This window comes from Ignavibacteriota bacterium, assembly GCA_019637995.1.
Lineage (GTDB): Bacteria > Bacteroidota > Ignavibacteria > Kapaibacteriales > UBA2268 > JANJTB01.
In genome coordinates this window covers 749,730-805,951 of sequence record JAHBUQ010000002.1, presented here as the reverse complement: position 1 = coordinate 805,951, position 56,222 = coordinate 749,730, and the positions used below count along the sequence as shown (strand labels likewise).

General features: G+C 33.9%; 72 protein-coding genes and 2 pseudogenes (2 of these 74 cut by a window edge). 39 read left to right on the top strand and 35 right to left on the bottom strand.

Annotated elements, in window-relative coordinates; all coding sequences use genetic code 11:
* The 19 genes from KF896_09455 to KF896_09365 form a co-directional block, all read left to right on the top strand.
* A protein-coding gene (locus tag KF896_09455) for an Ig-like domain-containing protein (GenBank protein MBX3043931.1) crosses the window boundary here: on the top strand, positions 1-621 show its final stretch. Its footprint begins 1,101 nt before the window's first position; only the last 621 of its 1,722 coding nucleotides appear in the window; its start codon lies off the left edge, out of view; it ends in the stop codon at positions 619-621.
* A 64-nt stretch (positions 622-685) separates the two neighbouring features.
* Positions 686-2,524: a PD40 domain-containing protein gene (locus KF896_09450; GenBank protein MBX3043930.1), complete on the top strand. Its 1,839-nt coding sequence runs from the start codon at positions 686-688 to the stop codon at positions 2,522-2,524.
* Between the two features lie 159 nt (positions 2,525-2,683).
* A complete protein-coding gene (locus KF896_09445; protein ID MBX3043929.1) occupies positions 2,684-2,893 on the top strand; it encodes a hypothetical protein in 210 nt (69 codons plus the stop codon).
* Positions 2,877-3,299 carry a PIN domain-containing protein gene (locus tag KF896_09440; protein MBX3043928.1) on the top strand — a complete coding sequence of 141 codons (423 nt, stop codon included), beginning with the start codon at positions 2,877-2,879 and terminating at the stop codon, positions 3,297-3,299. Before KF896_09445 ends, KF896_09440 begins: the two co-directional genes overlap by 17 nt.
* A gap of 16 nt (positions 3,300-3,315) precedes the next feature.
* Positions 3,316-3,564 carry a hypothetical protein gene (locus KF896_09435; protein ID MBX3043927.1) on the top strand — a complete coding sequence of 83 codons (249 nt, stop codon included), beginning with the start codon at positions 3,316-3,318 and terminating at the stop codon, positions 3,562-3,564.
* Positions 3,565-3,763: 199 nt separating this feature from the next.
* Positions 3,764-4,048 carry a hypothetical protein gene (locus tag KF896_09430; GenBank protein ID MBX3043926.1) on the top strand — a complete coding sequence of 95 codons (285 nt, stop codon included), beginning with the start codon at positions 3,764-3,766 and terminating at the stop codon, positions 4,046-4,048.
* Position 4,049: 1 nt separating this feature from the next.
* On the top strand, positions 4,050-4,403 hold the full coding sequence (locus KF896_09425) for a type II toxin-antitoxin system PemK/MazF family toxin (protein ID MBX3043925.1): 354 nt from the start codon (positions 4,050-4,052) through the stop codon (positions 4,401-4,403).
* Positions 4,400-4,621, top strand: a complete 222-nt coding sequence (locus KF896_09420; GenBank protein ID MBX3043924.1) for a hypothetical protein — start codon at positions 4,400-4,402, stop codon at positions 4,619-4,621. The genes KF896_09425 and KF896_09420 overlap by 4 nt, the downstream gene beginning before the upstream one ends.
* A gap of 230 nt (positions 4,622-4,851) precedes the next feature.
* Positions 4,852-5,115: a hypothetical protein gene (locus tag KF896_09415; protein MBX3043923.1), complete on the top strand. Its 264-nt coding sequence runs from the start codon at positions 4,852-4,854 to the stop codon at positions 5,113-5,115.
* Positions 5,116-5,156: 41 nt separating this feature from the next.
* On the top strand, positions 5,157-5,312 hold the full coding sequence (locus KF896_09410; protein MBX3043922.1) for a hypothetical protein: 156 nt from the start codon (positions 5,157-5,159) through the stop codon (positions 5,310-5,312).
* A gap of 102 nt (positions 5,313-5,414) precedes the next feature.
* Positions 5,415-5,624 carry a hypothetical protein gene (locus KF896_09405; protein MBX3043921.1) on the top strand — a complete coding sequence of 70 codons (210 nt, stop codon included), beginning with the start codon at positions 5,415-5,417 and terminating at the stop codon, positions 5,622-5,624.
* Positions 5,608-5,988 carry a hypothetical protein gene (locus tag KF896_09400; GenBank protein MBX3043920.1) on the top strand — a complete coding sequence of 127 codons (381 nt, stop codon included), beginning with the start codon at positions 5,608-5,610 and terminating at the stop codon, positions 5,986-5,988. Before KF896_09405 ends, KF896_09400 begins: the two co-directional genes overlap by 17 nt.
* 33 nt (positions 5,989-6,021) lie before the next feature.
* Positions 6,022-6,570 carry a hypothetical protein gene (locus tag KF896_09395; GenBank protein ID MBX3043919.1) on the top strand — a complete coding sequence of 183 codons (549 nt, stop codon included), beginning with the start codon at positions 6,022-6,024 and terminating at the stop codon, positions 6,568-6,570.
* Between the two features lie 347 nt (positions 6,571-6,917).
* The gene (locus KF896_09390; protein MBX3043918.1) at positions 6,918-7,088 is read left to right on the top strand and encodes a type II toxin-antitoxin system VapB family antitoxin; all 171 of its coding nucleotides are present in this window, start codon (positions 6,918-6,920) and stop codon (positions 7,086-7,088) included.
* Entirely contained in the window at positions 7,075-7,470 is a 396-nt protein-coding gene (locus KF896_09385) for a PIN domain nuclease (GenBank protein MBX3043917.1), read from the top strand. The genes KF896_09390 and KF896_09385 overlap by 14 nt, the downstream gene beginning before the upstream one ends.
* Complete coding sequence (locus tag KF896_09380) at positions 7,470-7,718, top strand: hypothetical protein (GenBank protein ID MBX3043916.1); 249 nt, start codon at positions 7,470-7,472, stop codon at positions 7,716-7,718. The genes KF896_09385 and KF896_09380 overlap by 1 nt, the downstream gene beginning before the upstream one ends.
* Positions 7,719-7,762: 44 nt before the next feature.
* Entirely contained in the window at positions 7,763-7,990 is a 228-nt protein-coding gene (locus tag KF896_09375) for a type II toxin-antitoxin system HicB family antitoxin (protein MBX3043915.1), read from the top strand.
* Positions 7,983-8,225, top strand: coding sequence for a type II toxin-antitoxin system HicA family toxin (locus KF896_09370; GenBank protein MBX3043914.1), 243 nt, complete (start codon positions 7,983-7,985; stop codon positions 8,223-8,225). Before KF896_09375 ends, KF896_09370 begins: the two co-directional genes overlap by 8 nt.
* A 184-nt stretch (positions 8,226-8,409) precedes the next feature.
* Positions 8,410-9,606 carry a CoA transferase gene (locus tag KF896_09365; protein MBX3043913.1) on the top strand — a complete coding sequence of 399 codons (1,197 nt, stop codon included), beginning with the start codon at positions 8,410-8,412 and terminating at the stop codon, positions 9,604-9,606.
* 87 nt (positions 9,607-9,693) lie between these two features.
* Here the strand turns inward: KF896_09365 and KF896_09360 are convergent, their stop codons facing one another.
* The 4 genes and pseudogenes from KF896_09360 to KF896_09345 form a co-directional block, all read right to left on the bottom strand.
* On the bottom strand, positions 9,694-9,834 hold the full coding sequence (locus KF896_09360) for a hypothetical protein (protein ID MBX3043912.1): 141 nt from the start codon (positions 9,832-9,834) through the stop codon (positions 9,694-9,696).
* A gap of 65 nt (positions 9,835-9,899) precedes the next feature.
* Positions 9,900-11,621: a hypothetical protein gene (locus tag KF896_09355; GenBank protein MBX3043911.1), complete on the bottom strand. Its 1,722-nt coding sequence runs from the start codon at positions 11,619-11,621 to the stop codon at positions 9,900-9,902.
* 106 nt (positions 11,622-11,727) lie between these two features.
* Positions 11,728-12,110, bottom strand: a pseudogene (locus KF896_09350) (type II toxin-antitoxin system VapC family toxin).
* Positions 12,110-12,328, bottom strand: a complete 219-nt coding sequence (locus KF896_09345; GenBank protein ID MBX3043910.1) for a hypothetical protein — start codon at positions 12,326-12,328, stop codon at positions 12,110-12,112. The pseudogene KF896_09350 and the gene KF896_09345 overlap by 1 nt, the downstream one beginning before the upstream one ends.
* Before the next feature lie 268 nt (positions 12,329-12,596).
* On the opposite strand from KF896_09345, the gene KF896_09340 reads away from it, so the two are divergent.
* Complete coding sequence (locus tag KF896_09340; GenBank protein ID MBX3043909.1) at positions 12,597-12,830, top strand: DUF433 domain-containing protein; 234 nt, start codon at positions 12,597-12,599, stop codon at positions 12,828-12,830.
* A 194-nt stretch (positions 12,831-13,024) separates the two neighbouring features.
* On the opposite strand, the gene KF896_09335 is transcribed toward KF896_09340, so the two are convergent.
* The 15 genes from KF896_09335 to KF896_09265 form a co-directional block, all read right to left on the bottom strand.
* Positions 13,025-13,723 carry a prolipoprotein diacylglyceryl transferase gene (locus KF896_09335; protein ID MBX3043908.1) on the bottom strand — a complete coding sequence of 233 codons (699 nt, stop codon included), beginning with the start codon at positions 13,721-13,723 and terminating at the stop codon, positions 13,025-13,027.
* A 76-nt stretch (positions 13,724-13,799) separates the two neighbouring features.
* A complete protein-coding gene (locus tag KF896_09330; GenBank protein ID MBX3043907.1) occupies positions 13,800-14,570 on the bottom strand; it encodes a hypothetical protein in 771 nt (256 codons plus the stop codon).
* A 25-nt stretch (positions 14,571-14,595) separates the two neighbouring features.
* Positions 14,596-15,018, bottom strand: a complete 423-nt coding sequence (locus KF896_09325; GenBank protein MBX3043906.1) for a hypothetical protein — start codon at positions 15,016-15,018, stop codon at positions 14,596-14,598.
* Between the two features lie 48 nt (positions 15,019-15,066).
* Positions 15,067-15,687: a sigma-70 family RNA polymerase sigma factor gene (locus KF896_09320; GenBank protein ID MBX3043905.1), complete on the bottom strand. Its 621-nt coding sequence runs from the start codon at positions 15,685-15,687 to the stop codon at positions 15,067-15,069.
* 186 nt (positions 15,688-15,873) lie between these two features.
* Complete coding sequence (locus KF896_09315; GenBank protein ID MBX3043904.1) at positions 15,874-16,902, bottom strand: deoxyhypusine synthase; 1,029 nt, start codon at positions 16,900-16,902, stop codon at positions 15,874-15,876.
* Between the two features lie 236 nt (positions 16,903-17,138).
* On the bottom strand, positions 17,139-18,296 hold the full coding sequence (locus KF896_09310; GenBank protein MBX3043903.1) for a DUF935 family protein: 1,158 nt from the start codon (positions 18,294-18,296) through the stop codon (positions 17,139-17,141).
* Positions 18,297-18,314: 18 nt separating this feature from the next.
* The gene (locus tag KF896_09305) at positions 18,315-18,752 is read right to left on the bottom strand and encodes a hypothetical protein (protein MBX3043902.1); all 438 of its coding nucleotides are present in this window, start codon (positions 18,750-18,752) and stop codon (positions 18,315-18,317) included.
* 8 nt (positions 18,753-18,760) lie between these two features.
* A complete protein-coding gene (locus KF896_09300) occupies positions 18,761-19,930 on the bottom strand; it encodes a hypothetical protein (GenBank protein MBX3043901.1) in 1,170 nt (389 codons plus the stop codon).
* Positions 19,931-19,934: 4 nt separating this feature from the next.
* Positions 19,935-20,285: a hypothetical protein gene (locus KF896_09295; protein MBX3043900.1), complete on the bottom strand. Its 351-nt coding sequence runs from the start codon at positions 20,283-20,285 to the stop codon at positions 19,935-19,937.
* Positions 20,278-20,883, bottom strand: coding sequence for a hypothetical protein (locus tag KF896_09290; protein ID MBX3043899.1), 606 nt, complete (start codon positions 20,881-20,883; stop codon positions 20,278-20,280). The genes KF896_09295 and KF896_09290 overlap by 8 nt, the downstream gene beginning before the upstream one ends.
* Positions 20,832-21,128 carry a hypothetical protein gene (locus KF896_09285; protein ID MBX3043898.1) on the bottom strand — a complete coding sequence of 99 codons (297 nt, stop codon included), beginning with the start codon at positions 21,126-21,128 and terminating at the stop codon, positions 20,832-20,834. The genes KF896_09290 and KF896_09285 overlap by 52 nt, the downstream gene beginning before the upstream one ends.
* The gene (locus KF896_09280; protein MBX3043897.1) at positions 21,118-21,507 is read right to left on the bottom strand and encodes a DUF1320 domain-containing protein; all 390 of its coding nucleotides are present in this window, start codon (positions 21,505-21,507) and stop codon (positions 21,118-21,120) included. Before KF896_09280 ends, KF896_09285 begins: the two co-directional genes overlap by 11 nt.
* A 64-nt stretch (positions 21,508-21,571) precedes the next feature.
* Positions 21,572-21,919 carry a DUF2190 family protein gene (locus tag KF896_09275; protein ID MBX3043896.1) on the bottom strand — a complete coding sequence of 116 codons (348 nt, stop codon included), beginning with the start codon at positions 21,917-21,919 and terminating at the stop codon, positions 21,572-21,574.
* Positions 21,920-21,921: 2 nt separating this feature from the next.
* Positions 21,922-22,881: a hypothetical protein gene (locus KF896_09270; GenBank protein ID MBX3043895.1), complete on the bottom strand. Its 960-nt coding sequence runs from the start codon at positions 22,879-22,881 to the stop codon at positions 21,922-21,924.
* A 37-nt stretch (positions 22,882-22,918) separates the two neighbouring features.
* Positions 22,919-23,791 (bottom strand): hypothetical protein, encoded by an 873-nt coding sequence (locus KF896_09265; GenBank protein ID MBX3043894.1) that lies wholly within the window; start codon positions 23,789-23,791, stop codon positions 22,919-22,921.
* A 325-nt stretch (positions 23,792-24,116) separates the two neighbouring features.
* On the opposite strand from KF896_09265, the gene KF896_09260 reads away from it, so the two are divergent.
* The 6 genes from KF896_09260 to KF896_09235 all read left to right on the top strand — a co-directional run bounded on the left by KF896_09260 (position 24,117) and on the right by KF896_09235 (position 28,288).
* Positions 24,117-25,097 (top strand): virulence protein RhuM/Fic/DOC family protein, encoded by a 981-nt coding sequence (locus KF896_09260; protein MBX3043893.1) that lies wholly within the window; start codon positions 24,117-24,119, stop codon positions 25,095-25,097.
* A gap of 35 nt (positions 25,098-25,132) precedes the next feature.
* Positions 25,133-26,443, top strand: a complete 1,311-nt coding sequence (locus KF896_09255) for a T9SS type A sorting domain-containing protein (GenBank protein MBX3043892.1) — start codon at positions 25,133-25,135, stop codon at positions 26,441-26,443.
* An 88-nt stretch (positions 26,444-26,531) separates the two neighbouring features.
* Positions 26,532-26,759 (top strand): hypothetical protein, encoded by a 228-nt coding sequence (locus tag KF896_09250; protein MBX3043891.1) that lies wholly within the window; start codon positions 26,532-26,534, stop codon positions 26,757-26,759.
* A complete protein-coding gene (locus KF896_09245; GenBank protein ID MBX3043890.1) occupies positions 26,749-27,093 on the top strand; it encodes a type II toxin-antitoxin system PemK/MazF family toxin in 345 nt (114 codons plus the stop codon). Before KF896_09250 ends, KF896_09245 begins: the two co-directional genes overlap by 11 nt.
* Before the next feature lie 644 nt (positions 27,094-27,737).
* Complete coding sequence (locus tag KF896_09240) at positions 27,738-27,995, top strand: HEPN domain-containing protein (protein MBX3043889.1); 258 nt, start codon at positions 27,738-27,740, stop codon at positions 27,993-27,995.
* Complete coding sequence (locus KF896_09235; protein ID MBX3043888.1) at positions 27,971-28,288, top strand: nucleotidyltransferase domain-containing protein; 318 nt, start codon at positions 27,971-27,973, stop codon at positions 28,286-28,288. The genes KF896_09240 and KF896_09235 overlap by 25 nt, the downstream gene beginning before the upstream one ends.
* Positions 28,289-28,752: 464 nt before the next feature.
* Here KF896_09235 and KF896_09230 read toward each other — a convergent pair whose 3' ends face one another.
* The 4 genes and pseudogenes from KF896_09230 to KF896_09215 all read right to left on the bottom strand — a co-directional run bounded on the left by KF896_09230 (position 28,753) and on the right by KF896_09215 (position 30,538).
* Positions 28,753-29,160 carry a putative toxin-antitoxin system toxin component, PIN family gene (locus tag KF896_09230; GenBank protein ID MBX3043887.1) on the bottom strand — a complete coding sequence of 136 codons (408 nt, stop codon included), beginning with the start codon at positions 29,158-29,160 and terminating at the stop codon, positions 28,753-28,755.
* The gene (locus KF896_09225; GenBank protein ID MBX3043886.1) at positions 29,157-29,387 is read right to left on the bottom strand and encodes a hypothetical protein; all 231 of its coding nucleotides are present in this window, start codon (positions 29,385-29,387) and stop codon (positions 29,157-29,159) included. The genes KF896_09230 and KF896_09225 overlap by 4 nt, the downstream gene beginning before the upstream one ends.
* A 525-nt stretch (positions 29,388-29,912) precedes the next feature.
* Positions 29,913-30,221, bottom strand: a pseudogene (locus tag KF896_09220) (putative toxin-antitoxin system toxin component, PIN family).
* Positions 30,222-30,319: 98 nt separating this feature from the next.
* Positions 30,320-30,538, bottom strand: a complete 219-nt coding sequence (locus tag KF896_09215; GenBank protein ID MBX3043885.1) for a hypothetical protein — start codon at positions 30,536-30,538, stop codon at positions 30,320-30,322.
* 150 nt (positions 30,539-30,688) lie between these two features.
* Here KF896_09215 and KF896_09210 point away from each other — a divergent pair, with 150 nt between their 5' ends.
* Both KF896_09210 and KF896_09205 read left to right on the top strand, forming a co-directional pair.
* A complete protein-coding gene (locus KF896_09210) occupies positions 30,689-31,930 on the top strand; it encodes a T9SS type A sorting domain-containing protein (protein MBX3043884.1) in 1,242 nt (413 codons plus the stop codon).
* A 21-nt stretch (positions 31,931-31,951) separates the two neighbouring features.
* On the top strand, positions 31,952-32,935 hold the full coding sequence (locus KF896_09205) for a virulence RhuM family protein (GenBank protein MBX3043883.1): 984 nt from the start codon (positions 31,952-31,954) through the stop codon (positions 32,933-32,935).
* 608 nt (positions 32,936-33,543) lie between these two features.
* Here KF896_09205 and KF896_09200 read toward each other — a convergent pair.
* Entirely contained in the window at positions 33,544-34,767 is a 1,224-nt protein-coding gene (locus KF896_09200; GenBank protein ID MBX3043882.1) for a cell division protein FtsW, read from the bottom strand.
* Between the two features lie 6 nt (positions 34,768-34,773).
* On the bottom strand, positions 34,774-36,102 hold the full coding sequence (gene murD, locus KF896_09195) for a UDP-N-acetylmuramoyl-L-alanine--D-glutamate ligase (protein ID MBX3043881.1): 1,329 nt from the start codon (positions 36,100-36,102) through the stop codon (positions 34,774-34,776).
* A 147-nt stretch (positions 36,103-36,249) separates the two neighbouring features.
* Between murD and ispD the strand changes: the two genes are divergently transcribed.
* Positions 36,250-36,942 carry a 2-C-methyl-D-erythritol 4-phosphate cytidylyltransferase gene (gene ispD, locus KF896_09190; GenBank protein MBX3043880.1) on the top strand — a complete coding sequence of 231 codons (693 nt, stop codon included), beginning with the start codon at positions 36,250-36,252 and terminating at the stop codon, positions 36,940-36,942.
* Positions 36,943-37,116: 174 nt separating this feature from the next.
* On the opposite strand, the gene KF896_09185 is transcribed toward ispD, so the two are convergent.
* The 4 genes from KF896_09185 to umuD form a co-directional block, all read right to left on the bottom strand.
* Complete coding sequence (locus KF896_09185; protein ID MBX3043879.1) at positions 37,117-39,042, bottom strand: DUF2723 domain-containing protein; 1,926 nt, start codon at positions 39,040-39,042, stop codon at positions 37,117-37,119.
* Positions 39,039-39,785, bottom strand: coding sequence for a class I SAM-dependent methyltransferase (locus KF896_09180; protein MBX3043878.1), 747 nt, complete (start codon positions 39,783-39,785; stop codon positions 39,039-39,041). The genes KF896_09185 and KF896_09180 overlap by 4 nt, the downstream gene beginning before the upstream one ends.
* An 89-nt stretch (positions 39,786-39,874) precedes the next feature.
* On the bottom strand, positions 39,875-41,050 hold the full coding sequence (locus tag KF896_09175; protein ID MBX3043877.1) for an acetylornithine/succinylornithine family transaminase: 1,176 nt from the start codon (positions 41,048-41,050) through the stop codon (positions 39,875-39,877).
* A gap of 16 nt (positions 41,051-41,066) precedes the next feature.
* Positions 41,067-41,534: a translesion error-prone DNA polymerase V autoproteolytic subunit gene (umuD, locus tag KF896_09170; protein ID MBX3043876.1), complete on the bottom strand. Its 468-nt coding sequence runs from the start codon at positions 41,532-41,534 to the stop codon at positions 41,067-41,069.
* 70 nt (positions 41,535-41,604) lie between these two features.
* Here umuD and dtd point away from each other — a divergent pair, with 70 nt between their 5' ends.
* A complete protein-coding gene (dtd, locus tag KF896_09165) occupies positions 41,605-42,042 on the top strand; it encodes a D-tyrosyl-tRNA(Tyr) deacylase (protein MBX3043875.1) in 438 nt (145 codons plus the stop codon).
* Positions 42,043-42,383: 341 nt separating this feature from the next.
* Here the strand turns inward: dtd and KF896_09160 are convergent, their stop codons facing one another.
* A complete protein-coding gene (locus KF896_09160) occupies positions 42,384-42,860 on the bottom strand; it encodes a hypothetical protein (protein ID MBX3043874.1) in 477 nt (158 codons plus the stop codon).
* 419 nt (positions 42,861-43,279) lie between these two features.
* Here KF896_09160 and KF896_09155 point away from each other — a divergent pair, with 419 nt between their 5' ends.
* The 7 genes from KF896_09155 (at position 43,280) to KF896_09125 (ending at position 49,748) form a co-directional block, all read left to right on the top strand.
* The gene (locus tag KF896_09155; GenBank protein MBX3043873.1) at positions 43,280-43,561 is read left to right on the top strand and encodes a DUF3098 domain-containing protein; all 282 of its coding nucleotides are present in this window, start codon (positions 43,280-43,282) and stop codon (positions 43,559-43,561) included.
* A 7-nt stretch (positions 43,562-43,568) separates the two neighbouring features.
* Positions 43,569-44,456 (top strand): GTPase Era, encoded by an 888-nt coding sequence (gene era, locus KF896_09150; GenBank protein ID MBX3043872.1) that lies wholly within the window; start codon positions 43,569-43,571, stop codon positions 44,454-44,456.
* Positions 44,457-44,492: 36 nt separating this feature from the next.
* Positions 44,493-45,380 (top strand): NAD(+)/NADH kinase, encoded by an 888-nt coding sequence (locus KF896_09145; protein ID MBX3043871.1) that lies wholly within the window; start codon positions 44,493-44,495, stop codon positions 45,378-45,380.
* A complete protein-coding gene (lgt, locus tag KF896_09140; protein ID MBX3043870.1) occupies positions 45,380-46,174 on the top strand; it encodes a prolipoprotein diacylglyceryl transferase in 795 nt (264 codons plus the stop codon). The genes KF896_09145 and lgt overlap by 1 nt, the downstream gene beginning before the upstream one ends.
* A gap of 84 nt (positions 46,175-46,258) precedes the next feature.
* On the top strand, positions 46,259-46,585 hold the full coding sequence (locus KF896_09135) for a DUF3467 domain-containing protein (protein ID MBX3043869.1): 327 nt from the start codon (positions 46,259-46,261) through the stop codon (positions 46,583-46,585).
* A gap of 19 nt (positions 46,586-46,604) precedes the next feature.
* Positions 46,605-48,332: a DUF1957 domain-containing protein gene (locus tag KF896_09130; protein ID MBX3043868.1), complete on the top strand. Its 1,728-nt coding sequence runs from the start codon at positions 46,605-46,607 to the stop codon at positions 48,330-48,332.
* Entirely contained in the window at positions 48,333-49,748 is a 1,416-nt protein-coding gene (locus tag KF896_09125) for a flippase (protein ID MBX3043867.1), read from the top strand. It begins immediately after the preceding gene.
* A gap of 3 nt (positions 49,749-49,751) precedes the next feature.
* On the opposite strand, the gene KF896_09120 is transcribed toward KF896_09125, so the two are convergent.
* The 3 genes from KF896_09120 to KF896_09110 form a co-directional block, all read right to left on the bottom strand.
* The gene (locus KF896_09120; protein ID MBX3043866.1) at positions 49,752-50,366 is read right to left on the bottom strand and encodes a hypothetical protein; all 615 of its coding nucleotides are present in this window, start codon (positions 50,364-50,366) and stop codon (positions 49,752-49,754) included.
* A 63-nt stretch (positions 50,367-50,429) separates the two neighbouring features.
* Positions 50,430-50,777, bottom strand: a complete 348-nt coding sequence (locus tag KF896_09115) for a thioredoxin family protein (GenBank protein ID MBX3043865.1) — start codon at positions 50,775-50,777, stop codon at positions 50,430-50,432.
* 5 nt (positions 50,778-50,782) lie between these two features.
* Entirely contained in the window at positions 50,783-51,481 is a 699-nt protein-coding gene (locus KF896_09110) for a 16S rRNA (uracil(1498)-N(3))-methyltransferase (GenBank protein ID MBX3043864.1), read from the bottom strand.
* A gap of 103 nt (positions 51,482-51,584) precedes the next feature.
* Here KF896_09110 and KF896_09105 point away from each other — a divergent pair, with 103 nt between their 5' ends.
* Both KF896_09105 and xerD read left to right on the top strand, forming a co-directional pair.
* The gene (locus tag KF896_09105; protein ID MBX3043863.1) at positions 51,585-53,798 is read left to right on the top strand and encodes an HDIG domain-containing protein; all 2,214 of its coding nucleotides are present in this window, start codon (positions 51,585-51,587) and stop codon (positions 53,796-53,798) included.
* A 6-nt stretch (positions 53,799-53,804) separates the two neighbouring features.
* Entirely contained in the window at positions 53,805-54,734 is a 930-nt protein-coding gene (gene xerD / locus KF896_09100) for a site-specific tyrosine recombinase XerD (GenBank protein MBX3043862.1), read from the top strand.
* Positions 54,735-54,743: 9 nt separating this feature from the next.
* Here xerD and der read toward each other — a convergent pair whose 3' ends face one another.
* Both der and KF896_09090 read right to left on the bottom strand, forming a co-directional pair.
* Positions 54,744-56,069 carry a ribosome biogenesis GTPase Der gene (gene der / locus KF896_09095; protein ID MBX3043861.1) on the bottom strand — a complete coding sequence of 442 codons (1,326 nt, stop codon included), beginning with the start codon at positions 56,067-56,069 and terminating at the stop codon, positions 54,744-54,746.
* Between the two features lie 14 nt (positions 56,070-56,083).
* Positions 56,084-56,222, bottom strand: the end of a protein-coding gene (locus KF896_09090; GenBank protein MBX3043860.1) for a GWxTD domain-containing protein. The gene runs 1,163 nt beyond the window's last position; the window shows 139 of its 1,302 coding nt (coding positions 1,164-1,302); its start codon lies beyond the right edge, outside the window; it ends in the stop codon at positions 56,084-56,086.

The window sequence follows — 56,222 nt, the reverse complement described above, 5'->3', positions numbered from 1 at the left end:
GACAGCTCCGAATTTATTCAGATTTCTCCTGAAATTGAATTCATATTTGATAAAAGTATTAATATTAATGATGCTGTTATAAGTTTAAAATTACTTCAGGCAGATAACAATTCAGAAATAGATTGCAATATTATCCATACGGGAGGAATCATTAAGTTAATTCCTGCAAAACCTCTCGCTGACAGTAAGTGGTTTCGGGTTGAAGCTGAAATGAAACAGGTCGCTTCATATTCAAATAATTTGACTATTGATACAGCTTTTTCATTCCATTTCAAAACCCTGGATTTAAAAGTTAGAGGAAACGTAAGCGGAGTAGTAGAATTTGAAAAAGAAATTTGCGATTATACAAAATATATCATATTGAAACATATCAACGGCAAAGATATTTATTCTATGGCGCTTAATGACAATAACGAGTGGAGTTTTAAACATATTGAAACAGGTGATTATACAGCAGAAGTATTTTGCGATGTCAATGAAGACGGCAAATATTCTTATGGAAATTTATACCCTTTTCAATTTTCTGAACCATTTGTGATTTTTGAAAATGAAATAAAAGTAAAGCCAAGATGGACATTGGAAAATGTAATTTTAAAAGTGAAAGACACACATGAGCACTGAAAACTTTATTGTTAAAATTGTCAAAATATTTAGTTTGATTTCATATAAGAATATCTTTATGATAATGTTGCTTAATTTAATATTATTCAGTCAATCTCTTATTGCACAAAACGGCTCAGTTCGCTGGAGCGAGCCATCAAACCTTACTATATTAAATTCATCTTCAGATGATTTTGCCCCTCATTTTGATAAATTCAGGTATTTACTATATTTCAATTCCGACAGAGAGGGTAAGTCGTATTTTTATTCCGCAAGATTAAATGACGCAAGCGGTTTTGCTGATATGAGAATCATGAAAAGTGAAATAAATAAATCAGGCAAAAATCAATCTTATATCAGTGTTCCAAATTCAGGAGAGGCATATTACAGTTCTTACCGGCAGTCAGACAAGCAGTCATATCTGAATATTTACAAAACAGTTTACCAAAAGAACAGCTGGACAGGTGCATTTGTCGTGGATAGTCTCAAACATGACTCATTCTGCTCGCACGTAACTGTATCTCCTGATGGAAGTTTGATGGTATTTTCATCCACACGCTCAGGTAATATTGACGATATTGACCTCTGGATGTCTTTCAGGAATGAATCGGGATTTTGGAGTGCGCCCGTTGCTCTTGACGAACTTAACTCACCTGGTAATGAAATTACACCCTACCTGCACACAACCGATACATTGTATTTTTCCTCAGACGGATATGAAGGTCCGGGAGGCTTTGATATTTATTATACTACCAGAATTGGTGGCAGGTGGGAAAGACCCCGCCCTGTAACTGACTTGAATACTGAATTTAATGAATCTGATTTTACTTTGCTGCCGGACGAAAGGGCAATTTTTGCTTCGGACAGACCAGGTGGATTTGGAGGTTTAGACCTTTATATATCAAGTAAACTTGAAAGGCATGTAAAAAATATTACTAACCATATTTCGGATATTAGTATCAAGACTCAGGTTTCTAATATTATTGCTGAAAAACAAAGTAAAGTGAGGAAATTTCCGGCATTTCATTTCTTTGCAGCACAATCTTTTGAATTGGCTGTAAATACAAGTCAAAATGAAATTGACTCATTAATTTTTGCATATCCGGAAATTATTACAGGCTTTCTTAGAGATAATCCTGATGAAAAGATGATAATTGATTCATCTGAGTATAATAATGTCGTATCGTCATTCTTCGAATCAAGGGGTATTTCACAAGAAAGAATATTGTTCCAAAAGTCATTATCTGCCAAGGATTTAATTAAGATTAAGCTGCTTAGCGGGGAGCCTTTGCCAATACTCGAATTATCCCGGAATACATATTCTTACAAGCCTCCGGTTTTGGAAATTAGCATTGATTCAAGAAAGCAAATCAGTGAAGGACAGCATAGAATTAATTTTCGTACAGGGCAAAGTAAACATAATATTCCAATAGAATCAAATACGCTGCCACTCCGAGATATAATCAGTCTCGATGAATATGAAAACGAAGTATATAATTCGGATTCTGTGATAATAAATTATCAAATTACCAACAACAACGAAACTCTTGCCTATGCCGAGAGAGTGCTTTTTGTTAGCAGACAACAATTTAGAGAGCCTGAATTATCAAGTGACAAATCAGGAAATTTTGAAGAATTTATTTTTATTTTGCCAAACAATATTTTTTTTGAAAGTGATTATTTTTCTCCTAATTATCTGAATTTAATCCTTGAAAGTATGATTTTGAGTAATAAAGTCATAATCGAATATTTCAATCCTGCTATGAAATCACAGGCAGAAAAAGTAAAGGAACTTTTGATTTCTTCAGGGCAAATCAAAAAAAATATTATAACTGTACAGCAGATAGATTATTACGAAAATAAAGTATTTAGTCATAATATTGCACCAATGATTATTAGAGTAAAGGTTTATAAATTGTTATGATAAATGCTATACTATCATGTTTCAAGCAATATGCGGCTTTTGGTGAGACTACTCTTGATACTTTGGGAGTTAACCGGCAGGGCGGTTTAATTCGATTTATGTAGTTTTAAAATAAGAATTAATTTAAAATGTCATTCTTCTTTTTGATTGGAGGACATTATGCAGATAAAACTAACATTAAATGATGGACTTGCTAAACAGCTTTTAGACTTTTATAACACTGATGATTTGAATAGTGTAATTAATAATATTCTGGAAGAAAAAGTTGCTCAAAAAGATAATAAGATTGAGGATTTTTTCGGAAAAATTGAATATTTTGAGGATTACGATTATAAATCAATGAGGAATCGGAGTGCAAGTCTTAGTTGATACATCAGTTTGGTCAATTGTCTTCAGAAAAAAGAAACTTAGTGAAATTGAGCAAATTGTGTCAATGGAACTTCGACAGCTTATTGATACCGGTGCCGTTGAAATTATTGGTGCAATTCGGCAAGAAATTCTTTTAGGAATTACATCAAATGATATTTTTCTCTCGCTCAAAATAGCGATGCAAAAATTCAAGGATTTAGATTTGAATACTGAGATTTATGAAAAAGCTGCTGAAAATTATAATATTTGTCGCAAGAATGGAATACAAGGTTCTCATATAGATTTTTTAATTTGTGCAACCTCAACCTTTTATCAAATCCCAATATTTACTCTTGATAAAGATTTTGATTTGTACAAACGTTATTTACCAATTTCATTATATATAGTAAAATCTTCGCAAAATTAGGTAAATCAATATTACTATGAAAGCAGACGGAACACTCTTGAACTTCAAACAATATGCAGCATTTGGTGAGCAAACTCACGATACCTTGGGGGTGACCAGGCAGGGCATTTACAAATTGAGAATTGATAATGGAAAATTGACAATGAATAGGCAGGAAAATATAGCGAATTATACAATCGGTAATTGTCAATTAGCGTTCGATTCGCTGTGGGAAAAATATTTTGGGTGGACGCCGTATCAGTATTGTATGAATAAAATAAATTAGCATTAGATTTCAAGAATTTTAGTATTTTTTATCGGTGGATTTAAAGTAATTTATCCTGATAATTATGAAAAAATATAATTATGTTTAAATTTTTTGTAAAGATGTTGGGGTCTATTTCACCTATTAGTAAAATTTATTTGTTGAAAATTCGTAATACTGTATATCAGTATGTACGTATTTAAAATATCAAGTGATTAAAATGATAGCGAACCAAACATCAATGATTTCAATAAGAGTTACAAATCTTGAACGAGAAAAATTTAAACTGCTTTCCGGACTTGAGAATAAATCCGTTACTCAAGTAATAAAAGAATTAGTTGATAAAGCACTTGATTCAAAAAAGCTGACTGCAACCGATATACGAAAACTCTCTAAAGAGTCACGAGCTGCATTACTTAAGCAGATGTCGGAAGTCTCAATACCCATTTATAATAAGTACAAAAATGAACTTTTTGTAGAAGAAATTATGGATGGTATTGAATAAAATGCAATATAATGAATATAAACAAGGTGATATTTGTCTGATAGATTTTAATCCAACAATTGGTGATGAAATAAAAAAAATCCGTCCTGCTATTATTATTAATGGTGATTTTGCAGTTGGTTTAGAATTGAAAATTGTTGCACCAATAACAAGTTGGAAAAACGATTTTGAACAAATCTGGTGGTTAGTAAATTTAAAACCATCTAAAATCAATGGTCTTGATAACGAAAGTGCAGTAAACTGCTATCAATTAAGATGCGTTTCAACTGAAAGAATAATTAGAAAAATTGGTTACGAGATAAATGAATTGGAAAATATTATTGCTACTTCACAAAATTGCATCGAAATTTTATGAAGATTATTAGTAATAAATTGATTACTGAGAAAGAAGGATATGAAGCTATGCTTTATATGCTATTGGAGTATTGGAAATCCACAGGTTCCAATGATTTGACGAATATTCTCAGTGGTGGAGAATATATTGAGAAAGATACACCAGCGGATTCAGCTTTTTGGAAATATTGGCTTGATGCAATTGAAAAGGTTAAAAAAAAATGGCTCACCAACATATAAAACTCAATTAATATTTATTCATATTTCCATTTCCATCTGAAGCAGAATATTCCTGAGGTCGATGAAGTTGATAATGAAACACAAAAATTGAAAAAAACTAGGTAATATGGAGATATTTTAAAATGAATAACAATGTAAAACTAGTCCCATTAATTTTATTGATTATTTTTTGCAGTTGTGAAGTAAAAGATACGAATTATTATGTAGCTGCCACTCATTATTCAAATAAAGTGGTTTTACCTGGTCATTATTTACCAGATACTAATACAGCAGTTAAAATTGCTGAAGCCATATGGATTGCACATTTTGGTGATGATGTATTAAGGCAACTTCCTTATGAAGTAAATTTAGAGAGGGGAACAGACACGATTTGGCATATTAAAGGAACAGCATACTTTAGCAACGAACCTAATGTTTTATCATTTGGAGGTGTAGCGATGCTGTCAATTAGAAGTAAAGATTGTAAGATAATTGAACTAAATCATAGTGAATAAGGAGCTAATAAAAGTTAATTTATATTTTAGAAGAAAATAAAGTGTTACACTTCAAACAATATGCAGCTTTTGGTGAGACTACTCTTGATACTTTGGGAGTTACAAGGCAGGGCATTCAAAAATTGACAATGGATAATGAAAAATTGACAATGGTTTGGGTAACCACATTTCGACTTCGCTCAGTGCAGGTTATGTAAGAAAATACAACCCTTTGGGTGCTGGTCGTTTAATTCGATTTATGAAGTTTTAAAATAAGATTTAATTTAGAATGTCATTATTTTTTTTGATTGGAGGACATTATGCAAATTGAACTAACATTAAATGATGGACTTGCTAAACAGCTTTTAGACTTTTATAACACTGATGATTTGAATAGTGTAATTAATAATATTCTGAAAGAAAAAGTTGCCCAAAAAGATAACAAGATTGAGGATTTTTTCGGAAAAATTGAATATTTTGAGGATTACGATTATAAATCAATGAGGAATCGAAGTGCAAGTCTTAGTTGATACATCTGTTTGGTCACTAGTTTTTAGAAAAAAGAAACTTAGTGAAATTGAGCAAATTGTGTCAATGGAACTTCGACGGCTTATTGATACCGGTGCCGTTGAAATTATTGGTGCAATTAGACAAGAAATTCTTTCAGGAATTACATCAGATGATATTTTTCTCTCTCTCAAAATTGCGATGCAAAAATTCAAGGATTTAGATTTAGTATCTATATCAAGACCATTTTATAATAGCGATTCTAATAGAGTAGCGATATTCGTCTCCGTTATGAATTTTGGTCATGGTTCTGGTACTTTTTATTATTATCAGATATCTAATGACAAATTGATACTGAAAAGAAAGCAGACTGTGTTTAAATCATAATCAATGCAATTTTAATTTCTAAATAAATAAAAAATGAAAAGTTTAATATTTTTCTTTTGGTCTTCATTTCTGTCAATTAATTCAATTGATAAAGAAATATCCATATATAATTTTGTTTTAGATGATTTGGTAAAATTTTACTCAATTGATAGTATTCTTATTTTGAATGAACAAGGTTATTATTTCCCATCAAAGCACAAAGATTATCGAGTTGATGTGTTCAAAAAGATTGTTGAAAAAGGAAATAAAATTCTATCTGAGTCTGATAAAATCGAAAACTTTGGTACAATTTTGAAAAGCCCTATTATTAAATATAGGATTTCACAAGTAGAAATTGACACTTGTTTCCTAGATACTAATGCCAGTGCAGATAAAGGTTGGGAAATATTTTATGAAAAGTATCCACGCAGTTATGATATTATATCCTTATCTCCAATTATTTATACAAAGAAAGAATCCATAATCTTTATCTATTGTGCTTATATATTTGAAGGAAGAGGAGTTGGAGTTTTATATAAGTTAAAAAGGATTAAAAAAAGATGGAGTGTTGTAGATAGGCATAAAATGTGGGCAGGACACTAAAATGAAAACAGGTGGAACACTCTTGAACTTCAAACAATATGCGGCTTTTGGTGAAACTACTCTCGATACTTTGGGAGTTACACGGCAGAGCATTCAAAAATTGACAATTGATAATGTATAATTGACAATGAATAGGCAGGATAATATAGCGAACTATACTATCGGTAATTGCCAATTATCAATTGTAAATTGTCAATTAGCGACAGACCCACTATGGGAGAAGTATTATGGGTGGACGCCATATCAGTATTGTATGAATAAAATAAATTGATAAAAAGATTGTCATTAATGGTTAAAATGAATATAGGTGCAAAATGCAAACAGCAGAAATATATACAGATGAGTTGATGAGAAAGGCGTTGCTTCTTTCAGGATATGAAGATAAGAGAATAGTATTAGATGAATCTATTCGATTATTCATAGCATTTCAAGCACAAAACAAAATAGCTAAACTTAGGGGAAATATCAGTTGGGAAGGAGATTTAGAAACTCTTAGGTCTAACAATGATAATGGTTGATTCGTCTGTGTGGATAAACTTTTTTAGAGGGGTTAGCAATGAAACAACCGATAAATTATTCAATCTATTAAGAAGCGAATTAGTCTGTGTTGCTGACTTGATTGTTTTAGAGGTTCTTCAAGGAGTAAGTTCTGACAAAGAATTCAATGAAATAGAATTTTTGTTTAGAAATATGTTAAGTTTGAATATTTTGAACATGGAAACTGCAATCCAGTCAGCTCAAAATTTTAGATTCTTACGAAAGCGAGGTATCACAATACGTAAACTAAATGATTGTCTCATAGCAACTTATTGTATTGAAAACAATCTGACATTACTTCAAGACGACAAAGACTTTCTGCCTTTCAGAGATTTTCTTGGTTTACGCTTACTGACAAATTAATGACATTAATTATACAAAACTTCAAACAATATGCAGCTTTTGGTGAGCAAACTCTTGATACTTTGGGAGTTACGAGGCAGGGCTATATCGGTAAAGAGAAGGATGTAGAGAATAATCTGGGAGACCATGGAGTTAGGAAGTATGACCCGATAACAGGACGGTTTAATTCGATAGACCCTCTATTTGAGAAATATTATGGGTGGTCGCCGTATCAGAAAATTGGAAATAAAATAATTCAGGATACTTAATGTCTTATTTTAATAATTGAAACCACAATATCGAGAAATTTAAAATGAAAAAGATAATAAATTTCAAAATATATCAAGGTGAAAAATATTACGTAGCCGAATGTATTGATTTACCAATTGTTACGCAAGGTTTATCACTTGATGAAACTATGGCAAATATAAAAGAAGCGCTGTCGTTGCATTTAGAAGATGAAGATTTAAATACTCTGCATATAATGAACAATCCTGCTGTTTCTGTCAATTTTGATTTAGGCGAATTAGTTTATGCCTAAGCTGAAAGTATTATCTGGAAATGATGTTATCAAAATCTTTTTTTTATTTGATTTTGAAATAGCTTCACAAAAAGGTAGCCATTTAAAATTATCAAGAAAAACCAATTTTGGTAAACAAGTTATAACAATCCCAAATCACAATGAGTTAGATAAAGGCACTTTAAAAGCTATTATCAATCAAGCATCAAGATTTATCAGTGAAGATGAATTGTATATCCATTTTTACCATAAATAATTTGTTCTTTGAAATTCACAGAAGCCAATAGATAAACTTCAAACAATATGCAGCTTTCCATACGCAAATGATTACTAATATGAAAATAAATGAATTAACCTTTAAATTTGACTATTTGAATTATAAAGATTACTTTTGTAGTTCAAAAATAATTTAAATTGAAAATTTATCTTAAAAGGTTAAAATGACAAAGATATTAGAAGGGATAAAAGTCCTTGATTTGACGAATGTACTCAGTGGTCCTTATGCAACACTTCACTTGGCATTACTTGGTGCTGATGTAATTAAAATTGAAAATCCTAAAGGGGGCGACCTTGCACGAAATCTCGGCTGCGTACCGGAATACAATAAGAAACTTATGGGCACAAGTTTTACAGCCCAAAATGCAAATAAAAAATCACTTACTCTCAATCTAAAAGAGCCTGAAGCAAAGGAAATATTCTTGAAGCTTGCTAAAGATGCTGATGTTGTTGTCGAGAACTTCCGACCGGGTGTCATGAACAGATTGGGACTTGGATATGAGGATTTGAGCAAAATAAATTCCAAAATCATCTTTATGGCAATCTCAGGCTTCGGGCAGACCGGACCCGATGCAAACAAACCTGCTTATGACCAGATAATTCAAGGACTGAGCGGCGTGATGGCGGTCAATGGTGATGAAACTCTAAATCCTCTGCGCGCAGGCTTCCCGATTTGCGATACAGTAGGCGGTCTGAATGCTGCTTTTGCAGTGATGGCAGCACTATTTCACAGAGAGAGAACCGAAGAAGGGCAATTTATTGATATTGCTCTGCTTGATTCAATTATGCCTGCGATGGGATGGGTTGTTGCTAATCTTATGATAGGAGGTAGGCAACCTGAGCTTCTGGGTAATGATAATTTCAGTTCGGCTCCTTCCGGAACTTTCGAAACAAGTGACGGTTATATCAATATTGCTGCAAATAAGCAGGAGCAGTGGGAAAATTTGGCTGATATCTTAGGGCTTTCCGAGCTTAAAGAAGATGCAAGATTCAAAATTCGTGACGACAGAAAGAATAATCGCTTTGAACTTACACCGTACCTGAATGAAAAATTGAAAACAAATAATACAGAGTACTGGGTCAGTATTCTGAATGCAAATGGAATACCATCAGGTGCTATTCTGAAGCTGGGCGATGCTCTTAACCAAGAGCAGATTGAGCACCGAAATACCTTTAACACAGTTGATGTAGCTAATATAGGAAATGTTAAATTGTTCAATCTTACTGCGAAATTCAGCAAAACCCCGGGTCTTGTAGAAACGCCACCACCGGTGCTGTCTCAACATACTGATGAGATATTATCTGATTTGGGCTATGATGAATTTCAAAGAAATGAACTGCGAAACAAAGGTGTAATTTAGGATTTTGAAGAAATCATTTTGAACAAGTAAGTCGCTCTCAAGCAATGTGAGAGCGGCTTACTGAAATAATATAATTTGTCAAAATACTCATTTCTTATCCAACCTTCGCTTCTCTTTATATTCCTTAAAATCGAATTTGATGTAAGGATAGAAACGAATTACGTAAAAATCTCCATAAGATTTGGTTGACAGAAAGTCTCCCATAATTGAATTTATACAATTATTCATTTGTTCTGAATATTTATAGTCCGATAAACTTGAAATATTAAGTATTACGAATTATTCCTTCCTATCTACCTGATATGTATCCCGCTTTCTTTCTTGTTTTTCGCTTTGTTCTTATAAATGTATGCATCATAATAATAGGGGTCTATCTCAATTGCCTTATCGAAATATTTAATTGCAGTGCGTGAATCATTAAGATATTCCAACAGATAGTACCCATAAAAATAATTAGCACTTGCATTTAATATCTCATCTTTGAATACACTGCTAAGATATGCAGACCTGAATGCATCCCTCTCTGTAATTTCATATAGAATGATTTTAATGATTTTAATTTCAAGCGTTTGGTAACCAAGCTCGTATGCTTTAATAAAATCATCAAGAGATTTATTAAATTCCTTTTTCTTTAAATAATATAACCCTCTTTTAAAATAACATTCCGGTTCGTTGCTTAACTCAATAGCTTTTGCATAACAATACTCTGCGACACTGTCCTTACGACGATTTGATGAAGTCTCAGCTCTTATTAAATACCCATCAATATTTGTGGGGTCAAGTTTGATTATTTTTTCAGTTGATACTAAAATAGAATCATAATGATATATCGGTTCGATGAAACCAGCATAACTCATAGTTCTATCAAATGCCTGTTTCAAGACATTAATTACATTGCCGCTAAGGACATCAGAAGAGGTTATTGTTGCAATATATTTTACATTGATATATTTATTTTGCTTATCTTTTTCTTTCTCAATACCATGAAAAATCTTTGCTTTTAATAGTTCTGCATCAATATTTTGGGGTGATTTATGTAAAACCATATTAGCAAAATTCAAAGCCCGTACAAAATTCTTAACACCATAATAACACAGCCCAAGAGACAGTATAGCATCTGTTCGCCCTGAATCAGCGGAAACCACATTATTGAAATGTTCAATTGCATCGTAATACAATGAATCAAAATAATAGTCATATGCCTTTTCTAATTCAATATCAATAAAATCGGGTTGAATTTGTTTCCATGCAATTAAATCCTCATTTCCTTCCTTTGATTTCTTTGAATCTAACATCTGTTTTGCTCTTCCGCGATAAATATATGCTCCGGTAAATTTATCATTCAGGTTAATTGCAATACTGAAATCATCAATTGCAGGTAAAAACAATCCTGCATTCATTTTACACATCCCTCTGTAATAAAACGCAGAATCATAATCAGGGTATATGATTACCAGAGAATCAAAATGACAGATAGTATTTTCAATAGCTTCATTATCGATACGTGCCTTACAAGATTGAAGCATGAATTCTTTATGACTTTTTGACTTTTCCGCTAATTTTTTATATAAATCAGATGCACCGATGAATAACCCCATCTTTTTAAAACAATTGGCTGTATATAGCATAGCCTCAAGATTATTCGAATTTAATTGCGTTACTTTTTCGAAGTCTTTAAGAGCTTGGGAGTATAAATTAAAATTGTATTTCAAAACACCTGAGCGGTAAAAAGCCAAACTGAAATCATCTTTATTATAAATTGCTTTCCGATAATTTAAAATTGCAGTATCTAAGTAATATAACTTCTCATATGCCAAACCTTTACCATAAAAAGCCAGATAATTCTCAGCTTCAATTTCAAGTGCTCGATTAAAAAATTGGATTGCATCCAGATAATTTCCATTTGATAATTGCGAGTTACCTTCAATAATCAAATCATTTACATCCTCAGTAGCGAAGTTACCATAACTCAGAAACGGCATCATCACAATCAATAACCAAATAAATCTTTTCATAATTCAAATGAGTATATTTTCAATTCTCAAAATTAATGAAAATTATTGAAATATGAAAGGGAAAAATATTTACATCAAAAAATGCTTAAATAAATGATAATAAATTCTACCATATTGTACTTACTAATCCTGAATTTTGAATCCTTTCATCTTTTGTTATCAGAGAGCAATCATTCAATATAGCAGTGGCTGTTATAATTCTATCAGCGGGGTCACCATGGAAAGTATTTCCCAATTTTGCGGCTTTGATAGAAATTTCCGGTGATAGAGGTAAAAGTAAAACATTAGATAGTGCTAAATTAATCCATTCATCAATCGGGAAGCTAAATCCGATACGTTTTTTCTCAATCAACATCGCTACTTCCCAGCATGATATGGCACTTATACCGCAAATATCAATGTCTTTGATAGTGCTGAGTGCATTATTACTTAGATACGGCGATTCGGTAACAAACCATATATCCAGGCATGTGTATCAAGAATTACCATTACTCAGAATCCCAATTATCATCAATTGGACTTAAAATATCATTTTTAAATATAATACTGCCTTTAAGAATATTTGCAGGTTCTGGATTCTTCACAAGTGAAATCCTAAATAAAGGTTTACTGTTTTTTAAAATCAATATTTCATTATTAGTCTTGGCAATATTCTCTAAATAATGTTTAGAGTTTTCATTAAAACTTGTGTAAGAAACAGTATTCATAATAATCCTCAATTAATTTATTAAATATCTTGACGTATTAAATCAAATCGAATTTTTTTAACAATATAGTTTTATAAGTATTAGTCGCCTCCAAGAAATTTGAGAGCGGATTATTGAAATAATAAATATCACTTATTAAATTTGTATTTCATTTGATTACAAGTCCGATGAAGCTATTATTGAAGCAAGTTTAATACTTAAAAGATGCAATTATCTTTGGTTGATAGCGTCTAAAAGCTAATATTAATAATTAACGATAGGTTTAGATATGCTAGATTTGAAATTACATATAACATCAAATCCTGAAGTGCTTTTTGGAAAACCTGCTATTAAAAATACACGTATTGTTGTTGATTTGATTCTTGAAAAAATGGCTTTCGGTGATTCAATTGAAGAACTACTTGATTCTTACCCATCAATAACAATTGATGATATAAATGCTTGCTTACTCTTTGCTGCAGAAACCATAAAAAATGAAATCGTAATTCCTCGAGCATCATAAATGATTGTAGTTGCCGATGAAAATATTGATTTTCATATAATGAAATGTTATACTAAAAAAAGCCACCCCAAGACTAATTCGGAGTGGCTTATTTCATATTTCATCAGAATCATAAAATTCCGATTGCTAAATCATTCACAATGCTTTTTTACTTATTAACAAAATCAATGTACTTTATTATTTAAACAATGTATTTACACATTTGATAATGAATTTCCTTTCTTATCTTTTTTAATAATAATTAATAATGAAAATAATATCATTATGACTAAAAATATAAAACTAATTCTAATTCCGAAAAATCCATTTATGGATTCATCACGATAAAATTCAGCAAAAAATCTTTCAATACTGAATAGTAAAATATAAAGATAGAATATTTTGCCGCTACCTATGGATAACTTATTAAAGAATATAACTGATGCTATTATTAGTGTATTTACAAATAAAAAAATTGCTTCTGCAAATTGTAAGGGTAAATTTATATTCAATCCTGGAATTTCAACAATGCCTGAACAACATTGACCGTAGTAGCATCCGGTTTTTGCAATTACTTGAAAAAAAGCTCCGGGTAAAATAAATAAGTCTAAATACAATTTAATATTTTTGAACCATAGCTGATTAAACAAAATTGAAAAAACAAAGAATATCAGAATTGTAGAACCTAAATGTGAATGATTTTTAACATCAAAATCAAACGGAAAATTTGACTTATAAATCAGAGCATATCCTATTGTTCCAAAGATTAGTGTTAGTGAAATAAATAGAAAATAAAGATTAATAGATGTTATTATACTGAATTTATATTTTACAGCTAACTTGTATAATAACAGAATGGATAAAGTAAAACCTATATAATTAAAAAAACCGAAGTAATTGTTTAGTAATTCCATTATTTTTATATATTAATACGGCTATCAAAACTGAATTATACAATTATAATTTTTTCTGATAGCCGTTTATTTTACATTAATCATTTAATATAATATCAATTGAATTTTGAGAAAAAGCAAAAGCTCCGTACTGTTTTCCATTTGAGGCATAACCAAATTTATAGTTTCCTCTTCTTAGAAGGATTTTAAGAATGCCTGTTTTGAATTGTTGTAATTCACTTGCAGTAAAAGTATAAGTACCGGTATCAGCTATTACTTTATCTTCTATTCCGGGGTATAAAGGATCAGATGCCTCTGAAATTAACGTTAACATAACTGTCATATTCTTCGTAGGCTCCGGCGTCCATGTTACAGTCAATGAATTATCGTTATCATGTGCTGAACCATGCGAAGGCGAAAGAATGTTTGCATAATTAAGCGGATTTTCAAGTTCAAAAGATATTGCAGGAACGTCAACGCTACCCTGCACTACATATTCTTTATCATTTCCGTCTAAATCAACGATGTTTGAAAAATTATTATAAGAGCCATTTGAAGAATGTGTTAAATTATGGTTGGCTATCGAGACGTTACCCGCATAATCGAATAAATATGCATTATAATAATTACTGTATTCTGTACCAATGATAGAATACAAACTATCATTTGCATCAATCAATAATGATTGTTTTGATTTATAAACAAAAAATGAATAATGCAAATCATCCGGAATTCCATTTGATTGCATTATCAAACCTAACATATCTTTACCTGTGTTTTTAGTTGAATTATCATTCAATATGTTTTCACCGCACGACGATAAAATGATTGCCAACACTACAACCATTAATACAAATTTGTTTTTCATTAGTTTCTCCATATATATAATAAAATTAACAACTTAAATTGACAACTTTACATGGGACATCCACAGATACACCGGATTTGTCGCAAGGTGCTCTTGGCTTAGGTACAATATCAGAACTTACAATACATTGAATCCCGAACGTTGTACAACAATATGATATACAATTATATCTTATCGTTCCCTCTGCCGGATATGTAGAATATGTATAATTCCCGCCCTGACATGCAAATGGAGCGGAAATTGCTTCAGTCCAATGGGAATTGTAGCGGTTGTAATGATAAATAACATTATTATATGTGCAATTAGAATTACAATACGGTGGTCCCTCGACGAAAACACTTACAGTTACATATTTTATCATAGTTTCACAATCACACGCATAAGAAGTTATTATAAAAGTACTTATAATAAAGTACAAAATAAACGAAAGTATTTTCTTTTGAATCATAATTTCCTCCAATAATTATTAATAGTAACTTTTTTAAATGTTGCAACCTTAAATACATTGATAATGTATTTTTTCGGACGAAAAGTGACAAAATATTTTCACATTAAAATAAATTAATTGTTTAGGGGGGGGTAGAATATTTCTTAGTTTGTCTAAAAGTCGTTTGTGTCTTTGTTTTAGTGCTGCTTCACTCTTCTCATATATAAATGTCATTTCTTTAAAAGAATACCCCTCGTACCAATATTTCTGTAAGAATTCAATATCCTCTTCCAAGCAATACCCTGTCAAATGCTCTTTAATTTCCAACCATGATAAGTTTCTGTATGATTGATTAATATACTCTTCAGATATTGAATCAAAATTACAATTGTCACAAAAATCAATTTGTTTATATTGTTTATATTGATTCCGAAAAATATTATATGCAGTTTTGCAAATCCAATGCTTGAATGCAATAGGCGCATCAATTTTTATATTTTTTTGGTCATACATTACAAAAGCTTCAGTCAGAGCATCTTTAAGCATATCTGATTTAAAATTGCAATCAAGATGTATTCCATTGCAGCACAATATATTTATGGTATATGAATAAAACATTTGAAATATTTCATCATATTCATCTGAATCTAAAAAAGACTTATTCTCCAAATCAGAATTTTCTCGTTCCATTCAGTTTCCCTGATTTTTTTAATATCAAAAATAAGTAACACTCAAAATCAAAAATTATTTTAAATTTTCTAATAATTTTTCTGTTTTATGAATATTTCGTTTTTATTGTAACCAAAATTATTATTTAATAAAAAAGCCACCCCAAAACAATTTCGGAGTGGCTTTAATATATAATTTTCTAAACAATTATTTGTCGAGCAAATCATTGAAACGGCGTTCTTTGCGTCCTTTCCAGCTTTCTTTATGATAAGCATAGCCGACGATGAGAGGCATAGCTATTGTAGCTTCAGAAAATACCATCTGCTCCCATGTAGTTTCAACTTTACCCCATGAGCTTGCTTCTTTGAGTGTAGAGCCGGACAATGCACCGTCACGCTCGTCAGCAACTGTAATCTGAACTGCATATTTGTGCATATCTGCTTCTATGCCAAGCACTTCAGCAGCTACAACAACATCCTGAATGAAATTCTTTGGAACGCCGCCACCAATCATAAAAATACCTGAATCTCCTACTTCAATTTTTGTTTTTGTAAGCTCGAGGAAATCTTTTGCTGAGTCAATAGCAACAACTTCACCCTTTGCATAATACTGATGATGAACTAATCCGAAACCGGCTGAACAATCTGAAAACGCAGGGCAGAAAATTGGAACACCCTTTTCATAAGCAGTACGAATGATTGAACCTTCGCCTTTGTTATTCATCACAAGCCATTTACCCATTTCGCGGATAAATTCACGTGAGCTGTATGAACCCGGCTCCATTGAATTGGCGATTTCAGCTACTGTCATATCGCAAACGCGTAAGTCTTCCTCGTCAATATAAGTGTCATAAATGCGGTCAATCATAAGCTCGCGAAGTTCGTTATCATCTACAAACGGAGTACCCTGATAATGTCTGAAACCAAGAGCTTCGAGGAAATCCTGGTCAACAATATTTGCACCGGTCGAAACAATTGCATCGCACATATTGTTTTCGAGCATGTCCACGACAACTTTTTTCAGACCCGCACTGATAAGCGAACCGGCGAGAGTAAGATAAGAAACACACTCCTTATCATCCATCATCATATTAAATATTTTTGCTGCACGGTTCAGGTTGCGGGCTTGAAATGCCATCTTGCCCATGGCATCAACCATTTCCACATTGTTAAATTTTGTAATGTCAATATGCTCAACAAGCGTTTCTTTGTTCAGAAATTTGCTTTTATCCGACATTTTGTTTCCTTAATTATAAAATTTGAAAAGATTTGCTTTACTATTTATAATTAATGTAACACGATTACAAGCATTAAGTATTATATATTATTAAATTTTCAACAATTTTAATTTTGCTAATAACTTAATCCTGAAAAATCATATTTTCAATAAAATTTATACTTATGGCAGTTGAATTGTGATGCGGAATAAACGCTTATATTTTATAGAATTCTTAGTATTAATATCTCCTTTATTTAGTCAATCGAATTAACCTGCTGATTTAAATCGAAATCGTCAGCGCTAAGTCCATAGGTTCTCATCCAGTAGTCTTTTGTGAATTTTACTCCGGCATTTACAAGTTTTATATCGCGGTCAATTTTGTTCAGATTGTCTGAATCATTTATAACGAATTTGAAGCATGGCGAAATTGTCTCACCAAAATTTATCTTAACTATGTAATCAATCAATTCATTTATTGTATTCTCAACAATTTTTGTATCAGCTGCTATAACTTCCCTCCTTACTCTGAAATGCGTCTGAGCCGCAGCAAAAGAGCCCGAATGAAGCTCTGTTGTCAGAGTTTCTGATAGAATAGTCTTGCTGATTTCAGCATTGCAATGATTTATCATTTCGCGATAAAGCTCAACAGAAGAATTTCTCGCCGCTTCTTTGATGTCAATATTGATATCCATAGGCGTAACAATGACTGTATCTTCGGTCATTTCTGCAAGCGCTTCGGCAAGCTTTTCAGATTCAGCCTGAGTTGCACCGCGGTTATACTGTCCAATTAGCAGAGGCATACCATATTTTTCCATATAGTTGACCCAAAATCTGATGCAGGAATTTTTGAAAGTAACATTCCAGTAGCATTTTGAAAGCAAACTATTTCCATAAGGATTCAACAAATCGGCTTCAAAAGTAGTTAGAAGAAATTTATATTCAGGGACCAATTTGGACTCTTTTCCAAAAACGGGCTTGAAAATCAACTTCCCGTTTGTATCGAAAGCAAAAATCTCCTGAGGTCTCAGAGCAATATCCTTCAGAGTTAGCTTCGCAGGATTTGATTTGTCATTTTGCCAAATAATTTCATGAACCTGAAATCCAAAATACGGCGCATCAAGAATTTCAGAAATAATTCTATTCAAATTTATACCTGCAAGAGTCTTCTCAATAAAATCCATAACCTTCTGCTCAGAATTATTAGAATCAATAAAGTAATCCAGATTTAAAGTTCCACTTTTTCTGGATTGAAGACAGCTCCAGACATGAGAATCATTTCTCAGGTCTCGCAAAACCTGATAAGTATGACCTGATTTTCTAAGAATTTTGTCAGGATTCGGGAGAATTCCGATGCGATTTACAAAAGATTGCAGATTAGATGATTTAACAAGTTCATCTGTTAAGTATTTCATTATTTATTCCAATTAATATTAAATTACTACACCTGTAATTATACCCAAAACAAATCCTATAAGCACATATAAAGGATTTTCCCACCAATCCTTCTGCTCAATAACAAAAAGTTCTTTAGTCAATAACTGAACTGCAATTGAGTCAGTACGACTTCGGAGCGAAATAGCAAAATTATTTTCGGGATAGCTGTATTCAATAGTGATTGTATCGCTTGATGTCACAGTATCGGCTGCGGCTAAGAAGCTTAAAGAACTGTCATTTTGCATAAAAGATTTGTACTTGCCCGATAGTTTTTCGATTGATATATTCCGCTCCGGGACTTCAATATAAATTGTATCAATTATTGTGATAAATTTCGATTGAGACTGTTCAGACTTAGTTCCAATTAACAGGTATATACCAATAATAAGCATAAGCATCAGCAGAATTATCAAAATTAAAAATATATTTTTCATTGAGTTTATTACAATTGTTTACTTAAAAAAACAATGATATCACAATCAACAGGTGTATCATCAAAATTCACATCGAGCGAGTTGTCAAAATTCATCGAAAACATCCTATTTACAGGAATAATTTTCTCCGAATCACCACTTATGGTCTCGCTTGTAATGACACTATCTATTCCAATACCAACAGAAATTGAGAGATCAGCCAAATTATGATTGTTGCAGTAAATGTAATCAACTGAATATCCGGCTGTTATTGCGCCCGAAAGTGACAAATCGCCATTAGTATTTTTTAGAGGAATAATGACCTTTTCAGTATTGAAACAAGCTTGCATACCACCATTTATTTTGCCATGATTTTCCTGTAGAGAACTGTCATACCAATAATATCTGCCAAAATTTGTTGGCAACAAAGCAAGTGCTATATCGGTTTTCATTATACTCAATTCATAATTCGGCATATTTCCATTACCATAATTTCTCAATAATTCACTATTTGACAGCGAATCATTAATATATATTAACGAAACCACAGATAATTTTGAAAAGTCCGAATTAGCAGGATTTTTTCCTACTATCAGAGGCGATATATTCCCTTGTGGAGTATTAAGAATTGTAAAATCAAACGATTCAACTTCATTATTTATGCAGAGTATCAAAGTCCTGACATCATGATTATACGAAACAGCTATTTGATAAATCTCTCCTTCGCTCAACAAACGACTATGAGTCGCAGTAAGATATTTTGAGCCGTCACCTATAGAAAAGCCAAGTGTTCCGTAGTCACAGAAAATCGTCCATCCGGTATTTGATGAACGAATACCTTTGGCGGCTAAAACCCTAAATTCATCCATTTCATCAACTGAACATCTTAAAATTATCGAAAAATTTTCGCTGACATCAATTATCGTTCGGTGCGAAATTTCCAAGTAATCATCAGAACCATCAAAAGTATAGCAGGGCGCCGGCTGAGGCATACTATCGAGATTTATAAAATTGCTTATATCCGGTAAATCATCAAGACTGTTATAGCTTTTTTCAAAAAGTTCTGACAAATTATGATTATGAGATTGCGGGCTTTTGTCTGACAAAATCGCCGCTAAATCCGTTTGAAAATTAATACTTCCGGCGATATCGCCCCACTCGGGATTACCGGACAGTGAAGGGAACAGTTTAATTGGCATATTTTTACCTGTAAATAATATTGATATTCATTTTCCCATAAGTTGCTGAATTTGCAGTATAAACAAACCTGACATATCCGAACCGCTGAGTAACAACCAAACAAAGTGCATCATTAAGATTACTACCGCTATCAATGGCTATATTCTTTACAAATATTGGTAATCGCCCATCTTCAGAACATTCAATTTTAATTATGGGATATATATCAGAACCAAAAATCGCATTCTCCCAAAAAATCTCAAAAGTTGAAGCACTGACAAATCTGTTACTTCCTATTAATTCAATCTTCATTGGTACCCAATCCGATGTTCTGCTTATCGCTGCATCATGGTTTCTAAAGACCTCGCTAATCATATTCTACTCCACAAAAGCCTACCAATCCTGCAACTTCCAGCCTGCCAATCAGATGATAGATATTACGCCGTTTAATTGCAACCCCTTCTTCGCCACTTTCAAGCCTGACATTAAATCCAACAGTTTTCACCCAGCCGGCTTTGCCAGTTTCGATAACCCGCTCAATATGACCGCGCCAGGAGCTGCCTCTCATTCTCCATATTATCAAATCATGCCGTTTTGGATTATTCGGGACATTTTTCCCATTCATTTTTGCATAAGACAGAATTTTTCTGCTCAATCCTGTTTTTGGAATTGGAATTTCTTTGTTACTGAGATTCAGAATTTTGGTAGCCTTCACAAAGCAGTAATACTGCCCTGCAGCACAGTAAGGATTTCCAGCCGGAAGCCCTACAGACTGCAAGTATTTTTCAACAATACCTTTATTGCTTCGACTCTCAACTATTCCGATTTCACCCATCATTATTTCCTCAGATGTAATCAGTAATTCTAAATTGCAATTAATTAAATATTTTTCAATTCCATATAAATTTACTGATGTAATTATCAGGGTGCAAACTGCGCAATATAAACCCCAAGCACTGTTAAGCCGACGCATATATGTACTCCCGTAAAAATTTGACCGACATTATATATTTCCTGCTGAGTGAAATCAATTGAAGTATAAACCTTCAGCGCCACAGCCGAAAGAGCAATAGCCAGAGATTCGACAGCTATAATCAAGAAAAATGTGCGCAATTCAGTCTTAGCAGGCGAAAGCAATAGCAAAGAAATAATTGCAAGAAATAACCAGATGCTGTTTCTAATGATGAAATCCTTAATTTTTCCGATGTTATTTATCATGATTCTTCTCCGTTATCATATTAGTAATTTTAAAAATATTCTGTCTGTCACCGATAGAAATTTTACCCATAGCAATATCCTCAAGCAATTTGAAAGATTGAATTTTCAATCTTAGCAGAGTATTGGGAAGTTCATTAAACCGATAGTAATTTTCAGAGAGCAAAACAATTGCCAAATCGGCAGAAATTTTATTGATTAGTGGCGGCACCTCAACGGTCGGAATTGTGACTCTGCCATAAGTGTATGCATTAATCAAACTATCTGCAAAGCCAATTGCCGCAAGAATCTTACTTTCATCAGGCGGGTCAGAGCCTGTAAGCCGGATAAGCTCACTTTCACCAATAAGTTCAGAAATATCAGTTATATCAGAATAGGACATACTTACTCCAAAGAAAAATTGAATCCGGCTGGAAATATTAACCAACCGGATATGTTTAAAAAATTTAGGAATGAATTAATATTACCCTTACAAACCCTGCCCCCGTAATTGTATCAAGGGACCTGCCGTTTACCTGCATAATTCCTGTGGCTTTCTTTGCTTTACCGTCTGTATCCGATGTCAACAAATCCCCTGCATCAATCGCTACAGACGATTCAACTACAGCAATGCCGATGGTTATAATAGACGCCTGCTCACCGGAAAGCCATTTGGAATCTGTTACACCCAGAGATTTGCTTTCGGAAGCACATACTCCACCGTTAAAATCAACAAAACGGTTAGGAAGTAAATCTTCATCAGCTTCAATAGTAATATAATTAAGAGGATGGTAGGTTTTATTATTTGCAGACATAATTATTCTCCTTCAGTTATAGTTTGAAATGCACCTTTAATCAGAAATGCAGCATCGCTTCCAGTAATGGCTATACCATAATTGTCAGTATTTCTGATTACTTTGATTTTGCCACCATTTTCGTAATAAGTATCAATTTCCGGCATACCTTCTCTTTGAAATGTGTAGCCCCAGCTTGGATTAAATTCATTCCGCTTACCTTTTGGTGATTTATCCACATAAGCCAGAATGACATTACCGCCCCAAATGTCACTGAAAGTATTGCCATCTTCAGTATGTACACTCATCCCAACATGAATAGTATCAATATTCAGTAGCTTGGTAAGTATTTCATCCGTCACTTTAGCCAGCCCGGAATACTGTACAAGCGAAGATATATTTGGGTGAGCAAGTAGCGCATTATAAACACTGATGCCCATTACAATCGTATTTGGATAACGTGCTATTTTATTGCGTACAGAATTCATTGCATCATTAATTACATCAAGCGGATTTACAGAAGAGTCGTAATTATTAAATGCGTCTGCTTCAGCTAATTCCTCGACCATTCCTAATGAGTAATTCGATGTATTCTGAGCCAAATCAGCTGCATCTTTTTCTTTACCGAGCTTGAGAATATCACCAAGATTTTTGGCTATTCTCTGCTCATATCTGAAATAATCAGGTGATTCTTCTTCTTCGAGGTAATCAATTGCTGTTTCGATATCACGCTCTCGGGTTTCAAATGTAACAAGCTCAAAATCTGCAGGCTGGATTCTGTTTGAGCTTGCTCTTACAGCTCTGTCAGTCGAACGTACCACAAAAGCATCTTTCCCGAAGGAAGGAATTTTACCTTTAAGTTTGGATACTGTTACAGTTGGAAATAATATTTCCGCTATGAATGCAGGATTTTCATAACCCTGAGCGATAGTGGTCAGGACTGGGTCAACCAATCGCAAATCATCAATTCTTGATGTTGCCATAATTTTCCTTAAATTTTAAATTATTAAATAAATAGTACTAATAAGCTAATAGCAATGCGTCTTCGTAGCTTAGTTCGGGGTTTTCTCTGAGTATGCCTAATGCTTTGATATGTATTGAATTTCGTTCAGGTATCAATCTCTGTTCCGTTAACTGAAAATTTTCTGATTTCGTGAGTAATTGACTATAAATCAGTGATTTGGTGATTTGTGCAAATTCATTAATAAATTCCTCTGAATCCGGAGTATTTATATTTTCAACCCCTGAGTTGCGAACACTCTTCTGCAAAATTTCTAGCAAATGCAAAAGAGGTTTTCTATATTCACCTGCTATTTTAGATAATCCTACCTTGCTGAATGTTGAATCAATAAGAAAGTTATTCTCAATTTCTCTAAGCTTGTTTTCATAATCATCAACCTTCTTTCTTAGTGTATCATTTTGCTCTTTGAGGGAATTCAGAATTTCGTTATCAGCTTTGATATTACCTGATAACCAAGCTGAATCATCTAATTTACTGAAATTGCTTACAGCTGAGTATTTCATTGGATTAAGTCCTTCAACTGCCGGCTGAGCAGCACCCAAAAATCCTAAATGCAGAAAATTCAATGCAGAATCAAGAGCAATCGATACATTCCTGAATTTTTCTGATTCCAAAGATTTCTGAAATTCTTCATCTGTTATTGAAATGTCAGCAAGAAGAGTGTTTCCGCGCCTGAATAGACGTTTAACCCAACCTTTGGCTTCGTCCGCATTTTCAGGATGACCTATAACAACAGGTGCTTCTGAATTCGGATTTTCGCTAATTCGGGTTTGATAATTTTGGACAATTATATCCAAATTTTGAGATGTATATTCGCCGGTAATTCCATTTGAGTCAGTATGATTACCTGCTCTGAATATTTCTAAATACATTGCAATTCCTTTTTAATCTGTAAATAAATCACAATGCGAAAGTAATATTATTAAGGTTTAATAGAAATGAATTTATTTTAAATTATTTTTAAATAAACATTACAAATAATTTGTCAAAATTTATTGAAATAATATTGAGGGTTTCAGAAAAGTGTATTTCAGAACAAGACAAAAAAATATTTTGAGATTTTTTTCATTTTCATGTGTTACTATTATTGAAAAGAATGTTATTTTTGAAAAAGTATTTTTGAAATGTAAAATTTTATAAGAATTTTTGACAAATTTATTTGGTTTTATATTTCTGCAAATAATATTTGAGGTAAATTTGAACACTAAAGGTGAAATTGTTATTTATCAAAATAGCGAAAGTAAATTACAAGTGGAAGTAAAGTTGCTTGATGATACACTATGGCTTTCATTAAATCAAATTTCGGCACTGTTTGGACGAGATAAATCCTCTATATCAAGGCATATTCGAAATATATTTAAGACCGGGGAGCTTGATATGAACTCAACTGTTGCAAAATTTGCAACAGTTCAAACTGAGGGTTCAAGAAAAATTGAAAGAATAATAGAGTTTTATAATCTTGATGTGATTATTTCAGTTGGTTATCGGGTCAATTCCAAAGAGGGTACACAATTCAGAATTTGGGCAAATAATGTTTTAAAGAACTATTTAATTAAAGGATTTGCTATCAACGAAAATTCCATCAGGAAAGAACGTTCAATGCTTGTTGAATTAAAACAAGTTATCAAATTCATAAGTGAAAATAATTTGTCTGATATGATTGATGATGAAATCAAGACCGATTTTATGAGAATTCTTGATAAATATTCATCTGCTTTATTTATTCTTGATAGTTACGATAATCAGAAATTGAATAATTTTGCACACGAGAATGAAACATGTTATAAAATAGAATATGAAGAAGTTATCAAAATCATCGAAGAAATGCGAAAAGTAAATTTTGATACTCAACTTTTTGGATTAGAAAAAGATGAATCAATGAAAAGTTCAATTTCTGCAATTTATCAGACTTTCAATGGTAACGATTTGTACCCTTCTATACTTGAAAAAGCAGTAAACTTATTGTATTTTATAGTTAAAAATCACTCATTTGTGGACGGAAATAAGAGGATTGCTGCTTCAATATTTTTGTATTTTCTTAGTAAAAATGAGCGATTAAGCAAAGTTAATCTTGATAATAATCTTCTTGCTGCATTGACACTACTAATCGCCAATAGTAAACCAATTGAAAGAAAACTGATTACAAATATTATTACAACGATGCTACAACAGTTTTAATAATACTTTTAGTATTAATTATTGGAGATTACCTTATGAAACGGTATTTATTTTTAATCGCTGTGCTGTTAATCGGCACTCACTCTCTTTCTGCACAGGAAGACCCTAATCTGCTTTGGCAGACGACAGACCCACTCGGTTATTCAGGTTTTGTAATCCATCCGAATGGTAATATTATTGCCAATAGGAATTGTGAGTTTTTTGAAATTGATGGAAATACAGGACAACAGATACGTGCTTTTCCTGTACATTATGGGTTTACAACAATTCTGAGTGTTTCACAATCTTCAGATGGGAAATACTTTGCTGCTATTTATGCAGGAGGAGGTGATAGTGTTCTAATTTTTATTTCGGATTACGAAACAGGTGAAGTTTACAGGAAACTTAAAAATATTGGTGATAATCTTGATTTCTTCCCTGATAGTAAGAGATTGTTAATCACAACATTTGACCGAGGACATCCAAACGCTTCATTATCAATATATAATATTGAAGATGAAAGTTTTCAAAATTTTGGTGCAGGTTTTCCAACTGAAGTGTTTCAAAAAGTATCAATTTCAAATGACGGCAGATACTTTGCTACAGGCGGACGTTCTTATGGTGAAGATATAAATGGAGAAACAATCTACAATGTTCATCTTCGGCTTTGGGACGCAGTAACACTAAAACCAATCAAAGAACTTGCTAAGATTGGTGGCAACTTTGAAGTGCGAAGTATTAAATTCTCACCAGATGGAAAGTATGTGGGGTTTCATATACCATTTTCAGGTACATATATTTACAATTTACAAAACTTTTCACTTCAAATTAATTATTACATACACAATTTAGAATATCCTCCTTCTGCCTCATGTTTTTTACCAAATGACTTATTTGTTATGACTTCTCTTGCAAATAGTGAAAACGGAATTAAAAGGTATAATGTCATAAAGGATTTAAAAAACGATATGACAAAATATCGTTATTTCGGTAAAGTAAGTAGTGGACTTCCTCCATATTCATTGCTTGAATTCAACTCCTATAATAATTCATTGGTTTTGACTGGTGGGCATTTGTTTGCATTTGATTTGAATAAAATGCTGACAACATTAGTTGACGAATCACCTATTAAATCTGTTACAGTATATTACACCAAAGATACCTTAATTCTTACCGGATTAAATTCTATATCAGGTCAAATTAACATTACAATCAGTGACGTTTCAGGTAGAGTTGTCAAAAAACTTGATTCTCCTGTTTCTAATACTGAAATAATAATCCCGCTTAAACTTCCGAACGGAACTTACTTAATACACATACAGGACGGAAATCAGGAATTCACATCCAAATTTTTAGTTATGGAATAGTTGGTAATATAAATTAATTTTCAGATTAATGAAATAAATATAATTATCCACGTTATTATATTTATTATTAAACATATTCAGGTATATTATGAGTTATACGACAATAAAAATACCGACTCAGATTCATAAAAAGTTGAAACAACTTTCTATTGAATCAAAATTTTCACAGCAGGAAGTACTTGAGAAAAGTTTGCAGAAGTACGAGACAGATTTATTTTGGGAAGAATGTACTTTGGCATACTCTAAGCTTGTAAATGATGAAGGTGATGATGACTTTTCGGGAACTATCGGAGATGGATTGGATGATGAATATTGAGCGTGGTCAAATCTGGTTAATCAATTTTAATCCCACACAAGGACACGAGCAGTCGGGAATCAGACCTGCCCTGATATTATCCACAAACCAATTTAATAACAGCAAAGCGGATAAAGTGATTGCAATACCTCTGACAAGTAAGAATAAAGGTATCCCTCTTGATGTTTATCTTATGCCACCTGATGGAGGTATAACAAAAGACAGTTTCATCAAGTGCGAAGATATAAGGTCTCTTGCAAAGTCAAGACTTGTCGAGCTTTGGGGTCATATTTCAAATGAAAAACTCGAAGAAGTGGAGAAAAAAGTAAAATTGTTACTTGGATTTATAAAATAATAAGGAAGTACTCAGCTTTATCATTTTGCAAAGGGCTGAAGCCCTTTGTTACTGGAGTTCGCAACATACGGCTTTAGCCGTATGCAAATATTGAGTCAGGACAAGACTATCAAAACGGAAAATTTTTGGTGGTGGAGTAATATTGGCTGTTAAATTCAATACTTAAGAGGTAGCTTTTTCAATTCCGATTTCCAAATTACGAGATGAAGACCAGCGAAGCCAATTACAAGAAAAGACTTAATGAACTGATTGCAACGTTAGAATTAAAATAATGTGGCGATTATTATTTAGTGTCTGGCAGAAAAGTATTCAGTTTCAAAATAATACAACAAAATGTCACACTGAGCGTAGTCGAAGTGTGCTATTACATCAATTTTGAAGCATAATGAACACATTTCGACTTCGCTCAATGTGACAAAACAATTTATTATTACTTTTCTGTCAGACACTATTTAAAATTTATTTTTAAATAATACGTAATTCTTTAATATTTTTGATAATAAAATCCAGATATGAATACAGATGAACAAATACAATATTGGTTCGATTTATCAGATGATGATTTTATAGTTGCTGAATCGAATTTTAAAAATAAGCATTATCTATAGTGCTTATTTATCTGTCATTTATCTGTTGAGAAAATTTTGAAGGGTTTATATATTCAACAATGCAAGGAACATCCTCCTAAGATACATGACTTGGTAAAACTTGCAAAATCTTCACAACTTGAAGTTGCTGATGATAATTTAAGATTTATGAACCAGTTAAACAGGTTCAATATAGAAGGTCGCTATCCAGAATATAAGAACAGTATTAAAGCTGTTGCAAATTATGAGTTTACTTATGAAATACTTCTCAAAACCCAGGAGTTGATAAAGTGTCTGAAATCCCTGAAGCAATAATTGAAAAAATCAGAAAATTTGTGGAATATTTAGAAAAATCACAAATTCCGGTAGAGGAGGCATTGATTTTTGGCTCTTATGCAAAAGGTACATACAATAAGTGGAGCGACATTGATGTTGCCATAGTGTCCGATAAATTTGAAGGTAGCAGATATTATGACCTTGAAAAAATGACAGATGCTATATTTGCAATAGACACCGATATTTCGCCCCTACCTTTCAGACCTGAAGATTTCAATACAAGTGATTTATTTGTTAAAGAAATAATGAAGCATAGCTACCGGATTGTTTAAACTATGGTGGTTGAAAAATATTAAGTCCATCGGAGTAGTTTTTGGAAGTGTTGATTTTATTATGCAGTGAGTAAATTATTCTGAATCGCGGATTTCGCGGAGTTCTTTTCTGATTCATCTGAATATTTATCACGAATGGCTTATATACCATTTCTTTTGTCGCAAAGGGCTGAAGCCAGTTGTTTCTTTCACGGGTTATATCACAAGGGGATTATATTAAGTTGGTATTCAACCTCTACGAGGTAGTTTCGTTTTATGATTTTGTTATGTTACAGAGATTTAATCACTACGTGATAAAAACCGGAATGTGAAAACAAGCCAAGCAATTCCTATACCCTGACAACTGAACGCTGTACCCCAACTACCGCGTACCCAGACTACTGAACCCTGAACCCTGACTATCAAATTACTTTTTCACCAGGTACATACATCTGTGTAGTTAAATCAGATATTGAGGTAAATAATCAATTTTTTAGTAACTCAATAAACTCATCTATCGAAATTACACTTACTTTTGGAAAATCAATCTGTTTCAAAATATTAAAATGTTTATCATTTGTTACAATATAATCAGCTCCTCCGGCAATAGCACAATCAACGAATTTGTTGTCATCCTTATCAATTTCGATTAAATTAAAATTGTAATAAATTTGTTGCATTGTTACATTTTTTGAAAACAGCAGCGTTTCTGCAATATTTGCCGATACATTACTATTTGCTTTGATTGAGAGTAACTCTATATATTCAGTGAGGATATCATTGCTGATAATCAATTCAAAATGACGGCTTAAAAATTTATCAAATATTATACGATATTTTGATTTTGATGGAACTGAAACCAACAGAACATTTGAATCCAATACAATTTTCATGAAGTAATTGCATTATTAATTCTTAAATGTGTATTTGCCCATTCGTCCATTGTTTCCTGTGACCAATTATTCTTTTCCCAGAGGGCATCCATCTCTTTAGTGGCATTTTCAGCAAAATAATTACTAAGCAAATCCCTTATTTCAATAATTTGTGAATCGCTAATTCCAATACTGAAAATTTTTAATAAATCAAGTTGAAGATTTGTTAATTTAGATGAATTTACCATAATTATTTAATCAAGAATATGAATTAAAATACTTTAAATTAAACGATACTATTATCGTAAAATTGTAATGAATTTCAAAGTAAAAATACAGTATTCTGTTAATCCGTTGTCGGTTATAAATTTATTCAGTCTTAGAACAAAATTATGCAACGTAATTGAGTAACATTAATAGTATGGGTATTGGGTCTGGGTATAGGAATAAAGAATTTTGGGGTCTGGGTTTCAGGTTTATATACCGTAGGGTCAATTCGCCCCTGTCTTTTGTCGCAAAGGGCTGAAGCCAGTTGTTGCTTTCAGGGGTTATATCAAAAGGGGATTATATGAAATTGGTATTCAACCTCTACGAGGTAGTTTCGTTTTATGATATTGTTATGTTACAGAGATTTAATCACTACGTGATAAAAACCGGAATATGAAAACAAGCCAAGCAATTCCTATATCCTTACTACTGAACCCTGACTATCAAATTACTTTTTCACCCGGAACATACATTAGTGTAGTTAAATAAGATCTTGAGGTAAATAATCAATTTTTTAGTAACTCAATAAACTCATCTATCGAAATTACACTTACTTTTGGAAAATCAATCTGTTTCAAAATATTAAAATGTTTATCATTTGTTACAATATAATCAGCTCCTCCGGCAATAGCACAATCAACGAATTTGTTGTCGGATTCATCCTTTAATATCAGATTCCAATTGAAAAATGGTTCGAAAAAATGAGCATTAGGCAGGGCAATTTAAAGATTGATGACTTTTCCAGAAACCTGAGAATTAATCTTTCTTTCAATTAGTTCAGAATATTCATAAAGAATTTCATTTGAAACTGCTATGTCAAATTTCCCAAGAAGTAAACTGTCAAATATTATGGAATATTTTGTATTACTTTAAAGCGAAACAAGTAATATATTTGTATCAATGACAATTAGCATTAGGATACTTCGCTGAGCCATTCGTCAAGAATCTTTTCATCATGCCCGTTTTCAGCCCAAAAGCTATCAACATCATCCCTGATATTTTTAGCTAAATAGTCTGCTATTAATCTTTTTATAGCAATAAGGTCTTCCGTTCTGTTCAGTCCGTAACTAAACTGCTTTAAAAGCTCAATTTGCAAAGAATTTAGTGGCTGTATATTTTGCTGTTTATTCATTACAATACCAAAAAATTTATACTTTAAAATTTGACGTTTAATAAAAAATATTATGATAAAAATATTTTGAGATTTTTTTCATTTTTATGTGTTACTATTATTGAAAAGAATGTTATTTTTGAAAAAGTATTTTTGTAATTGGAAAAAATCATGAAACACAAAATGTTTTTATTCGCTGTGCTGTTATTAATCAGCACTTACTCTCTTTCTGCACAGGAAGACCCTAATGTGATGTGGACTTATAAAGACGCAAGTTTTTCTACCTATCCGGCAGTGCACCCTAACGGAAATGTTTTAATTGGTGACGGGAGCAAAGGAGATGTGATTGAGTTAAACGGACTGACAGGGGAACTTGTAAGAAGAATACCGCTACCTGCACCAACTTCCAGTCTAATTCTTTCAAAAGATGGCTCAAGGTTGGCTGCATCAGGTTATATTATTGATGTTGAAACAGGTGCAGTTATAAAAGCACACCCAAGAGCGGCGGCAGTAAGGTTTCTACATCCAAGTAATACCAAAGTAATATACACCCTTTTTAATCAAAATGACACAAGTTGGGTTGTTTGGGATATGGATAATGATACCTACAAGAATTATCAAATACCACATTTAGTAACATCAATAGATGTATCAAATGACGGTCGTTTCTTAGCAGTTGCAAGTAAAGAAACGAGCTTACCAATTAACGAACAACGCACCCACTTTTACCTCTACAACGCCCAAACAATGCAGCCCATACGTGAACTTGAAAATGTATTAGCCGAAGGCAGAACTATTGAGTTCATTCAATTCTCCGAAAATGCTAAGTATGTGGGGTATGGACAGTTGACTGGTGGTACTCCTAAAGCAACTTTTTTTTCTTGTGAATCACCTTATAAGAAGTGGGAAGTTAATAAAATGGATCAGCCACCCTATGGAATGACCAGTATTGGCTTTATAAAGGATGAATATACATTTATGACAACTGGTGGGTTAACTGAAAGCTATTCACTAATATGGGATATAAATCATGAAAAAGAAATATATAGAACAAATAAATATGGTTCATCTTTGCCAATTTTTAATCCAAAATATAATAGTATAATTGTTGGCGGCATTGGTTATGTGTCTCTTGATTTCAACAAAATCCTAAATTCTGTCAGTGTTGATGAGCCAAATGAGCCAATTCTAAAATTCATATCTGATTACAGAAATGGGATATTAATGATTTCAGGGATCGAAAGTAATTCACAGGAAATCAATCTGTCAATCAATGACATTCAGGGAAATATGGTATTTCAAAATCGAGTTAAACAAGTTAGTGATATAATTGAAATACCTATAAAATTACAAAGTGGTGTTTATATATTACAAATTCAGGATGGAAATAATTACCACAGCGAAAATTTTTAGTGATGGAATAGGATAAAAAATATGAATTCACAAATAATAATATATCAAACAGAAGATGGGATAACAAAATTAGACGTCCGTCTCGAAGATGAAACGGTATGGCTAACTCAAAAGATGATGTCGGAACTATTTCAAACTACACCTCAAAATATCACAATTCATCTTAAAAATATATATGATGAGGGTGAATTAAATGAAATTGCAACTTGTAAGGATTTCTTACAAGTTCGCAAAGAAGGTAACAGATTTGTAGAGCGTAAACAGAAATATTATAATCTTGATGTGATTATATCGGTAGGTTACAGAATAAAAAGTCATATTGCCACAAAATTCAGACAGTGGGCTTCGCAACTTTTGAAAGAATATATTATTAAGGGTTTTGTTCTTGATGATGAAAGATTGAAAAATCCGGACCAACCTTATGATTATTTTGAAGAGTTAATACTTAGAATTCAGGATATTCGCACATCAGAGAAAAGATTTTATCAGAAAATTACTGATATTTATTCGACAAGTGTTGATTATGACCCGACATCAGAAATTAGTATCACATTCTTTAAAACTGTCCAAAATAAGATGCATTGGGCTATTACAGGCAAAACAGCCGCTGAAATAATTGCTGAACGGGCAAACAATAATTTACCCAATATGGGGCTAACCAATTGGAGAGGAACGAAAGTAAGAAAGCAAGATGTTGGTATTGCCAAGAATTACTTAAATGAAGAAGAATTGTCAGCTTTAAATAATCTTGTAGAGCAGTATTTGGTTTTTGCTACCGGTCAGGCAATGCGACGAATTCCAATGTATATGAAGGATTGGATTGAAAAATTAGATGGTTTTTTGAATCTCAATGATAGGGATATTCTTTCGCACGCAGGAAAAATTAGCCACGAACTTGCAATTGAAAAAGCAGAATCAGAATATGAGATATTTAACAAAAGAAGGATAATTGAAAGTGATAAATTTAATGATTTCGACAGATTTCTGATTAAAAGAAAAGATTAATTTTGAAAAAATTATCACAGCGGAAAATTTTTGGTAGTGGAGTGAGTTTAGCTGGCTGCTAAATTCCCATCTTTGAGGGGTGTCAGCGCAGCTGACGGGGTGGATGACTTGGGTTCAGGGTGCAGTAGTCAGGGTATAGGGGCTGGGTGATGGGTAATTGAACTCGAAGTGATAAAATTATTCTGAATCGCGGATTAAGCTGATTTAGGGATTTCGCAGATTTCTTTTCTGATTCATTTGAATTTTTATAACGAAGGGCTTATATGAAGTTAGTATTCAACCTCTACGAGGTAGTTTCGTTTTATGATTTTGTTATGTTACAGAGATTTAATCACTACGTGATAAAAACCGGAATATGAAAACAAGCCAAGCAATTCCTATACCCTGACTACTGAACGCTGTACCTATTAACAGACAGGAATGTCTATTCTACCTCGTCCCCCAACCCCCGTCCCTCGCCCCCAAAAAAAAATTGAGATTTTTTTATTTTGATATGTTATTATTGTTTGAAAGTTTGTTATTTTTGAAAATGAATTTTTGAATTGGAAATTCAATTATGAAACGGTATTTGGTTTTATTCGCTGTGCTGGTATTTATACAAACTTCTTTTACTCAACAAACGCCCCCCCAGTTACTGATTGGACATAAATCACCTGTCCCGAAACAGTTGATTCTCCATTTTCAACTTCTTCATTATAGTTAAATTCCAAAGGTTGAGCGAAATCAGCCCTTGGGTATATTCCTGCCTGAGCAGAAATATTCAGTAATATTCCAATTGCAGCCGAATAAAAAAGTACTGCTGTACCACCATAGCTCACAAATGGCATAGGAACGCCGGTAGTTGGCAAAAGCCCTGTATTTACACCCGCATTAACAAATACATAAATTGCAAATGTAATTATAACACCTATTGCTAAGAAATATCCGAAATTATCCGGTGCTTTTTTGGCAACAAGCATGCCTCGCCAGAAAACTACCATGAAAATTCCAAGAACGAGCACAAGCCCGAGAAAACCATATTCTTCACCAATTATAGCGAAAATAAAATCGCCGTAAGATTCTGGCAAAAAATGATATGATTGTCTGTTCTGACCTACACCTACACCAAAAATCCCGCCATTACCTAAAGCAATCAGAGATTGATTTAATTGATAACTAACAGCTTCATTTTCTGTACCTTCACCGAATCCGAGAAAGGACTTTAACCTGTTAAGGCGATAATCAGCAGTAATGAAGAATACAATCCCTGCTACAAGTCCAACAGCAAATGTAGCTCCGAGATGCAGCAGATTAGTATTTCCGATAAACATCATAGTAACGGCAATTAGAAAAATAACCATCATTGTAGAAAAATTTGGTTGTAGGGCTATCAAAAAGCAAATTATTACTGTCCAAATTATGAACGGGAAAAAACCTCTTTCAAAATCCTTAATAAATGCCTGCTTTCGGGCGAGTAGTGCTGAGAAATGAATCACCATAACCAGTTTGACAAGCTCTGAAGGCTGAAAACTAAAAGGTCCAAGTGAGAGCCATCTGGAAGCACCTTTGACATTAATCCCAAAGAAGAAAACGGCTATCAGACTTAAAATGCCAACAACCATAAGCAATTTAGATATTTTTGCGTAAACATGATAATCAATTCTTGCAAAAACGAATATTATACCTATACCCAAAAATACACGTAATGAATGATTCCAGAATAAATGTTCAGCATCACCGAATTTCGCTGCTGAGTTTGATGCACTCGCTGTATATACAAACGAAATAGAAAATAGCATCAAAGCTATAATCGGTATCAGAATCAGCCAATCTATATGCCCTTTAGTTTTCATATGAAATTACATAGAATTGATAATTTTTTTGAATACTTCTCCACGGTGCTCGAAATTCATAAACATATCAAAAGATTTACAAGCCGGAGTGAACACAACTTTATCCCCGTAATCAGATTCCTCGTAAGCTCTGAACACGGCAGCTTCAAGGTCATCTTCTTTAAAGCAACGCTTCATTGTACAAAAGTGATTGAAAATATTGTCAGCTTCTTCACCGATAGCAACAATGCACTTGACATTTTTTTCGACAAGAACGTCAAGTTCAGCATAATTGTTTGAATCACCTCTGCCTCCTGCAATCCAGATAATCGGCTCTGAATATGAAGATAAGGCATACCAGGTGGCATTGATGTTTGTTGCTTTGGAATCATTGATAAAATCCACACCATTGATAGTGCGAACGTGTTCGAGGCGATGCTCGACCCCCTGAAATTTCATAAGGCTGTCACGAATGTCCTCATTCCGTACTTCAAAAGCACGGGCGGCAAGAGCTGCTGCCATCGAATTATAAACATTATGAGTGCCCGGTAAACTTAAACCGGCTACTTCCATAAATACTTCCTCTTTATCTGCTGTCTTAAAATAAAGATGTCCGCCTTTGAAATAAATCCCCCGATCTACAGGCGAATTCGAGAAATATTCAATCACAGCTCCCGTTTGGAAAAAGTTTTTTGAAATTGTCTCGTCATCTTTATTTAAAATTAAGAAATTTTTCTGACTTAACATAGAAGAAATTTTCCACTTAGCAGAAATATATTTTTTCATAGTGCCATGATACGCCAGATGGTCCGGCGAAATATTCAGAATTACTGCAACATCCGGCTTAAATTTTATACATCTGTCAAGCTGATAACTACTGGCTTCTACAACTAATATTGTCTCTTCGTCAATATTGCCAACTAAATCAGATAATGGAGTCCCGATATTGCCACACGGAATCGCTTTCTTTCCTGAATTATTCAGAATGAATGCTGTCAAAGCAGTGGTTGTAGTTTTGCCGTTAGTGCCGGTAATGGCAATTACAGGATTTTTTAAATGCCGCCAGGCAAATTCAAGCTCGCTGATAATTTCAATGCCCTTATTTTCAGCTTCTTTAATTATAGTTGAGTGTGGTGGCACTCCGGGAGAAGTAATGAGCAGGGTACAATTTTTTAAAAACATACCAGAATTTCCGCCGAATTCATAATGTACTCCTAAGGATTTAAGTTCTTCAATTTCTTTCTCACAGCTTGAGCTTGCTTTAGATTCAGATAAAGAAACATGATAACCCAATTTTTTACATAATCTTACAGCGGACATTCCACTTTTGCCGGAACCTACAACAGTTACATTCATAAAAAACTTATTTTAAAATTTAAAAAAAATATTACACAAAATTATCAAAATGTTACGAAACAAAAGAAAACTAAATTAAAAATCACGTTATTAGCAAAATCTTTGTTAAATTGCTTTTTTATTATTTACAAATTTCAAAAAACTTTTATGAAATGTTGCACAATTATACCAGCAGGAGGAGTCGGCAAAAGGTTTGGAAGTGAAATTCCCAAGCAATATGTCGAAATTGATTCAGTGCCTGTGATTATTCATACACTCAGACTATTCGAGAAGATTGATGATGTCGAAGCTGTTGTTCTGGTAGTCCATAATGAGTGGTACACTTTTACTAAAGAACTTATAAAAAAGTTTAATATAACGAAAGTCTCAGAAGTCGTGATTGGTGGTTTAGAGCGTCAGGATTCAGTTAATCATGGTATCCGCACCAAGTCGGCGGAACAGTCTGAGATTATCCTTGTACACGATGCTGTACGCCCATTTGCTACTACTGACTTGGTTCAGAGAGTGATTGATAATGCCGAAGAAGTGGGAGCCGTTATTCCAGCGGTTTATCCTCGCGAAACTGTTAAGGAAATCACTAAAAAAGGCACCGTTGTTAAAACTCTTGACAGGTCTAAACTCGCATTAGCACAGACACCACAGGGATTCTGGCAGGATATCATTCTGAATGCATATTCTCAGGCTTCAAATGCAGGTTTTGTAGGTACTGATTCTGCTTCATTAGTGGAATTCATCGGTTACAGAGTTACTGTTATTGAAGGTGAAGATACTAATATCAAAATCACTAATCCTTTTGACCTCGAAGTAGGGAATATGATTTATAACCAAAGAAAAGTTTAATTTATTCTCTTTTTTAATTTTGCAAAAATGTCACACATGGTCTTTACCAAGTGTGACATTTTTATTAATGTAATTCGATTACTTTTTTAAGGCTTATTTTAATCAATTTTGGCAAATAACCAATTGTGATAACGGCACTTATGCTATATCGAAAATACTGATTTAAGCAGCATATTATTGGCTGTCCCTCAAACCTTGCACTGCCGTAGGATTATCAGGATAAATTTTGAGTGCTTTTTCAAATGCTATTCTTGCTGATTGCTTGTCACCTGTAGCAGCGGCATATCTACCCATATTTGTTAAGTTAAGCGAGGCAGTTTCGAGAATACCTTTTTCAAGATGACTTTTTGTATCTTTAGGATAATCTATCATCCTGTCAATATGTAATTTTTCAAGCGAAACTTTGATAGGTGATTGTTGCTTTTCAAGCTTGAAAGCAAAGCCTGCCGGAACTATATTATACCCCTGAAGAGGGGAAGCGTCAGCACCTGAATTCATGTAGTCGAATGTAACATATATCGGTATTTCATCAATATTGCTTTCGATAAAACATTTAAGCAAATTTTCATAATTATTTTGAATTCGCGGGTAAGATTCAGGTGGTAATCCTGACTCGAATTTTTCTAAATCCTGATTATATGAATCAAGCTGATTTCGGCATTTTAAAATTAGCTCCGGATGCCAGTTTTCGAGTTGCAAAGGATACCAGGTACGCCTTAAAAGCTCTCTTTCGATAAGTATAATATCGGGTCTGTAATTTTCGACTTTCTGCAAATACCAAAAAGCACTATTCCAGTAATCCCACTGAGCTGATATTATAATTGCATTCTCGCCAAGATTATCAACTACTGTGCGTGTGAAATCATAAACTAAATAATTATCGGATTTATCATTTTCTGAGAAATTTATTCCAAGATTTAGTACAGCAAATATAATTACAGCATACTTTAATTTATCCGACCTTTCGGTGAAATAAAGAAATCCAACTGCTGTTATAATTAAAAATGCGTAAATTGCTAAATAAAAATACACGTCTATATCATGAATCGAATAATTAACAGAGTATAAGATACACGAAATAATCAAAATTAAAAAAAACCATAAATACTCACGATGTGATTTATACAATCTTATAAAACCGGCAATGAGTGGAACCAAACCGAAAAATGCAAGATTATAAGGTACTTTTCCAAGAAATTTTCCAAAATTTTCAATAGCGATATCCATTCCCGAAAACATCCATACCTGATATTGCTTCCCCTGTACGTGATAGAGAAATTTATCAAAGCCACGATGAACATAACCCCAATTAAATGCCGGTTCGGCTGCACTACGTAATGGCAAATATACATAAAGAGATACTCCTATCAATATCATAAGTGATATTGTGAGAAGTAACTTAATATTTTGATTCGACAAGTTGAATTTTTGTCCGGGCTTTTTAAAGAAAATATAAGCAAGTGCCGGAATTATCAGTATTGTTGTCAGGTGATTTGAAAAACTCAAGCCAATGAAAAGTCCTGAAATCAAAAAATATTTTTTTTGATTTTCAATATCTGACAAACCTTTAAAGAGGAAATAAAAAACTAAATTAATAAGCAAAAATTGAAGTGAATATACTTCAAACACAACTGCCTGCTCCCAAACAAGCGAGCTGAATGAAAATCCAAGAGCAGTAAAAAATGCAATTAAATCAACAGTACTTTGATTAGTGATACTCTCGGCTATAATTTCTTCAACTTGATTTTTAGCTTTCTTCTTGCTTTTTTTATTGTCAGATATTCTGATAAGAATTGGCAAATTTTGCAAAACAATTTTCAATGTCAAGTAAAACATAACAGCAGAAGATGCCGTAAATATCGCAGAAAGCAGATTGAGCTTATAAATAGTAGTCCACGCTGTAGGAATCAGTGTCCAGATATGCCCCAGAAGTGCCAGCAAGGGGTAGCCGCTTGAATGTCCCACACCAAGAAAATATGCCACGCCCGCAAGCTCCCCATTGTCAGTAAACGATACAGTCGGACTCAGTGTAATAATATAAACAATTAAACTAATTATAAAAATTGCAACAGTAGCTAAATTTTTAATCTTATTTGTCATAATTCTATATCAGGTGTTGTACTTATTACTTTAAAAGCTGATTGAAGATAATTATTCCCTGCGTAAACTAATTCAAATTTGAAATAATATGCTCTGCAAAAATCAGAAAATGCTTTAAATTCGTGAGTAGGAACAGCAAATTCATCAAATATCATAATATCACCGGGCTTGATATACCTTGCAAGCATTGTCATTACATAAAGAGTTGAGCTATATAAATCGGCATCAAGATGAATTACTTTCCTGTGCCTGAAATCATAATTATCTAAAAAATCAGGGAGTGTTTCTTGAAATAATCCTTTATAAAATTTTGCTCTCGGGTCATTCACTTCAGGGAATTTGCCTTCCATTGTCATATCTCCGGCTTTGAAAACATCCCAGTTTTCAGGCAGTCCGGTAAAAGTATCAAAACCTGAAAATCTTGACTCAGGATTTTGATTTTGAGCAACCCACCATTTGAATGAACGCCCGCTTGCAACTCCAAATTCGAGATAATCAACAGGATCATTCAAGTTCTCACTATCCAGCAGAACCTGAAAAACTTTCTGTCGCATATTTGTATCAAATTCTGACTTGTAAAAATCATTAAATTTGCCGCCACTATTCTGAGAACGCCAGGCAGACATTTGTGACATATAAACAAGATTCAGCAGAAAACCCTCAAAAGGACGAACTGCCTTATGCAAAGCAAATCTCATAAACAGTCCTTTCAACTTCCTGCGTAAGAGTAATTTTATATCCATTACAAAATTGGTTATTAGCAAAATTCAAATATAATAAGAATTTGCTTAATAAATATTTATTTAATAAATTTTCTTATTTAAATTTCAAATTACAGCACTGGAAGACTTTCATCAAGCTTACTGATAAATTCATCAATTTCTTCTTTGTTAACAATCAGAGGTGGCACAATTCTCAGCACGCTACCCGATGCAGCATTTGATATTACGAATCTTTCAAGAAGTTCATTGACTAAAATTTGAGCATCGAAACTAAGTAAAAGACCTTTCATCAATCCTCTGCCTCTCACTTGTAAAACCTTTTCAGGATATTTGTCCTTGATATCACTTAGTTTAGTGTGGAAATAATTGCCAATTTCATTGACTTGATTGAGCAGCCCTTCTTCCAGAACATCAATTACCACCGAGCCGGTACGACAAGCAACAGCATTACCTCCATAAGTAGTTCCGTGATTTCCTTTTTCCCAAATTTCAGACAATTCTTCAGATGTAATTATACCTCCCAAAGGCAAACCTCCACCCATTCCTTTTGCGACAGTAATTATATCAGGCTTGGCATCGAAATGCTCAAAAGCAAAGAACTTTCCGCTTCGACCGATTCCTGACTGAACTTCATCGGCAATCAGTAAAAAGCCGTGCTGTATGTGAAGCTCATTAAGCATTTCGTTAAATTCCCGGCTCGGTTCAGATATGCCTCCTTCTCCCTGAATATACTCAATACAGACAGCCGCAGTTCCTGAGTTTATACTCGCCATCAGTGAGGCAACATCATTCAATGGTAATACCTTGCAACCATCAAGAAATGGACCCATCCCGTTCTTGTAATTTGGTTTATCCATTATCGAAAGTGCAGCATAAGTTCTTCCGTGGAAACCGCCTGTAAAAGCCAGTATTTCAGTCTTACCTTTGGGGTTTGCCCATTTACGTGTCAGTTTCATCGCTGCTTCGGTGGCTTCCGTACCTGAATTACAGAAGAACACTTTGTTAAGTCCTGATAGTTTTACAAGCTTCTCGGCAAGTTCAATTTGTGGCTCCTGATAAAAATAATTTGATACGTGCATATATTTTCGCAGCTGATCCTCTGCAGCTTCGATAATTCTTGGATGGCTGTGTCCGAGTGCATTTACAGCAATACCACTTAAAAAATCAAGGTAAACATCACCGTTCTCTGCAAAAATACGGACTCCCTCAGCTCTCGAAATAACTATCGGAAGTCGCTTGTAAGTCTGATATATTGAATTATGCTCTCTTTCAATTATATTATTCATTAAAATAATTCCATGTTTACATTACTGAATGAATCACCGAGCGCACTACACCCCAAACTTCGAAGCTCATATCGTCAGTGATTTTGATTGGACTATAAAATTTATTTTCGGGAAGAAGAAAAACTTCGCCCTTTTGATAGCTTAATCTTTTGACAGTAAGTTCGCCATTTATGACTGCGATTACTATACTTCCGTCTTTTGGGTCTAATGAGCGGTCAACAACTAAAATGTCGCCGGAATAAATCCCTGCTTTTATCATAGAGTCACCCATCACCCGTACAAAAAAAGTAGCGGCAGGATTCTTTATAAGAAGCTCATTCAAATCAAGCTTTGCTTCCATATAATCATCAGCAGGCGAGGGAAATCCTGCAGAAACAGACTCGAGAAATAGTGGAAGATTTAGCTCTCTGAGCCGCTCAGGCTTTAGTATTTCAATCGTATCAGTATCCTTAATTGTACTTTCAATTAAACTATTTGATTTCATATTACTAACTAATTAAAGAAATTTATTACTTTTGCAATGACGTATATGATAATATTTTAAGAGATTATAAATGAAGATAGTTGTTCAGAGAGTTTCTGAAGCATCAGTTACAATCGAAGGGAAAATAAATGGGAGAATTGAAAAAGGATTACTTGTGCTGGTTGGTTTCACTGATGATGACAATGAAGAGAAAGTCCGCTGGATTTGTAAAAAGCTACTCGGACTTAGAATTTTCTCGGATGATAATGATAAAATGAATTTATCTGTGCTGGATGTAGCCGGCGGAATTTTAGTTATTTCCAATTTTACACTATACGGAGATTCAAATAAAGGCAACCGACCAAACTTTACTGCCGCTGCAAGACCTGAAACAGCAATACCGCTTTATGATTTTATGATACAAGAATTAAGAAAATCAGAAATACAAGTTGAAACAGGAGTTTTTGGTGCTATGATGGATATTCACCTAACAAATGATGGTCCTGTTACTTTAGTCTTAGAAAGGTGATTTTACAAATGTTAAATTTCTATGGGGTTTGCAACCGAGAATTAACATAATACAATATATGGCATAATTATAATCAAAGCCGTTGACGATAGTGCTGTTATAGCGAACCGAAAAAATTTCAAACCAAGAAGTTTATAACTAGTGTCTGGTAGAAAAGAAAATTAATGGGTTTTGTCACATTTGTAGCCCTTCGACTTCGCTCAGTGTGACACTTGGTTGTTGTTATGGTATTTTTTGTCAGTCTGAGCGGAGTCGAAGACTAAAGAGTACACTTCGACTTCGCTCAATGTGACATTTAGCTGTATTATTTTGAAACTGAATGCTTTACCGCTTAACAATAATTACTGTTTTCCAAAGAAAGCAACATAATTTTTTCCATACTTCTTGGCGCATTTTGGACAAGTTGTGTACCAAATCAAAGGTTTGACAGCATTAATACCTTTTGACTTTAATATTTCTGCAAATTCCTTGGTCCATTCACCTGTTTTATTGAATGAACCCTCGAAAACCTTACAATAATACTTTCCTGAAATTCTAATATTTTCTGCATTTTGAATCTCTTTATTAACAGCGAGGTAAAGATTCATATTCCATTTTGAAGTATGCTCGGATAAACACAACCATTCTTCAACCTCAGAATCTGATTGACTCACCAAATTGTCTAATCTTACCATTGCTTTGCCAAAATTGAGAGGCATATAGAAAAAAGTTGTTACCTTGTCCTTGATGAATATTTTATCCGTCCACTCAAAAGTTTTATCATCCCAGCTTTTTGGTTCAAATACCGGACAGCATTGGGTAGTATTGTCAACACTCATAATTTGCTCCAGTGATTAAAAATTGATTGAACGAATAAATCAAAATATAATTTTCATTTTTCAAATTTTTTACAACTCTATAATTGCATCTCCAAATTACAATTTACAAATTCGAAACATATCGCCAAATTGGTAAACTATTTATTTAACCGATTTATAATATCAGCAGTGTGTTTTCCTGATAAAATCTCAAGTGGAATACCGTCTCCGCTATGAGAAGAGCCACTCTTGAATTTCATGGCAAAATATACTGTTTATTTTAATGGAGTTTTTTCATCAGTATGAATTTAACAGAGCAATAGATTATTCAAAAAAAATAAGATTATTATCAAAATCAACAAAGTAAATAATAAAACGTCACTTTATGTTAATATAATTTATTATTTTTGAAATATGTAATACTTTAAAATAAATAATTAATGGCAAAAACAGTAAAAAAGAAATCTGTGCCCCAGGTATTGTGGCAACTTCCATTTGAAAAGCAGAACTACATGATTTTGCTTATCGGACTTGGAACCATTCTGCTTGGTTACGCCCTGATGGCTACAGGCATTACTGAAGAACCTGCAATTCCTAACGGCAAATGGAACAACCCAATGGCTGTTTACATTGCTCCAACTCTTTTGGTTATTGGATATTGCGTAATTATACCTTTTGGGATAATTAAGTTTTTCGGAAAGAAAGAGGCTCAAGCTGAGTAATATACTTATGAACACAAAAGCAGGTTATGTTGCGATAATTGGCAAGCCAAACTCAGGCAAGTCAACACTTCTCAATTCAATTTTGGGTACTAAACTTTCGATAGTTACCCCAAAACCTCAAACTACACGCAAGAGGGTTCTTGGTATTTATTCTAAGGAGAATGTTCAGATTGTATTTCTCGATACTCCCGGAATTCTCAGTCCCAAATATACCATGCAGGAAATCATGATGGATTATGTATCCGGCGCTGTAAGTGAATCAGACTTACTTGTTGTCTTGCTGGATATGGAGAAGTATCCTGATGAAGGTATACCAGAATCTGTACTAAAAATAATTAAGAATGCAAAAAAACCTGTCATAGCTGCTCTTAACAAAGTAGACAAGATGAAGGACAGAAAAGAAATTCTGCCTTTTATTGACAGTATCAATAAAATGGAAATATTCAATGATATTGTTCCAATAGCTGCTTTAAAAGATATGAATACTCAGGAATTACTGAGCACTATCGAAAAGTATCTGCCCGAACATGAATTTTATTATGACGAAGATTTACTATCTACTCAAAATGAAAGATTCTTTGTTTCGGAGCTTATCAGAGAAAACATTTTTCTTATGACTAAGGAGGAATTACCTTATTCAACTGAAGTATCTATTCTTGAATTTAAAGAGCGGGATTTCGGCAAATGGTATATTCATGCAGAAATCATTGTCGAGCGAGACTCTCAGAAGAGAATAATTATTGGTAGCGGTGGCAGTTTGATTAAAGACATCGGTGAGAAATCCAGAATTTTGATTGAGGAACATCTCGGGCAGGGCGTTTTCCTTGAACTTTTTGTAAAAGTACGTCCAAAATGGCGAAATGATGCCGGCAGACTCAGGTCATTCGGATATTAATATTTGAATATATTTTGAAATTGATATGAGTAAATAATGAAAATTGTTGCTATTTACGAAAATACAGACAAAAAGGAAGCGATTCAATATGCTTCCAAAGCTGCAGAATATCTTGTAAATCAGGGTGTTGACTGCATTGTAAGACCTTCATTGTCACCCTATTTACCGGCACATATTAAGAACTTTGTCAAAACCTCGCAAGTTTGTGATTTCGACAGAATGGCAGATATGGTCATATCATTTGGAGGCGATGGCACTTTACTAACCGCAGCCCGCGAAATGCTGATGTGCGATGTCCCGATTATGGGTTTCAATGTCGGCAAACTTGGTTTTCTTGCTGAATATTCTGTCGAGAATTTAGAGCATAATATCGCAGGAGTTTTGAATGGGAATTTCAGATTAGTTGACAGAGCTGTGATAGAGACAACTTTCGAGGGAAAAAGTCATTTCGCACTTAACGATTTTGTAATCGAAAAGAGAAATTCTTCCAAAATGGTTACTGTGCAGGTATTTTCAAATGAACATTGCGTTGGTGATTACAGAGCTGATGGTATAGTGCTTACTACTCCGACAGGCTCTACAGCATATTCACTTTCATGCTCAGGACCTATAATAGCTCCATCTGCAAAAGTGCTGTGCATAACACCAATCTCACCTCATACTCTCACAATCAGACCACTTGTAATTCCTGATACAAATGAGATTACATTTGCAATAATGGATTCAGGTGACGGAGTAATTCTTGTTGCAGACGGTATTACTTTAGGAGAACTAAAAAATGGTGAAAATATAAAGTTCAACCTGTCCGAAGAACGTGTAAAATTGATCAAACCTCAAGACAGTTCATATTATGACATTCTGAGAACTAAGCTGCTTTGGGCTGCTAATTCATTTGACAACAAAAGTAAGGAACAAACATTATGATGGAATTTTTAGCGATTATTAACTGGAATGTATCGCCGGAAATTGTAAGCATAGGTCCGATTACTTTAAGATATTATGGATTGCTTTTTGCATTAGGCTTTGTTGTGGGCTATCAAATAATGACCGGAATTTACAAGAATGAAGGCAAGACTATCAAGCAGCTTGACTTTCTGGCTATAGTTATGATTCTCAGTACAGTAATCGGCGCTCGTCTTGGACACTGTTTATTCTATGAACCTGAAATCTATCTGGCAAATCCAATACGTATATTATATGTTTGGGAGGGAGGATTAGCAAGTCATGGCGCAGGAATTGCCATAATTTTGGCATTGATTTATTATTCAAAAAGGAATAAAGATATTTCAGCTCTTTGGATTTTGGACAGAATTGTAATAGTAGTTGCACTTGCAGGTTTTTTCATAAGATTAGGCAATTTGTTTAATTCTGAAATTTACGGAATTCCTACAGATTTTGCATGGGCATTTGTATTTGAAAGAATTGATAACATTCCCAGACACGCTGTACAACTATATGAATCAATTTCATACCTGATCATTTTCTTTGTACTTTTCTTCACATATAAAAAATACAAGAAAGACCTTCCAAAAGGTCTTACTTTCGGATTATTTTTGATATTAGTATTTGGGGTAAGATTTATTTTAGAATATTTTAAAGCCTTTCAGGCAGATTTTGAAATGGATTTACCGCTAAGAATGGGACAGATTTTGAGTATTCCGTTTGTACTAACAGGAATATTCTTCGTATGGAAATCCAAATTTACCAAAAAGCCTTAATATTAATTGAATTGAATAATTAAACTAATTATCAAGCATAAACATCAATAAGAAATAATTATAAAAATAATAGGAAATATTTCGATGGCAGACAAAAACAAACCAGTTCAACAACAGTTGAATATTGAATTGGGCGAAAAGGAAGCAGAAGGCATTTATTCAAACCTTGCAATAATTTCACATTCAGGTGCTGAATTTATAATTGATTTTACACGCGTACTTCCCGGAGTGCCTAAAGCAAAAGTTCATGCCCGAATAGTAATGACGCCTCAACATGCTAAATTACTCCTCAGAGCATTAAATGAAAATGTAGCCAGATTTGAAAATTCTCATGGTGAAATCAATGTTGATGGTCACAATGGGCTGAATAACTTCCCCGGATTTGGTCCCGGGAACCCAAAGATTAATTAAAAAAGTAAAGGAATTAATAATGCATTCAGGTAATTTTGTACTTATTTTGCATACCCATTTACCTTGGGTACTTCATCATGGCACTGCTCCTCATGGAGTTGACTGGCTGAATGAAGCCGTTGCAGAATGTTACATCCCACTTCTAAACGTATTTAATGATTTATCAGCCGAAGGAATTCGCCCGGGAGTTACTCTTGACATCTCACCAGTTCTTTGTGAGCAGTTAGAGCATCCGGATTTCAAAAAAGAATTTGTCAAATACTGCGATAAAATGATAGCAGCTGCCCGTCAGGACAGAGAAGACTTCACAAATTGGGGATATGACCCACACCATATTTGGCTGACACAATACTGGGAAGACTGGTTCCAATCACGTAAAAGTGATTATCTGAATAAATATGATTCTTCGGTTATAAAAGGACTTCGTGAGCTTCAGGACAAAGGAGCTATCGAGATTATGACCTGCGGAGCAACTCATGGTTACTTGCCTCTTTTGGGCTATGACAAGAGTGTGAATTTGCAGATTAAAGCGGCTGTTGAAAATTACAAGAAACATTTCGGAAGAGCTCCTCGTGGCTGCTGGCTACCGGAATGTGCTTACAGACCATCTTATGAATGGCATACATATTTACCTGTCGAGCCTTTCCATACAAAAAGGCTTCGTACAGGTGTTGAGCAAGTTCTTGCGGCTCATGGTATTCAATATTTTGTAACTGATGAGGATTTAATTCAAAGAATTAATCCTCTTGGAGTATTTGCTGATGATGAGAAGCATGAATTTATCAGTATAAATTCTGACAAATTTCATCACGGAATGGGTAATTTTGATAAGTCACCTCTTCGAATTTACAATGTCAGCTCAAGTGAAAAAACCGGATACGGAACTGCAGTAGCATTTTCAAGACATCAGGACATATCTATGCAGGTATGGAGCGGTGAAGTTGGATATCCCGGAGAACCGGATTATCTCGATTTCCACAAAAAACACGTTAATTCTTGGCTCAGATACTGGAGAGTCACAGATACAAAAGCTGATATGATGTATAAGACGCTTTATCATCCTGACTGGATTTATGACAAAGCCGACAAGCAAGCTATGCACTTTATTCATCATGTCGAAAACACAAGCAATCATTTCAATAATCTAACCGGAAAATTGAGCACAGTTTGTACACCTTTCGATACCGAGCTATTCGGTCATTGGTGGTTTGAAGGACCTGAGTTCATCAAAGCAGTACTCAAAGGGCTTCATCATTCGCCTTATGTCAATGCTGTAACTGCTTCAGAGCAATTGCTTGCAGTTAAACCACGTGAAGTTGTCCAGCTCCCTGAAGGCTCGTGGGGCGAGAACAATAATCATGATGTATGGTCTAATCCGGAAAATACATGGACATGGGAATCCATTTATAACGATGAATTACGACTGAATAATTTATTTGAAGCATACCCGTTAAACACTCAAAATGCCACACAGAAACGCATTGCATTGCAGGCGCTACGTGAATTGATGCTATTGCATAGCTCAGATTGGCAGTTTTTAATTTATACACAATCTGCCAGAGATTATTCAGAGCAGAGATTTACATATCATCATTCGGATTTCAACAGACTTTGCGATTTATTCGAAAAATATGCAGCGAACGGTGAAATTCAAAATCCTGATTTAAAATATTTAGAAGAAACCGAAAAACGTAATTCAGTATTTCCTGAGCTTCAACTTGAGTGGTGGCAAGAACTGTTTAATTAAATGAGCGTCGGAAGACAAATCCTAAAAAATACTTTCTCCCTTACTGCAGCTGAATTAGCCGGTAAGGGACTTGCTATTATTTTTACGATATATTTAATTCGCGTGATAGGTCCTGCAAATAATGGTGTTTTTACTTTAGCCAAATCTTTTGTTCAGGGTTTGCTTGTACTTGTCTGGCTCGGTTTTGAACAAGTCGGAGTCAGAGAAGTTGCTCGTGACAGAAGCCAAATGCAATATTATGTTGGTTCTGTGCTTTCAATCAGATTGACAATTGCCACAACTTGCTATATTTTGCTTGTTGCAGGTCTAGAACTATTTGCCGATATTGGTAATATTGATATCAATACACGCATTGTTGCATACATTTACGGACTTTTACTCTTTGGGAATGCAGTACTTCTGAACTGGGTTTTTCAGGCAATTGAAAGAATGCACATTATCGCAATCCGAAGTGTTCTTGTAAACCTGCTCAATCTATTAGGTTTGATAATATTTGTCCGACACGAAAACGACCTGATAACTGCCGTCTGGATTATTGTTATTTCTATGCTTCTTAACTCCGCTTGGATGTTAATATATTATATCAAATCCTACGGAATGCCAAAACTTAACTTCAATATCCCAAGTTGGGGAAATATGTTCTGGCAATCTGCAAGAGTAGGTTTTGTTTTTTTAATTGTAACTTTTTACAGCATTATCGGCGTGCAGGTTCTTTCATATTATCATGGTGATGTTCAGACAGGTATTTACGGAGCTGCTTTTCAGATAATCGTGTTTTTACTTATTCCGGCAGGAATATTGCAGGGTGCATTTTTTCCACAGTTTGCTAAAACAAACGGAATAGAGGAGAGAAACAAAATTGTATCGCGGTTTGTTGTAATTAATTTAATTGCCGGAGTAATAATGTCATTTTCACTTTATGTATTTTCTCCCGCTGTTGTTGCTGTATTAGGTGAAAAATACGCCGAATCTCAGGCAATCTTGAAATACCTTTCTCTGACGGTGCTTATTCAGTATATCAGCACAAGTTTTATGAGTCCTCTGATTGCTTGGAATAATGAGAAAATTGTTATCTATGCTAATCTTGCAGGTCTTGCAGCTAATATTATATTCAATTTTTTGCTTATTCCACAATATGGCTATATCGGTGCAGCGATAGCAACAATTGTCTGCGAACTTGCTGTAATGATTGTAATTATGTTTATATACCGCCGTTTGCAATCATCACTTTTTATAAAAAACCTGCTGTCTGTAATTATGACAGGAATACCCGCATTTCTATTGGGCTACACATTAATTGAAGCCGGAATGAATATTTATCTGGCTTTTATAATAAATTTAGCTGTATTTTTAGGGCTTATTTTACTTTTAAAAATCATAAAAATCAGCGAAATAAAGTCTCTCATCTCTAGATAATTTCTACTCATCATAAATATTAAAATCCTCGAAATATACCAGTCCGAAATCTTTTTTGGTTTTGTGGACAGTTTGCACCTGAACCGGATCTGAAGGATGATAGCTTTCCCTTATATACTCAGCCAGCACCCATCTGCTTTCTGAAGAATTATACTCAAATATTGCTGTTTTTGACCACCTCCATGAAGCACCGCCAAAATGGTCAACAATTATTTTGCCGTCCTCGACAAATGCGGAAACATAAGGGTCGCCTACTGCGCCGCCACATTTTTGGCATAATATCACATTATCGTTTCTTGCTGCAAATGAAAAAGTACGGTCTGAGTTACCGGTAAGTAAAATGAAAGGTCTTGGAGCATTGAATAACATCTCATCATCAATATTCCCTTCATCTTTATGCTTCAGGATTAAGAGCATATCTGCAGTACCGTCACCATTTATATCTTCCGGCATACTGTCAAGTATTTCGTAACCATCAGGTATGAATTGCCCTAAAACAACTGAAATATCAACATGTTGACCATCAGAAGGTACCGGGTCTTCAATAATAATTTCCGGCTTTTCCGAGCATGAAAAAAGAAAAAAACTAAATATTATTAGGGCGGACATGAATTTCATAATTATATATGCGAAATTGTGAAACAATCAAAAATGTTAACCGAATATTGAATAAAAATATTTTTATTCTTCCGAAAAAAGAAATTGATAGGGTCTTTCAATCAAATCACGTAACTCGCCAATTCCAATATTTCGGCTTCTACGGAAATTTTCCCTGCCTTCGATAAAGAAGATTATTGTCGGTACTGCAAAAACGCTGAATTGTCCTTTTATTTCAGGTATTTTCTCAATATCAGCATAAAGCATTTTTACATTTGGATATTCCTCAGTAAGTAATTCTGATATCTTGGGCTTTAATACTTTGCAAACACTGCAATTTTGGTGAGAAAGATAAACTAATGAAATTAATTTATTGGAAATTTCATTATTCAGCTCATCAAAAGATGTAATTTCTTTAATATTTTCTTTCATTTTTCTTATTCTAAGTTAAATAAAACTACACTCAAAGCGGCAATTGCAGCAGTTTCACTTCTAAGTCTTGTTGAAGATAATTTAATTTTATTCAGGTTATTAGATTTATTAATTTCCTGAATTTCAAGTTCTGAAAACCCACCTTCAGGACCACATAGAATTAGAATTTTCTTACAATTAGCTAAGCGAATTTCATTGCTACCCTTTTCATCAGCCAAAATTACCGCATCCCAATTGTCAAACTTGCCAAAAAGATCGGAAAGATAAACAGCATCAGTATAAGTAGGCAAATTGCTTCTTTTAGACTGTTTGAGAGCTGCGATTATTTTCGATTGAGCTCTGTCATATCTCACCTGCTTACTGCCCGAGTGTTTTGTAATAAGCGGTACAATTTCAGAAACACCCAATTCCACAGCTTTTTCGATTATAAATTCAAAACGGTCGGTATTATCCAAAATGCCGGCTGCAAGAGTAATCTCGTAACCTATTTCATTTGAATTTTTCCTGAAATCTATGCATCTGAGAAGATTGCCGGATTTAGAAATCTCTTCGAGAACACAAAGGGCAGTTAAGCCGCAACCATTGGTAACAAGTAGTTCATCTCCTTTAGAAATCCTCAATGCTTTTGTATGCTTTGACTCTTCGGAATTCAACTTGATTAAAGTACTTTTTTCATTTAATTCTGAAATATATAGACATTCCATAAATATAATTGGAAATAATTTGTCAATAACTAATTAATTATGTATTTTTAAATTCTTCAAAATTAAATAAGTTTTTGAAATAAAACAAATAATTGGTAATTTAATGTCAAAATTAAAAGAAACATTGTTCAGTAAGTTAAGCAAAAAGAAAATAGCTGAAAATTATATTGATAAGATCAGTTATCCTTCTACTCTTACATCTAAAATTTTAATACTACTAATATCCGTGCTTCTGACTGGAATTTTCTTTGTATTGAATATTGACAAAAAGCCTTACGATACACCCGATTACAGAATTGTTCCGGGTAATGTATGGGAAGGAGCCCCACTAGTCGCAGATTTTTCTTTTCCTGTATACAAGCCACAAAATGAATACCTTGAACAGCGGAAGAAAGCTGCCGAGAGCGCCCTGACTGTATTCATTCTTGATGAAAGTATCGAAGAATCAATGCTTAATAAATTAGATAATTACTTATTAGTGCTTAATGAAATTGAAAACAATCCGCAGGACTCACCGGAATTTTCATTTCCGGAACGTATTGTCAAGCCTCTTCTGAGTCTCAACAAAAATCAAAAAGATGCTGAGATTAAAAAGATTGAAAAAGTTGTTTCGCAATATCTGAAAAAATCCTTTCAGAGTGGTTTTATCAATATTACAGTTGATAAAATGAATGCTAAGGAAATTTCTGTCAAAACTTCGGCGCACGAATTTACAATCCTACCGGTATCAAATCTAACTGACAAAAATTTATTTTTGATAAATGCCGAGAAAATTATTGAGACAGGAGTTTCTCAGTCATTAAGACCACTTGTACTTGAAATTTTAAGCAGACTTAATACTCATAATCTGATATTCAGCAAAGAGCTAACCGATAAATCCATTGAACTTGCTATGACAAGTGTCCCAAGGACTTCAGGATATGTGAAAAAGGGTGAAATAATTATTCAGAACGGCGAAAAACTAACAACTGAAAATATTCAAAAAATAAGTTCTTACCAAAGTTCAGTATTTATGACAGGCGATGCACAAGTTGATATATTATATTATCTTGGTGGAATTGGTCACGGGGCAATTCTTTGTTCCATCCTGATATTATACATATTAATAATTCGCCGTAAAATATTTGATGATAATACCCAGCTAATAATTTTGATGATGGTTTTGGTCGCTACTTCCGCACTTGCCTGGCTTTCGAATCAAATACATACACAATATCCTCTTGAACTTTTGATTTCGATTCCGGCTCTTTCGATGCTTGTGGCAATTGTCTATGACTCAAGAACAGCATTCTATGCTACAGTTACTATGTCGCTTCTTCTGGCAGGTATAAGGGGTAATGACTATGTAACCGGTACAATTATGATATTCACAGGAATAATTGCTGCATATACTGTAAGAGATATCCAAAGCCGCACCCAGATGTATTTATCATTTTTCTATATTTTCCTTGGATTTCTTGTTACATTGCTTGTATTTGGAGCTGAGCGTACAATGAAACTTGAGGAGATTCTGACCGGAGTCGTATTTGGTTTTATTAATTCAATTATGGCACCATTAATCACATTCGGTTTGCTTTTTGTTATTGAACGATTTTCGAATATTTCGACCGACCTCAGAATTAAAGAATTTGATAATTTAGACCATCCACTTTTAAGAATGTTATCGGAGAAAGCTCCGGGTACTTATCAGCATACATTATCGGTTGCTATTCTTGCTGAGAGATGCTCCCGGGAAATTGGAGCAAATCCTCTACTAACAAAAGTAGGGACATATTTCCACGACATTGGAAAAATGGCAAAATCAGAGTATTTCACTGAAAATCAAATAGGGATGGATAATAAACATGATATTATGAATGCCAAAAAAAGTGCAAAGATTATAATCGAACACGTTAACGAAGGCATAAAACTCGCTCAGGAATTTCACCTGCCCCAGCGATTGATTGATTTTATACCGATGCATCATGGTACAACACTTGTAAAGCATTTCTATGCTAAAGCACTTGAAATTGCTGAAGACAGCTTTGAAGTCAATGAAAATGACTTCAGATATCCCGGACCAAAACCTCAAAGCAAAGAAACAGCTATACTAATGATTTGCGATTTTGCTGAAGCTATCTCAAGACTTGATTCCAAATCTCTGGATGAAATTGAGAGTATAATCGAGAAGAATATCCATGAACGTGTAACCGACGGTCAGTTCGATGAATGCGAAATTACGCTTGATGACCTTACAAAAATTCGTCGAGTAATTGCAAAAAATCTTATTGGTATGACACACAAAAGGGTTAATTACAAAGAAATTCCTAAAAAGTAGAATTATATGAGTAGTCCGGAAAATTTCCCGAAAATTCCGCAGACTTTTTTAAAAGATTTGAAAAGCTATATGAATTTCATCTCATTAGAAAAAGGGCTTGCTATGAACACTTATAGCTCATATCTTCATGATTTGAAAGTATATGCAGAATTTTTAATTTCTCAAAATGTTGTTTCTTATCGCGACTCTACAACAGATTTTATTCAAGAATTCCTGAAAAGTCTTGATGATATTGGAATTGGCTCTTCAAGCAGAATGCGTTATTTGTCAACCATAAGAGGCTTTTATAATTTTTTGCTATCATCAGCAAAGATTAGCAGTAACCCGGCTGAAATTGTAGATATGCCCAAAAAAGGCAGAAAGCTACCCGAAACATTGAGCATAAATCAAGTAGAATTAATTCTAAATCAGCCAGATACAACCACCATTCCCGGAATTCGGGACAGAGCAATGCTTGAGACAATGTACGCCAGCGGTCTGAGAGTTTCAGAACTTATAAATCTAAAGCAAAGAGATATTCTTGCCGAAAGTGAAATTATCAGGGTTTTTGGAAAAGGAAGCAAGGAGAGAATTGTTCCTGTCGGAGAAGAGGCACTTTTTTGGATTAGTAAGTATCAAAGTGCAGTGAGACCTCTGTTTTTGAAGGGATATTTGACTGATGATGTGATTTTCCTGAATCAGAGAGGAAAACCACTATCAAGAATGGGATTTTGGAAAATATTAGACGCTTATGCAAGGACAGCCGGACTCGAAGTTCACGTTCATCCTCACATGCTCAGACATTCATTTGCAACGCATTTACTTGAAGGCGGTGCAGATCTTCGTATAGTTCAGGAAATGCTTGGTCACTCAGACATATCAACGACACAAATCTATACTCATATTGACAGAGACTTCATCAAAGAGGTGCACAGAACTTTCCATCCGAGAGCGTAAATGTTTGCTCTAATCTCTCTCGTCCCAAGGTGTGTTTTTTCGTCTGAAAATAAAAGAAATTGGAGTTCCGGAGAAATCAAAACTTCTTCTCATTGTTCTTTCAACAAATCGCTTATATGAATCAGGTATAAGCTGCGGATGATTACAGAAAAATGCAAAAACCGGAGGCTCTACGCCAACCTGAGTAATATAATTAATCCTTAAATCATAACCTCTGACTGAAGGTGGTGGTGTTGCATCAAGTAATTTCAGCATTGTTTCATTCAGCTCGGATGTTTTAATTCGCTTTAGTCTTCTGTCACGAATATCTTTGCACATATCAAGCAACTTTAAAAGTCTTTGTTTGGTAACAGCTGAAACAAATGCAATCGGAACATAATCAAAAGTTTTCATATCTTCTTTGATTTTGGTGATCCATTCTTCAGAAGTTTTGGTTTCTTTTTCAATTATATCCCATTTATTTACGGCAATCAAAATACCTTTTCTGGCTTCATTTACCTGATTGATGATTTTCTTATCCTGATCTTCCATGCCACGCTCTGCATCAACCACAACAATTGCAACATCGCATCTTTCGATAGCTCTTGAAGTTCTGAGCATTGAATACATCTCAATATTTTCTTTTACTTGAGAGCGCTTTCTCAAACCTGCGGTATCAATCAGAACAATATCTTCGCCATAATATTTAATAACAGAATCAACAGAGTCGCGTGTTGTTCCGGGGATATTTGTTACTATTGAGCGTTCTTTACCGGTAAGAGCATTGCTAATGCTTGATTTTCCGGCATTTGGTCTTCCGACTATTGCTATCTTGAGACGTCCATCCTGCTCATCGGGATCAAAATCACGCAACCCCTTTACAACTTCATCTAAAAAATCACCTGTATTATGTCCATTGAGAGCGGAAATAGGAAATGGCTCTCCAAGACCTAATTTATAAAACTCATGAGAAAAATTATCCTGGATTGTATTGTCACATTTATTTACAATCAAAATAACTTTCTTGCTTGCTGCTCGTAAAATATTGGAAATATCTGTATCAAATGGAGTTACGCCATCGCGACCGTCTGTAAGAAAAATTATTGAATCGGCTTCCTCAATGGCTATCATCGCTTGCTCACGGATTGCTCTTTCCATATCATCTTCGCTTCCGGGTATGAAGCCCCCTGTATCAACTACCATAAAGCGAATACCATTCCATTCGGAAACACCATATATTCGGTCACGGGTAACACCGGGAGTGTCCTCTACAATTGCTTCACGGTGTCCTAAAAGTCGGTTAAAAAGTGTTGATTTGCCTACGTTAGGTCTTCCTACAATAGCTACTAAATTCATATTATCTCCAATTATTATCTGTCATATCTGTATTTTTCGGTGATGCTCATAGGACGTATCATTCTGAAATCACCGAAGCCGGAATTATCTACAAAGATAAATTCGCGATTATTCATATAAGACCATCTTTCGTAAATTCTGCCGTCATTAAAA

What these genes read in the sequence shown, in the direction of transcription:
- KF896_09450 (MBX3043930.1), top strand. Translation starts at nt 686, where the DNA reads ATGTTGCTTAATTTAATATTATTCAGTCAATCTCTTATTGCACAAAAC.
- KF896_09445 (MBX3043929.1), top strand. Translation starts at nt 2,684, where the DNA reads ATGCAGATAAAACTAACATTAAATGATGGACTTGCTAAACAGCTTTTA.
- KF896_09435 (MBX3043927.1), top strand. Translation starts at nt 3,316, where the DNA reads ATGAAAGCAGACGGAACACTCTTGAACTTCAAACAATATGCAGCATTT.
- KF896_09430 (MBX3043926.1), top strand. Translation starts at nt 3,764, where the DNA reads ATGATAGCGAACCAAACATCAATGATTTCAATAAGAGTTACAAATCTT.
- KF896_09425 (MBX3043925.1), top strand. Translation starts at nt 4,050, where the DNA reads ATGCAATATAATGAATATAAACAAGGTGATATTTGTCTGATAGATTTT.
- KF896_09420 (MBX3043924.1), top strand. Translation starts at nt 4,400, where the DNA reads ATGAAGATTATTAGTAATAAATTGATTACTGAGAAAGAAGGATATGAA.
- KF896_09405 (MBX3043921.1), top strand. Translation starts at nt 5,415, where the DNA reads ATGCAAATTGAACTAACATTAAATGATGGACTTGCTAAACAGCTTTTA.
- KF896_09395 (MBX3043919.1), top strand. Translation starts at nt 6,022, where the DNA reads ATGAAAAGTTTAATATTTTTCTTTTGGTCTTCATTTCTGTCAATTAAT.
- KF896_09390 (MBX3043918.1), top strand. Translation starts at nt 6,918, where the DNA reads ATGAGAAAGGCGTTGCTTCTTTCAGGATATGAAGATAAGAGAATAGTA.
- KF896_09385 (MBX3043917.1), top strand. Translation starts at nt 7,075, where the DNA reads ATGATAATGGTTGATTCGTCTGTGTGGATAAACTTTTTTAGAGGGGTT.
- KF896_09380 (MBX3043916.1), top strand. Translation starts at nt 7,470, where the DNA reads ATGACATTAATTATACAAAACTTCAAACAATATGCAGCTTTTGGTGAG.
- KF896_09375 (MBX3043915.1), top strand. Translation starts at nt 7,763, where the DNA reads ATGAAAAAGATAATAAATTTCAAAATATATCAAGGTGAAAAATATTAC.
- KF896_09370 (MBX3043914.1), top strand. Translation starts at nt 7,983, where the DNA reads ATGCCTAAGCTGAAAGTATTATCTGGAAATGATGTTATCAAAATCTTT.
- KF896_09365 (MBX3043913.1), top strand. Translation starts at nt 8,410, where the DNA reads ATGACAAAGATATTAGAAGGGATAAAAGTCCTTGATTTGACGAATGTA.
- KF896_09360 (MBX3043912.1), bottom strand. Translation starts at nt 9,834, where the DNA reads ATGAATAATTGTATAAATTCAATTATGGGAGACTTTCTGTCAACCAAA.
- KF896_09355 (MBX3043911.1), bottom strand. Translation starts at nt 11,621, where the DNA reads ATGAAAAGATTTATTTGGTTATTGATTGTGATGATGCCGTTTCTGAGT.
- KF896_09345 (MBX3043910.1), bottom strand. Translation starts at nt 12,328, where the DNA reads ATGAATACTGTTTCTTACACAAGTTTTAATGAAAACTCTAAACATTAT.
- KF896_09340 (MBX3043909.1), top strand. Translation starts at nt 12,597, where the DNA reads ATGCTAGATTTGAAATTACATATAACATCAAATCCTGAAGTGCTTTTT.
- KF896_09335 (MBX3043908.1), bottom strand. Translation starts at nt 13,723, where the DNA reads ATGGAATTACTAAACAATTACTTCGGTTTTTTTAATTATATAGGTTTT.
- KF896_09330 (MBX3043907.1), bottom strand. Translation starts at nt 14,570, where the DNA reads ATGAAAAACAAATTTGTATTAATGGTTGTAGTGTTGGCAATCATTTTA.
- KF896_09325 (MBX3043906.1), bottom strand. Translation starts at nt 15,018, where the DNA reads ATGATTCAAAAGAAAATACTTTCGTTTATTTTGTACTTTATTATAAGT.
- KF896_09320 (MBX3043905.1), bottom strand. Translation starts at nt 15,687, where the DNA reads ATGGAACGAGAAAATTCTGATTTGGAGAATAAGTCTTTTTTAGATTCA.
- KF896_09315 (MBX3043904.1), bottom strand. Translation starts at nt 16,902, where the DNA reads ATGTCGGATAAAAGCAAATTTCTGAACAAAGAAACGCTTGTTGAGCAT.
- KF896_09310 (MBX3043903.1), bottom strand. Translation starts at nt 18,296, where the DNA reads ATGAAATACTTAACAGATGAACTTGTTAAATCATCTAATCTGCAATCT.
- KF896_09305 (MBX3043902.1), bottom strand. Translation starts at nt 18,752, where the DNA reads ATGAAAAATATATTTTTAATTTTGATAATTCTGCTGATGCTTATGCTT.
- KF896_09300 (MBX3043901.1), bottom strand. Translation starts at nt 19,930, where the DNA reads ATGCCAATTAAACTGTTCCCTTCACTGTCCGGTAATCCCGAGTGGGGC.
- KF896_09295 (MBX3043900.1), bottom strand. Translation starts at nt 20,285, where the DNA reads ATGATTAGCGAGGTCTTTAGAAACCATGATGCAGCGATAAGCAGAACA.
- KF896_09290 (MBX3043899.1), bottom strand. Translation starts at nt 20,883, where the DNA reads ATGCGTCGGCTTAACAGTGCTTGGGGTTTATATTGCGCAGTTTGCACC.
- KF896_09285 (MBX3043898.1), bottom strand. Translation starts at nt 21,128, where the DNA reads ATGATAAATAACATCGGAAAAATTAAGGATTTCATCATTAGAAACAGC.
- KF896_09280 (MBX3043897.1), bottom strand. Translation starts at nt 21,507, where the DNA reads ATGTCCTATTCTGATATAACTGATATTTCTGAACTTATTGGTGAAAGT.
- KF896_09275 (MBX3043896.1), bottom strand. Translation starts at nt 21,919, where the DNA reads ATGTCTGCAAATAATAAAACCTACCATCCTCTTAATTATATTACTATT.
- KF896_09270 (MBX3043895.1), bottom strand. Translation starts at nt 22,881, where the DNA reads ATGGCAACATCAAGAATTGATGATTTGCGATTGGTTGACCCAGTCCTG.
- KF896_09265 (MBX3043894.1), bottom strand. Translation starts at nt 23,791, where the DNA reads ATGTATTTAGAAATATTCAGAGCAGGTAATCATACTGACTCAAATGGA.
- KF896_09255 (MBX3043892.1), top strand. Translation starts at nt 25,133, where the DNA reads ATGAAACGGTATTTATTTTTAATCGCTGTGCTGTTAATCGGCACTCAC.
- KF896_09250 (MBX3043891.1), top strand. Translation starts at nt 26,532, where the DNA reads ATGAGTTATACGACAATAAAAATACCGACTCAGATTCATAAAAAGTTG.
- KF896_09245 (MBX3043890.1), top strand. Translation starts at nt 26,749, where the DNA reads ATGAATATTGAGCGTGGTCAAATCTGGTTAATCAATTTTAATCCCACA.
- KF896_09230 (MBX3043887.1), bottom strand. Translation starts at nt 29,160, where the DNA reads ATGAAAATTGTATTGGATTCAAATGTTCTGTTGGTTTCAGTTCCATCA.
- KF896_09225 (MBX3043886.1), bottom strand. Translation starts at nt 29,387, where the DNA reads ATGGTAAATTCATCTAAATTAACAAATCTTCAACTTGATTTATTAAAA.
- KF896_09215 (MBX3043885.1), bottom strand. Translation starts at nt 30,538, where the DNA reads ATGAATAAACAGCAAAATATACAGCCACTAAATTCTTTGCAAATTGAG.
- KF896_09210 (MBX3043884.1), top strand. Translation starts at nt 30,689, where the DNA reads ATGAAACACAAAATGTTTTTATTCGCTGTGCTGTTATTAATCAGCACT.
- KF896_09205 (MBX3043883.1), top strand. Translation starts at nt 31,952, where the DNA reads ATGAATTCACAAATAATAATATATCAAACAGAAGATGGGATAACAAAA.
- KF896_09200 (MBX3043882.1), bottom strand. Translation starts at nt 34,767, where the DNA reads ATGAAAACTAAAGGGCATATAGATTGGCTGATTCTGATACCGATTATA.
- murD (MBX3043881.1), bottom strand. Translation starts at nt 36,102, where the DNA reads ATGAATGTAACTGTTGTAGGTTCCGGCAAAAGTGGAATGTCCGCTGTA.
- ispD (MBX3043880.1), top strand. Translation starts at nt 36,250, where the DNA reads ATGAAATGTTGCACAATTATACCAGCAGGAGGAGTCGGCAAAAGGTTT.
- KF896_09185 (MBX3043879.1), bottom strand. Translation starts at nt 39,042, where the DNA reads ATGACAAATAAGATTAAAAATTTAGCTACTGTTGCAATTTTTATAATT.
- KF896_09180 (MBX3043878.1), bottom strand. Translation starts at nt 39,785, where the DNA reads ATGGATATAAAATTACTCTTACGCAGGAAGTTGAAAGGACTGTTTATG.
- KF896_09175 (MBX3043877.1), bottom strand. Translation starts at nt 41,050, where the DNA reads ATGAATAATATAATTGAAAGAGAGCATAATTCAATATATCAGACTTAC.
- umuD (MBX3043876.1), bottom strand. Translation starts at nt 41,534, where the DNA reads ATGAAATCAAATAGTTTAATTGAAAGTACAATTAAGGATACTGATACG.
- dtd (MBX3043875.1), top strand. Translation starts at nt 41,605, where the DNA reads ATGAAGATAGTTGTTCAGAGAGTTTCTGAAGCATCAGTTACAATCGAA.
- KF896_09160 (MBX3043874.1), bottom strand. Translation starts at nt 42,860, where the DNA reads ATGAGTGTTGACAATACTACCCAATGCTGTCCGGTATTTGAACCAAAA.
- KF896_09155 (MBX3043873.1), top strand. Translation starts at nt 43,280, where the DNA reads ATGGCAAAAACAGTAAAAAAGAAATCTGTGCCCCAGGTATTGTGGCAA.
- era (MBX3043872.1), top strand. Translation starts at nt 43,569, where the DNA reads ATGAACACAAAAGCAGGTTATGTTGCGATAATTGGCAAGCCAAACTCA.
- KF896_09145 (MBX3043871.1), top strand. Translation starts at nt 44,493, where the DNA reads ATGAAAATTGTTGCTATTTACGAAAATACAGACAAAAAGGAAGCGATT.
- lgt (MBX3043870.1), top strand. Translation starts at nt 45,380, where the DNA reads ATGGAATTTTTAGCGATTATTAACTGGAATGTATCGCCGGAAATTGTA.
- KF896_09135 (MBX3043869.1), top strand. Translation starts at nt 46,259, where the DNA reads ATGGCAGACAAAAACAAACCAGTTCAACAACAGTTGAATATTGAATTG.
- KF896_09130 (MBX3043868.1), top strand. Translation starts at nt 46,605, where the DNA reads ATGCATTCAGGTAATTTTGTACTTATTTTGCATACCCATTTACCTTGG.
- KF896_09125 (MBX3043867.1), top strand. Translation starts at nt 48,333, where the DNA reads ATGAGCGTCGGAAGACAAATCCTAAAAAATACTTTCTCCCTTACTGCA.
- KF896_09120 (MBX3043866.1), bottom strand. Translation starts at nt 50,366, where the DNA reads ATGAAATTCATGTCCGCCCTAATAATATTTAGTTTTTTTCTTTTTTCA.
- KF896_09115 (MBX3043865.1), bottom strand. Translation starts at nt 50,777, where the DNA reads ATGAAAGAAAATATTAAAGAAATTACATCTTTTGATGAGCTGAATAAT.
- KF896_09110 (MBX3043864.1), bottom strand. Translation starts at nt 51,481, where the DNA reads ATGGAATGTCTATATATTTCAGAATTAAATGAAAAAAGTACTTTAATC.
- KF896_09105 (MBX3043863.1), top strand. Translation starts at nt 51,585, where the DNA reads ATGTCAAAATTAAAAGAAACATTGTTCAGTAAGTTAAGCAAAAAGAAA.
- xerD (MBX3043862.1), top strand. Translation starts at nt 53,805, where the DNA reads ATGAGTAGTCCGGAAAATTTCCCGAAAATTCCGCAGACTTTTTTAAAA.
- der (MBX3043861.1), bottom strand. Translation starts at nt 56,069, where the DNA reads ATGAATTTAGTAGCTATTGTAGGAAGACCTAACGTAGGCAAATCAACA.